Below are 56,269 nucleotides of genomic sequence, written 5' to 3'. Positions count from 1 at the left end.
CGGTCGTCGAAGAGGGCACCGGGGCCAACGCCCGGATCCCCGGGGCCGAGGTCGGCGGAAAGACGGGCACCGCGCAGAACGGCGTGGACAACAGCAACGCGCCGTACGCCTGGTTCACCTCGTACGCGAAGGACCGGGAGAGCGGCGAGGAGGTCGCGGTGGCCGTGATCGTCGAGGACTCGGGTTCGGCGCGCTCCGAGGTGAGCGGCAACGGCCTGGCCGCGCCCATCGCGCAGAAGATGATGAAGGCGGCGCTGGAGCGGTGAACGGGCGGACCTCACCCTTCTTTCCGGCCGGTCCGCACCGATCGACCAGAACTTAGGTTACCCTTGCCTTACTCGGCGCTCCGGACGGTCCCGGAGCGCCGACGAACGTTCGGGGGCGGCGGGGGAGGTACGGGCATGGGTCCGGCGGAGCACGGCGCGGCGAGCGAGCCGGAGCACGGCGCACAGCGGCGGCCGGATCGCGCGGGCGCGTCCGGCAGGGAGCGCACGCCGGAGCACGAGTCCGCCGACGACGCCACGCGCGAGCCGGAGCACGCCCCCGGGCACACGGAGGAGCCGACCGCCGGTCCCTCGGCGGCCCGGCCGGCGCCCCCGGCCACCGGCCGGGCCGCCGAGGGCGCCTGCCACAGTCAGGGCGAGGCGGGCCGGGCCCGCACCCGTGACGGGCGCGAGCTGTACTACCAGTGGCTGCCGGGCCCCGCCGAGGCCGGCGCCGCACCGCCCACCGTGGTCTTCGAGGGCGGTCTCGCCGCCGGCCGCTCGTACTGGGCGGGCGTCCAGGCGGCGCTGGCCGGTGCCGCGCCGACCGTGGTGTACGACCGCAGCGGTCTGGGCCGCAGCCCGGCCGCCCCGGCCGGGGCCTCCCGGCGGCTGGCCGCCCTCGCGGAGGACCTGGGCGCCCTGCTCGACCACCTCGACCGCGTCGGCCCCGGCGGCCCGTACCTCCTCGTCGGCCACAGCTGGGGCGGCCCGCTGGTTCGGCTGGCAGCCGCGGCGCAGCCGGCCCGGGTGGCGGGACTGGTCCTCGTCGACCCCAGCGACGAGTCCTGCGAGCTGCTGTTCCAGCCCTCGATGCGGCGGGTCGAGCAGATCGGGCAGCTCGCCACGGTCGCCCTGGCCCGGCTGGGACTGCTGGGCCGCGCCTACCGCTCGCTCACCGCCTCCCTGCCGCCGGACGCCGCCGCCGACATGCGGGCAGAGGGCTTCACCGTCGCCATGACGCGCACCCGGGGCCGCGAGCTGGAGGACGCCGCGGGCGATCTGCGGGCCCTGGTGGAGAAGCCTCCGGGTCTGGCGGGGCTGCCGGTGACCGTGGTGTCGGCGGGACGGGTCTCCCCCGGCATGCCGGCGTCGGCGCGGGAGCGGGCCACGGCCTCGCACGCGTACCGGGCCCGGCAGTCGCCGCACGGCCGGTACGTGGTGCTGCCCGAGGCGGACCACATGGTGCTGACCACGTCCCCGGCCGAACTCGCCGAGGAGATCCGCCGCATGCTGCGGCCGGACGCCGACTGAGGCATCCGCCCGATGCCGCCGCACCGCCTTACTCCGCAGCATGAGCCGCACGAGGCAGGTGCGGATCACGGGGCGGAGGCCGATGCGGCATGGGCGGGACGGACGGCACGGCGATGGCGCGGGTCCTGCGGGACCCGGTGGCCGGGCGGTATCTGGCGGGGGTGGTCGTCTCCGGTTTCGGCACGTCGGCGCTGTGGCTCACGGCGGGCATCTGGGTCAAGTCGCTGACCGGATCGGACAGTCTGGCGGCGCTGACGGTGTGCGCGATGTGGGTCCCGGTGCTGGGAGGGCCCGCGCTCGGAGCGCTCGCGGACCGGCTGGACCGCACGGCGCTGCTGGTCCGGGTGAACCTGGCGATGGCCTGCCTGCTCGCCGCGCTGCTGCTGGTGGACTCGGGCCGCACGGTCTGGCTGGTCTTCGTGGTGCTGGTGCTCTACGGGGCGGGCGGCGTCCTGCTCGACGCGGCGGAGTCGGCACTCGTCGCGGGGACCGTGCCCGGCTCGCTGCTGGCGGACTTCAACGGGCTGCGGATGACGGCCAACGAGGGCGTGAAGCTGGTCGCCCCGCTGGCGGGCGCGGGCCTGTACGCGCGGTTCGGCGGCCCGGCCGTGGCGCTGCCGGCGGCGGTGACGTGCGCGCTGGCGGCCTTGCTGTTCGCCCGGCTGCCGGTACGGGCGGATCCGCGCGCCCGGAGCCGGACGGAGCCGTGGCCCGCCGAACTCGCCGCCGGCCTGCGGCGGATCCGCGCCTCGGCCGCGGTGCGCCCACTGGTCACGGCGGGCTCGGTCACGATGCTGCTCGCCGGGGTGAACGGGGCCGTGACCTTCGCGTACGTCGACGATGTGCTCGGCCGCGCACCGGCGTACGCGGGCGTGCTGTACGCCGTGCAGGGCGCGGGTTCCGTGGCGGTGGGGCTGCTGGCGGGGCCACTGCTGCGCCGGCTGCCGGAGCGGGCGTTCGCGGCGGGCGGGATCGCGGTGTTCGGGTCGGCGGTGGCGGCACGGGCCGTGCCGCTGGACGCGGTGGCCCTGGCGGCGAGCGCGGCCATCGGGTTCGGTCTGCCGTGCGTGCTGATCGCGGCGGCGACGGCGGTGCAGCGGGAGACGCCGGACGCGGTGCTGGGGCGTACGGCGGCGACGGCGGGCTCCCTGATGACGGCGCCCAACGCGGTGGCCCTGGCGCTGGGAGCGGGGCTCGTCGCGGTGGCGGACGTACGGGTCCTGGCGGTGGCGGCCGGGACGTCGGCGGTACTGGCGGCAGGCGTGCTGGCGGCGGGCGGCCGGGGGCTCCGGGGGCTCCGGGGGCGAACGTGAGGGCCCCGGAGGCGCCGGAAATCCGCGCGACGCGGGCACGCTGGCCCGGGCAGGATGCGGGCATGCCGAAACCTTCCGGATTCCAGTACGAGCAGCACGGCGACCAGAGCGTCACCATCACCCACCACGGCCGCGCCGCCGGCACCCTGCGCGGCGGCCGGGCGGAGAAATTCCTGGCCGAGGTGGTGTCGGGCGACGCCCAGCTGGTGATGGCGCGGTGGACCGGCGCGTACAAGCACGGCAACGAGCGCACCGCCCGCAACCACCCGCGCAACCGCCGCTGAGCACGTGGCGGACACCCGGGGCGAGAGCCCCGAAGGTAAGGGAACGGCAAAGCCGGGTCGTTCGTTACCCCGTGCATGACCGCAATGACCCCCGGCTCGAACGTTCCCCTCTCCGCCGCCCGTGTGGCGGTGGAGGTAGCCGCTCCGATGCGGCTCGACGTCTCGGGCCTGCTGCTCACCGCCGACGGCAAGGTCCGCTCCGACGACGACTTCATCTTCTACAACCAGCCCTCCGGCCCCGGCGTGACCTACCGCTCCGGCGGCGGCTCGGCGCCCGACGCGGTCGTGGTGGACACCGCGGCCGTCCCGCCGGGCATCGAGAAGATCGTCGTCACCGCGAGCCCGGACGCCGCGGGCCAGACCTTCCAGGGCGTCGAGCCCACCGCCACCGTGCGCAACGCGGACGACGGCAGCGCGCTCGCCACCTTCACCCCGCCGCGACTGGGTGCGGAGACAGCGCTGGTGGTCATCGAGGTCTACCGGCGCAACGGGGCCTGGAAGGCACGCGCGGTCGGCCAGGGGTACGCGAACGGGCTGGCCGGGATCGCCACGGACTTCGGCGTCACGGTCGAGGAGCCGGCCGCCCCCGCCGCCCCGCAGACGGCCCCCGCGCCGCCCGCCCCGGCCCCCGCACCCGCTCCGGCGGCCGCGCCCGTGGACCCGCGGATCGCGCCGCCCGCCCCGGCCGCGCCGCCCGCTCCCCCGGCGGCCCCCGTGGCGCCCGCCGGTTCGGGGAAGATCAATCTGGACAAGGGCCGGGTCAGCCTCCAGAAGAACCAGACCGTGTCCCTGGTGAAGGGCGGCGCTCCCCTGCTCTCCCGGGTCAGGATGGGCCTGGGCTGGGAGCCCGCGTTCCGCGGCAAGGACATCGACCTGGACGCGTCGGTCATCGCCTACGGCCCCGACCGCAACCACCTGGCCAGCTGCTACTTCGGCAAGCTGACCATCCTGAACGGCGCGGTCCAGCACTCCGGGGACAACCTCACCGGCGAGGGCGCGGGCGACGACGAGACGATCATGGTCGACCTGGGCCGGCTCCCCGCGGAGGCGACGGGTCTGGTCTTCACGGTGAACAGCTTCACCGGCCAGAAGTTCAACGAGGTCGCCAAGGCGTACTGCCGGCTGATCGACGACGCGTCGGGCGAGGAGTTGGTCCGCTTCGACCTCACGGGCGCGGAGCCGCAGACGGGCGTGATGATGGCCAAGCTCATCCGGCAGTTCACGGGCGAGTGGGAGATGACCGCACTGGGCGAGTTCGTGAAGTCGCGCACCGTACGGGGCATGGTGAAGCCGGCCGCACAGGCCCTCTGACCGCCCCACGCAGCGGTCCGGGGCGCCCGAAGCGATGTCGGGCGCCCCGGACCGGGCGGCGAGCGGGGCGGGGCGGGGTCCGGACAGCGCCCGGCGCGCCCCGCCGCCTCAGAGCTTGGTCAACTTGGAGTAGGGGCTCAGGATCCTTCCCTGGCGCCCCGAGAAGTCGATGAGGACAGCGTCGTTGTCGCCCTCGACAGCGAGAATCCTGCCGAGCCCGAACTGGTCGTGCGACACCCTGTCGCCCACATCGAAGCATTCGACCGGTGGGGCCTCCTGGGCCGGGCGGTTGAAGGGACTGGACGGCAGGTGACGGCGGGAGCCGGCTGACTGTTTCATTGCCACGAGTATGCGCCCTGCGGTGCCCCGACGCCATGCCCGTCGAGACCCCGGGCCCCCGGAAATACCGGATCGTAACCAGCGCTCCCCACCGCCCACCGGCCCCCGCACCCGCCTCCAGCAGCGAAAACCACCGCGGAACGCGGCACCTCGAAGCCCCTCGAACGTGTGGTGACGCCCGTCACCGAAAGAGGCGTTCTCCAGGCCGGCGCACACCTCGGAACCACCCCTTCCGCGGACGCGCCCCGGGGATGCCCCCTCGCTCGGGCCGCCCCGACGCCGCCCCGGCGCCGGCCCTGGCCCTCCGCCGGACGGGCGCTCCGTCCGGCGGTGGAACCGGTGTTCCTGTCCGGCGGCGGCTCCCGGTGTTCTCAGCCGCCCGCGCGGGAGCGGGCCTTGAAGGCGGCCTTGCGGGCCTCCTTGGCGGACTTCTTGTCGCTGTGCAGGCGGCCCATGGCCTCCAGGACGTCGGCGGTGGCCGGGTGGTCGACGCGCCAGACCTCGTCGAAGAAGCCGCTGTGCTGGGTGGACAGGCCCTCGACGAGGCCCTGGAGCTCGTCCAGTTCGCCGTCGGCGTCCAGGTGGGCGGCGATGGTGTCGACGGCCAGCCAGAAGATCATGTCCTCCGGCGGGGCGGGCACGTCGGAGGCGCCGCGCTCCGCGAGCCAGACGCGGGCCAGGCCCCCGAGCCGCGGGTCGTCGAGCACTGCGCGCACGGCGGGCTCCGCCTCGGGGCCGGCCAGGGCGAGGGCCTGCTGGCAGTGGAGGCGGCGCAGCGGCGCGCCCTCGTCCGTGCCGCGCGCGGCGGCCAGCAGGTCGGCGGCGGCCGCCACCGCGTCCCCGGTGCCGCGGGCCGCGAGCCAGAGCTCGACCTCGGCGCGGGCCGCCGACTCCGGGTAGTACGCGATGCCGTCGAGAAGGGCCTCGGCGCCCTTGCCGGCGAGGTCGCCCACGGCGGGCGCGTCCACCCCGGCTTCCTGCATCCGGGTCCGGACGCCGTACAGCCCGAGCGGGGTGAGCTTGACCATGCCGTACCGGGTGACGTCGTCCTCGTCGGCGTCGGCCGCGGAGCCGTCCGGCGCCTCGCCCTCCTCGACCAGGAGCGCCTCGTCGACCGGCCGGTACTCGACGAGCCCGATCGGTTCGAGGAGCCGGAACTGGTCGTCCAGCCGCATCATCGCCTCCGACACCTGCTCCAGGATGTCGTCGGTGGGCTCGCCCATGTCGTCGGGGACGATCATCGACGCGGCCAGCGCGGGCAGCGGGACCGGCTCGTCGCCCGCGCCGCTGTCCGCGAGGGTGAGCAGGTAGAGGTTGCCGAGCACCCCGTCGAGGAACTCCGCCTCGGCCTCCGGGTCCCAGTCCAGGGCGTCGAAGTCGATCGAGCCGTCCTCGCCGACGAGGTCCTCGAAGTCGTCCAGGACGGGCGCGGTGGCGTCGGCGTGCACGGCGTCCAGGCCGTCGAGCCAGATGGCGAGGACGTCCTGCGGGGAGCCGCCGGTGAGCAGCGCCAGGTTCTCGCCCGCGGTGACGGTGCCCTCGGCCTCCGGGCCGTCGGCGCCGTCGGGGAGCGCGTCCCCGTCGGGGTCCGTGACGTCGAGGAGACCGGTGTCCACGGCGAGCCGCCATGCCTCGCTGGCGTACGCGGCGCCGTCCTCGTCGGCGGCGAGCCCCAGGTGCTCGGCGGCGGCGGGCAGTTGCGCCTCGACGAGTTCGCCGCCGGCGCCGACCCGGGTGTCCGGTCCGGCCCAGCGGGCCAGCCGCACGGCGCGGACCAGCAGCGGAGCGGCGAGGGCGTCCCGTGCCAGTTCGGCCTCGGAGTTCAGCCGTACCGGCGGCATGGTGGGGCGCTCTGCGGACATCGGGGGATTCTCCTCGGTGCGTGCTCGGAGCGTACGGAGACGCGTACGCGGTTCAGCGGCCCCAGCCTAGACGCATTTCACCGCATGCCGCCCACCGCTCACGGCAGCCCGCCCGCTCCGCTCACGGCCCTTCACCGCAGCCCGCCGGCCGCCCCTCCCCCGTCTCCCGACTGCCCCTCGGACGCGGGTTCCAGACTGAGTGCCGGGGTGTAGCGGTTCACGCCGCCGCCGGTCATCCCCGGGTACTTCTGGACGCGTTCCCAGAGCGGGGACGGGGAGCCGACGCCCTCGCCGGGGGCGGCGAGGGCCGCGATGTGGTGACCGGCGCTCTCCCACTCCGCGTAGTTGAGGACCCGGGTGCCGTCGGTGCTCGTGTGGAAGTGCGCGGCGATGCCCCCGGCGGGCAGTCCGGTCTCCTCGGCGAGCGCCTCGAACACGCTGTCCACCCAGTCGCGTTGGCGGGCCCGGTCGGGCCCGGCGAACTCGACGTCGACGATCACGACGCAGCCGGTCTCCCGGGTGTCGCCCTCGGCCCGGAGCCCGGAACGGTAGTGCTCGTACGTCTGGATTCCGACGCGTTCGATGCCGGGGACGGCGGCGTCGATCTCGGCGTTGCGGGCGTCGCGGCTGTCCCGGACGAGTTCCTGGTACGCCTGTTCGCCGGTCCACTGGGAGTAGTGCAGCAGCGTCGCGCCGTCCTCCCCCGTGTACACGCTGTAGGAGAGCAGTCCGGGATGCGGCCACTCCCGGCTCTCCCAGACCTTCCGGATGGCGTCGACGGCTTCCCGCTGCCGCTGCGGTGTCCCCACGTTCCAGGTGCTGGCCTTGGCGATCGCCGCGTCGGGGCGGGCGGGGTCCGGGCGGCCGGCCGGGCGCGCGGCCCCCTGTGCGGTCCGGTGGGCGGTCGGGTCTGCGGTCATGGCGGTCTTCCCCTCTCGTGCGCACCGGCCGGCGCGCGGCGACCATCACCGTCACACCTCAAGTCCGGTCGAGGTCAAGCCCGTTCCCCTCGCCGCGCCGCCAGGGCGAAGCCGCCCGAATCCTCGGGCCTCAGGAGGCCCGGCCGAGCCGGAAGGGGCGCGGCCGCCGCACCTTTCAGCGTTCCTTGGCCATCGTGGCAAGGAGATCTAAGTGGACCGCTCCGACCCCCGGAGCCGAGACTGCGGACATGACCGCCTCCGCACCGCGCCCCTTCGGCCGCGCCCTCTGCGCCATGATCACGCCCTTCACCGCCACCGGGGCGCTGGACCCGGACGCCGCCCGCGCACACGCCGCCCGCCTGGTGGCCGAGGGCTGCGACGGGATCGTCCTCAGCGGCACCACGGGCGAGTCCCCCACCACGACGGACGCCGAGAAGTCCGCACTGCTGCGGGCCGTCCGCGCCGAGGTCGGGGACGGGGTGCCCCTGCTCACCGGGGTCGGGGGCCCGGACACCGCGACCGCCCTGCGCCTGGCGCGGGAGGCCGAGGAGGCGGGCGCGGACGGGCTGCTGGTGGTGAGTCCGTACTACAGCCGCCCGCCGCAGGCCGCCGTCGAGGCGTACGTCCTGCGGGTCGCGGACGCCACCGGCCTGCCGCTGATGGTGTACGACATCCCCGGCCGCACCGGGGTCCGGATCGAGCCGGAGACCCTGCTGCGGCTGGCGGAGCACCCCCGGGTGGTGGCGGTGAAGGACTGCGCGTACGACCTGCTGGGCTCCACGAAGGTGATGGCCCGCACCTCGCTGGCGTACTACTCGGGCTGCGAGGAGCTGAACCTGCCGCTGTACGCGGTGGGCGGCGCGGGCTACGTCAGCACGGTCGCCAACGTGGTCCCGCGTCAGGTGCGGGCGCCGCTGGACGCGTTCGACGCGGGCCGCCCGGACGAGGCGGCCCGGCTGAACGGCCTCACGGCCCGCCTCACCGAACTGATGATGGCGAGCGGCCTGCCCGGCACCGTCACCGCGAAGGCCCTCCTGGACGCCGGCCCGGTCAGGGAACCGCTGCAGCCCGCCGGGCGCGAGGCGGCCGACGGGCTGCGCAGGGCGTACGAGGAACTCCTCGCGGCCTGAGGGAGGACCGGCGGGTCGTGGCCGGGGCCACCGACCCGCGCGGGGGCCTCAGTTGTGGGCGTGCAGGACCTCGTTCAGGCCGCCCCAGACCGCGTTGTTCGGGCGGGCCTCGACGGTGCCGGTGACCGAGTTGCGGCGGAAGAGGATGTTGGAGGCGCCGGACAGCTCGCGGGCCTTCACGACCTGGCCGTCCGGCAGCGTGACGCGGGTGCCCGCGGTGACGTACAGCCCGGCCTCGACGACGCACTCGTCGCCGAGCGCGATCCCGACGCCCGCCTCGGCGCCGACCAGGCAGCGCTCGCCGATGACGATGCGGACGTTGCCGCCGCCGGAGAGGGTGCCCATGGTGGACGCGCCGCCGCCGATGTCGGAGCCGTCGCCGACGACGACGCCGGCGGAGATGCGGCCCTCGACCATGGAGGTGCCGAGCGTGCCGGCGTTGAAGTTGACGAAGCCCTCGTGCATGACGGTGGTCCCGGCGGCGAGGTGCGCGCCGAGCCGGACCCGGTCGGCGTCGGCGATGCGGACGCCCTTGGGGGCCACGTAGTCCGTCATGCGCGGGAACTTGTCGACCGAGGTGACCTGGAGGTGCAGGCCCTCGGCGCGGGCGTTGAGGCGGACCCGCTCCAGGTCGTCGACGGCGACCGGGCCGAGCGAGGTCCAGGCGACGTTGGCGAGCAGCCCGAAGAGGCCGTCGAGGTTCTGGCCGTGCGGCCGGACGAGCCGGTGCGAGAGCAGGTGCAGACGCAGGTAGGCGTCGTGCGCGTCGAGCGGCTTGTCGTCGAGCGAGGAGATGACCGTGGACACGGCGACGACCTCGACGCCGCGCCGGGCGTCCACGCCGATCGCCTTGGCGGCGCCCTCGCCGATCCGGTTGACGGCCTCGTCCCGGTCGAGGCGGGTCGTGCCGGCCGGGCCGGGGTCCGAGGTCAGCTCGGGGGCGGGGAACCAGGTGTCGAGGACGGTGCCGTCACCGGCGACGGTGGCGAGGCCGGCGGCGACGGCGCCGGTGGTACGGGCAGAACCCTGGGAATTCGTGTCGGTCATGAACAGCAACCTAACCGGCCGGGGCCCGCTCGGGCGAACCGGTCTCGATGGGCGGTTCCTCCGCCGCGACCTGCCGCCGCTCCCCCTCGGCCGGGCAGTCTGCGCGCCGCCGGCACCGCCGCTCCCGCGCCCACCGCCGGCAGGGCGCAGAGCGGCCGGAGCAGGGCGGGGGCGGCGGCGTACACGGCGGCTCCCAGCGGCGGCGCGAGCACCTGCCCGCTGATCGACGCACCGGCGTACAGGCTCCGGAAGCGGCCCCGCGCGTGCGTCAGCCGCCGCCCGCCACGATCCGCGCCAGCATCTCGCGCGTGTACGCGGCGTCGAACGTGCCGCCCGCCAGCAGCACCTGGAGGCAGACGCCGTCCATCAGCGCGACGAGGGCGCGGGCGGTCCCGGGATCGGTGCGGCTGGACAGCAGCTCGACGGCCTCCTCGGTCCACTCGGCGGCGACGGGGCGCAGCGCGGGGCGGCGCAGGGCCGCGAGGTACAGCTCGTACTCCAGCTCGATCGCCCCGCGCTCCCCCGCGAACCACTGGCCCAGCAGCCGGGTCAGCTCGTCCGCGAGACCGGCGGACCCGGCCGGCCCGGTGGCCCGGGCAGCCCCCTCGGCCTCCCCGCCCGCGGCCAGGGCCTCGCTCTCGCGCAGGGTCCTCACGAAGTTCTCGTTGCACCGGCGCAGGGCGGCGACGAGAAGCTCGTCGAGCGAGCCGAAGTGGTACGTGGTCGAGCCCAGCGGCACATCGGCCTCGGCCGCCACGGTGCGGTGGCTGAGCCCGGCGATGCCGTCGGCCGCTATCACGCTCAGCGCCGCGTCGATGATCCGCGTCCGCCGGTGGGGGTCGTACCGGCGGGCCATCAGTGGGCCCCTCCGAGGTTCAGCACGACGACTCCGGCGACGATGAGCGCGATCCCCGCGATCTTGACCAGGCTGCCGGACTCCCCGAGGAACAGGATGCCGATGAGCGCCACGGCCGCGGTGCCCACACCGGCCCAGATGGCGTACGCGGTGCCCACCGAGAGCGTCTTGAGGGTCTGCGCGAGCAGGGTGAAGGCGATGAGGTAGCCCAGCAGGGTGCCGAGCGAGGGCCAGAGGCGGGTGAAGCCCTCGCTGTACTTCATGGCCGTGGTCCCGGCCACCTCCGCCGCGATGGCGGCGGCCAGCAGTCCGTATGCGTATCCCATGTGGACGACTGTACCCAACGTTGCGTACGGCCGTACATATAATCGGCTCAGGCCGGGGGCGCTACGGTGTGCCGACCGACCACACGGCCCGGGTGCCCGGGCCGACGACATGACGGAGACGCAGTGGCGCAGGACGCAGGGTGGGGCGGCGGCCCGTACGGGGGCGCACCGTACGGGGGCGCACCTTACGGAGGGGGGCCCTTCCACGGGGGCACGCACGGGCCGGGCGGCGGCTGGAACGGCGGATGGGCGGCGCCGCCCAAGCCGGGGGTGATACCCCTGGCGCCGCTGAGCGTCTCGGACATGCTCGGCGGCGCCTTCACGACGCTCGGGCGGTACTGGAAGCCGCTGATCGGGGTGGCCCTGACGCTGTTCGGCGCGGCCACCCTGGTGATGATCCTCGCGCTGGTGGTGGCCGCGTCCGCCGTCGCGACCCAGTGGGACGCGCTGACGTCCGCCCACTCCCCCGACGCCCCCGACGCGGCGGTCCTGGTCCCGCTCGGGGTCGCGTTCGGCGTGCTCATGCTCCTCGGCATGATCGTCTTCCTGCTGGCCACGGCCGTCGTGCAGGCGGCGGCGCCGGTGGTCCTCCAGGAGGCCGTCCTGGGCCGCCCCGTCACCTTCGGGCAGGTCTGGCGGCGGGCGTGGTCCCGGGTCTGGTCGATCATCGGCACGGTGTTCCTGACCTGGCTGATCCTGATCGTGCCGATGATCCTCCTGACGGCCGCCTTCGTCGGGCTGATCGTCTACACCGCCACGCTCGGCGACCAGGACGGCTTCGTACCGCTGATCGTGGCCGGCCTCCTCGGCGGCCTGCTGCTCGGCCCCGTGGCGACCTGGCTCTACGTGCGGTTCTCGCTGGCCCCGACCGTCGTGGTCTTCGAACAGCAGCGCCCGATAGCCGCGCTGCGCCGATCGACCGTGCTGGTGCGCGGCAACTGGTGGCGGGTGTTCGGCATCGGGCTGCTGGCGTACGTGATGGCGGGCGTGATCGGCTACATGATCCAGATGCCGTTCCAGATGATCGGCATGCTCCCCGGCCTGTTCGACCCGGCGGACCTGGGCGCCGAGCCAAGCGGCGGTGAGGTGCTCGCCCTGTTCGGCGGGCTGATGCTGATGTCGTTCGTGAGCCAGCTGATCTCCCAGCTGTTCACCTCGGTCTTCCCGCCGCTGGTGGTCGGCCTGCTCTACGTGGACCTGCGCATGCGCGCCGAGAACCTGGGCCCGGTCCTGGCGCAGGCGGCGGGCGCCGCCCCCCTGCCCGAGCAGTACGGACCGCCGCCCTCCCACGCCTGACCCACGTCCGGCCCCGGACCGGCCGGCCCCGTGAACGCGGATACGGCCGTGCCCGCCGGTCGAACTGGCGGGCACGGCCGTACGGCGTCCTGGTCGGGACGGGTCAGACGTTGAACCCCAGCGCACGGAGCTGCTCGCGTCCGTCGTCGGTGATCTTGTCCGGGCCCCACGGCGGCATCCAGACCCAGTTGATCCGGAGCTCGTTGACGATGCCGTCCGTGGCGGACTTCGCCTGGTCCTCGATGACGTCGGTCAGCGGACAGGCCGCGGACGTCAGCGTCATGTCGATGGTGGCGATGTTCGCGTCGTCGACGTGGATGCCGTAGATCAGGCCCAGGTTGACGACGTCGATGCCCAGCTCGGGGTCGACGACGTCGTACAGCGCCTCGCGGACCTCCTCCTCGGAGGCCGGCTTCATGGTCACGGTCTCGTTGTCGCTCATGCGGTCTTCCCTTCGGACAGCGCCTTGGCCGTCGCGTCCTTCCACGCCATCCAGCTCAGCAGCGCGCACTTGACCCGGGCCGGGTACTTGGAGACACCGGCGAACGCGACGGCGTCCTCCAGCACCTCCTCCATCGCCTCGTCCGGCTCCAGCTGGCCCTTGGACTGCATCAGCTCCAGGAACGCGTCCTGGATCCTCCGCGCCTGGGACAGCTCCTTGCCGACGAGCAGCTCGTTCAGCACGGAGGCGCTGGCCTGGCTGATGGAGCAGCCCTGGCCGTCGTAGCTCACGTCGGCGACGGTCTCGCCGTCGTACTTCACCCGGAGCGTGATCTCGTCGCCGCACGTGGGGTTCACGTGGTGGACCTCCGCGTCACCGTCCCGCAGGCCGCGCCCGTGGGGGTGCTTGTAGTGGTCCAGGATCACTTCCTGGTACATCGAATCAAGCTTCACCAGTCAACCCTCAGCCGAAGAAGTTCCGTACGTGCTCCAGTCCGTCCACCAGGGCGTCGACCTCGGCGGGCGTGGAGTACAGATAGAACGACGCTCGCGTCGTCGCGGGAATTCCGTACCGCAGGCAGACCGGGCGGGCGCAGTGGTGGCCCACACGGACGGCGATGCCCTGCTCGTCGAGCACCTGGCCCACGTCGTGGGGGTGGATGTCGCCGAGCGTGAAGGAGATCGCCGCCCCGCGGTCCTCGGCCGTCGCCGGGCCGATGATCCGCAGGTCCGGAACCTCCAGGAGGCGCTGCACCGCGTACTCGGTGATCGCCTTCTCGTGCTGGTGGATCTTCTCCATGCCGATCGCGGAGAGGTAGTCCACGGCCGCGCCGAGGCCGACGGCCTGGGCGATCGGGGGCGTACCCGCCTCGAACTTGTGCGGAGCCGGGGCGTACGTCGACGAGTGCATCGACACGGTCTCGATCATCTCGCCGCCGCCGAGGAACGGGGGCAGGTCCTCCAGGAGCTCCTGCCGCCCCCACAGCACGCCGATGCCGGTCGGGCCGACCATCTTGTGGCCGGTGAAGGCCACGAAGTCCGCCTGGAGCGCCTGCACGTCGAGCACCATGTGCGGGGCCGCCTGGGAGGCGTCGATGCAGACCAGCGCGCCGACCTGCTGGGCGCGGCGGATGATCCGCTCGACCGGGTTGACGGTGCCGAGGATGTTCGAGACCAGCGTGAACGAAACGATCTTCGTCTTCTCGGTGATGATCTCGTCGATGTTCGACAGGTCGAGCCGGCCGTCGTCGGTGATGCCGAACCACTTCAGCTTCGCGCCCGTGCGCTGCGCGAGCAGCTGCCACGGCACGATGTTGGAGTGGTGCTCCATCTCCGTGGTGACGATCTCGGTCTCACGGTCCACCCGATAGGGCTCGTCCGCCCACCCGAGCATGTTGGCGACGAGGTTCAGCGACTCGGAGGCGTTCTTCGTGAAGATCACCTCGTCGCGGCTGGGTGCGTTGATGAAGGCGGCGACCTTGTCGCGGGCGCCCTCGTACAGCGCGGTGGCCTCCTCGGCGACCGTGTAGACGCCTCGGTGCACGTTCGCGTTGTGGCGCTCGTAGTACGTGTTGAGCGCGTCGAGGACCTGGCGCGGCTTCTGCGAGGTCGCCGCGGAGTCCAGGTAAACGATCTTCTTGCCGTCGTGGACCGTGCGGTCCAGGAGCGGGAAGTCCTTGCGGATCGCCTCGGTGTCGAGGAGGCCGGAGAGCCCCTGTCGGGCGTCAGTCACGCGGAAGCGCCACCCTTCGTGTAAGCCTCGTAGCCCTCGTTCTCCAGCTGGTCGGCCAGCTCGGCGCCGCCGGAGGCCGCGATCCGGCCGCCCGCGAAGACGTGCACGAAGTCGGGCTTGATGTACTTCAGGATGCGGGTGTAGTGCGTGATCAGCAGCGTGCCGACCTCGCCGGTCGCGCGGACCCGGTTGACGCCCTCGGAGACGGTCTTGAGCGCGTCGACGTCGAGGCCGGAGTCGGTCTCGTCCAGGACGGCGATCTTCGGCTTGAGGAGCTCCAGCTGAAGGATCTCGTGGCGCTTCTTCTCACCGCCGGAGAAGCCCTCGTTGACGTTGCGCTCGGCGAAGGACGGGTCCATCTGGAGCCCGGCCATCGTCTCCTTGACCTCCTTGACCCACGTACGCAGCTTGGGGGCCTCGCCGCGGACGGCGGTGGCGGAGGTGCGCAGGAAGTTGGAGACCGAGACGCCGGGGATCTCGACCGGGTACTGCATCGCGAGGAACAGACCGGCGCGGGCCCGCTCGTCGACGGACATCTCCAGGACGTCCTCGCCGTCCAGGGTGACGGTGCCCCCGGTGATCGTGTACTTGGGGTGACCCGCCAGCGAGTACGCGAGGGTGGACTTGCCGGACCCGTTGGGGCCCATGATGGCGTGGGTCTCGCCCTGCTTCACGGTCAGGTCGACGCCCTTGAGGATCTCCTTCGTGGCGTTGTCGGCCTCGACGGTGACGTGCAGGTCGCGGATTTCAAGCGTTGCCATGGGTGACTCAGGACTCCTGGGTGACGGAGACGAGCACATCGTCCCCTTCGATCTTTACGGGGTATACGGGGACGGGGCGCGTCGCGGGAAGACCGGACGGCTTGCCGGTGCGGAGGTCGAACGACGATCCGTGCAGCCAGCACTCGATCGCGCAGTCCTCCACCTCGCCCTCCGAGAGGGAGACGTTCGCGTGCGAGCAGATGTCGTTGATCGCGAACACCTCGCCCTCGGTGCGGACGACGGAGACGGGCGTGCCGTCGAGCTCCACCCGCTTGGGGGTGTCGTCCTCCAGCTCGCTCAGCGCACAGGCTTTGACGAAGGCCATCAGACGGACGCCTTCAGCTCGGCCTCGATCTTCTCGATGAGCCGCTCCTCGACGTCCGGGAGGCCGATCTGCTGGACCAGCTCGGCGAAGAAGCCGCGCACGACCAGGCGGCGGGCCTCCTCGGCGGGGATGCCGCGCGACTGGAGGTAGAAGAGCTGCTCGTCGTCGAAGCGGCCGGTGGCGGAGGCGTGGCCGGCGCCGACGATCTCGCCGGTCTCGATCTCCAGGTTGGGCACGGAGTCGACCCGGGCGCCGTCGGTGAGGACGAGGTTCCGGTTCATCTCGTAGGTGTCGGTGCCCTCGGCCGCGGCCTGGATGAGGACGTCGCCGATCCAGACGGCGTGCGCGCCGTCGCCCTGGAGGGCGCCCTTGTACACCGCGTTGGACTTGCAGTGCGGGGTGTTGTGGTCGACCAGGAGGCGGTGCTCCTGGTGCTGGCCCTTGTCGGTGAAGTACAGACCGAAGAGCTCCGCCTCGCCGCCGGTGGCCGCGTAGGCGACCCGGGGGTGCAGGCGGACGAGGTCGCCGCCGAAGGTGACGACGACCGACTTGAAGGAGGCGTCCCGGCCGATCAGCGCGTTGTGCTGGCCGACGTGGACGGCCGTGTCGTCCCAGTCCTGGACGGAGACGACGGTCAGCTTCGCGCCGTCGCCCAGGACGTAGTCGACGTTGGCGGCGAGCACCGCGTCACCGGTGTGGTCGATGACGACGACGGCCTCGGCGAAGGCGCCCAGCTCGATGAGCTGGTGGCCGAAGGCCGTGCCGCCCTCGCCGTGCACGGCGATCCGGATCGGCTCGGTGAGCACGGCGTCCTTGGCGACCGTGACGACCGAGGCGTGCTCGAAGGAGCTGTACGCCTGGGCGGCCACCCGGTCCACCGGGGTGCCGGCCCGGCCGAGGCGGGAGTCGTCGCGGCCGACGGTCTCGACGGTGACCCCGTCGGGGGCGTCGATGGCGACCTTGACCCCGCCGCCGGTGGCGACGGCGGTGCCGTCGTGCAGCCCGCGCAGCCGCTCCAGCGGCGTGAAGCGCCACTCCTCCTCGCGTCCGTGCGGGACGGGGAAGTCCGCCACGTCGAAGGACGGGGGCGCGCTCATGCGGGTGGCGACGGTCGACTCGGCGGCCACCGCGATGGAACCGGCGGTGGTGGAGCCCGCCGGAGTGTTCTGAGCCTCAGCCATGGCTGTCGTAGTGCTCGCTTTCTTCAGTCAGGAACTCGGGGTCTCGGTGGGGCGGGGGCGGCCGCTCGCGGCCGCCCCGGTGGTCCTCGGGCGAGGACCTAGCCGACCGAACCCTCCATCTGCAGCTCGATCAGCCGGTTGAGTTCCAGGGCGTACTCCATGGGGAGCTCCTTGGCGATCGGCTCGACGAAGCCGCGCACGATCATCGCCATGGCCTCGAACTCGGTGAGTCCGCGGCTCATCAGGTAGAACAGCTGGTCCTCGGAGACCTTGGAGACGGTCGCCTCGTGGCCCATCGACACGTCGTCCTCGCGGACGTCGACGTAGGGGTAGGTGTCCGACCGGGAGATCGTGTCGACGAGCAGAGCGTCGCAGAGGACGTTCGACTTCGCGCCCGGCGCGCCCTCGCCGATCTCGATCAGTCCGCGGTAGGACGTACGGCCGCCGCCCCGGGCCACCGACTTCGAGACGATGTTCGAGGAGGTGTTGGGGGCCATGTGGACCATCTTGGCGCCGGCGTCCTGGTGCTGGCCCTCGCCCGCGAAGGCGATGGACAGGGTCTCGCCCTTGGCGTGCTCGCCCATCAGGTAGACGGCCGGGTACTTCATGGTCACCTTGGAGCCGATGTTGCCGTCGACCCACTCCATGGTCGCGCCCTCGTAGGCCACGGCCCGCTTGGTGACCAGGTTGTAGACGTTGTTCGACCAGTTCTGGATGGTCGTGTAGCGGCAGCGGCCGCCCTTCTTGACGATGATCTCGACCACGGCGCTGTGCAGCGAGTCCGAGGAGTAGATCGGCGCGGTGCAGCCCTCGACGTAGTGGACGTAGGCGTCCTCGTCGACGATGATCAGCGTCCGCTCGAACTGGCCCATGTTCTCCGTGTTGATACGGAAGTAGGCCTGGAGCGGGATGTCCACGTGGACGCCCTTGGGCACGTAGATGAACGAGCCGCCGGACCACACGGCCGAGTTCAGCGAGGCGAACTTGTTGTCGCCGACCGGGATGACGGTGCCGAAGTACTCCTTGAAGAGCTCCGGGTGCTCCTTCAGCGCGGTGTCGGTGTCCAGGAAGATGACGCCCTGCTCCTCCAGGTCCTCGCGGATCTGGTGGTAGACGACCTCGGACTCGTACTGCGCGGCGACACCGGCGACGAGGCGCTGCTTCTCCGCCTCGGGGATGCCGAGCTTGTCGTAGGTGTTCTTGATGTCCTCGGGCAGGTCCTCCCAGGAGGCCGCCTGCTTCTCCGTGGACCGCACGAAGTACTTGATGTTGTCGAAGTCGATGCCCGACAGGTCGGAGCCCCAGTTCGGCATGGGCTTCTTGTCGAAGAGCTTGAGGCCCTTGAGCCTCAGCTTCAGCATCCACTCGGGCTCGTTCTTCTTCTCCGAGATGTCGCGGACGACCGCCTCGGAGAGGCCGCGCTTGGCCGCCGCGCCTGCCGCGTCGGAGTCGGCCCAGCCGAATTCGTACGTACCCAGACCCTCGAGCTCAGGGTGGGCAGTCTCCGTGGGGAGCGTCATGCGGGGTTCCTCCCGGCCGTGCTTGCAGATGCTGAATGGGTGGTCTGTGGGGGTGCCGTGTGGCCACTGCGCGGCACGTATGTCGTGCACACGCCGTCGCCGTGGGCGAGGGTGGCCAGACGCTGCACATGGGTCCCGAGGAGGCTGGAGAAGAATTCCGTCTCCGCCTCGCACAGCTGTGGGAACTGCTCGGCGACGTGGGCCACCGGGCAGTGGTGCTGGCACAGCTGCTCGCCCTGCTGGGGGCCGGGCGCGCTTCGCGCCGTAGCAGCGTACCCGTCGGCCGACAGCGCCTCGGCCAGCGCCTCGGTGCGCCGCCGGGGCTCCGCGGCCTCGACCGCCGCGCGGTACGCCTCGCCGGTCGCGGCCATCCGGGCGCGGGCGAAGGCGATGACCGCCTCGTCCCCTCCGGAGTCGGCGATGAAGCGCAGGGCGTCGGCGGCCAGCTTGTCGTAGGACTGGTCGAAGGCGTCCCGGCCGCAGTCCGTCAGGGCGAACACCTTGGCGGGCCTGCCCCGGGTCCGTGCGCCGTAGACCCGCTGCTCACGGGCCTCCACGACGTTGTCGGAGACGAGGGCGTCGAGGTGGCGGCGGACGGCGGCCTGGGTGAGGCCGAGCCGCCCCGCGAGGTCCGCGACGGTGGAGGGCCCGTGGCCCAGGATGGAGCGCGCGACCCGGTCGCGCGTCGAGCGCTCACCGGTCGCGAGGTCCTCCTGGGGAGCCCGTCCGTCGTTTTTCACAACACCATTGTTGCGTAATTCATTCGGCCCTGACAACCACGGTCCGAAACGATCTACGGTGTGGTTCGTCACTTAGGGTTACCTAATCTGGCCCCGGGGAAGAGGCTCCTCCGTGCCCTGCCTAGACTTCCCTGCCATGGAGAACGAGCCCGTCGTACAGGTCACCGGCCTGGTGAAGCGGTACGGCACGAAGACCGCGGTGAACGGTCTCGACCTGGTCGTCCGGGCGGGCGCGGTGACCGCCGTCCTCGGCCCGAACGGCGCCGGGAAGACCACCACGATCGAGACCTGCGAGGGCTACCGCCGCCCCGACGCGGGCATCGTGCGGGTCCTCGGCCTCGACCCGGTCGCCGACGCGGACCGGCTGCGCCCGCGGATCGGGGTGATGCTCCAGTCCGGCGGCGTCTACTCCGGGGCGCGGGCCGCCGAGATGCTCCGGCACATGGCGAAGCTGCACGCCCATCCGCTCGACGTGGACGCCCTGATCGAGCGCCTCGGCCTCGGCGACTGCGGCCGGACCTCCTACCGGCGGCTCTCAGGCGGCCAGCAGCAGCGGCTCTCCCTGGCCATGGCCGTCGTGGGCCGGCCCGAGCTGCTCTTCCTGGACGAGCCGACCGCGGGGCTGGACCCGCAGGCCCGGCGCGCCACCTGGGAGCTGGTGCGCGAGCTGCGCGCCGACGGGGTCTCCGTGGTGCTGACCACCCACTTCATGGACGAGGCCGAGGCGCTCGCCGACGACGTCGCGATCATCGACGCGGGCCGGGTCATCGCCCGGGGCACCCCCGAGGAGCTGTGCCGGGGCGGCGCGGAGAACACCCTGCGCTTCACCGGCCGTCCGGGGCTCGACCTCGGCTCCCTCGTCAAGGCGCTGCCGGACGGGTCCGGGGCTGCCGAGCCGCTGGCGGGGACGTACCGGATCACCGGGAGCGTCGACCCGCAGCTGCTGGCCACCGTGACGTCCTGGTGCGCCCAGCACGGCGTGATGCCCGAGGGCATCTCCGTCGAGCGGCACACCCTGGAGGACGTCTTCCTCGAACTGACCGGCAAGGAGCTGCGCGCATGAGCGCCGGTACGTACACCCCGCGCCCCGGCGCCGCCCCGCTCCCCCGGATGATCGCCGCGCAGACCGCGCTGGAGACCCGGATGCTGCTGCGCAACGGCGAGCAGCTGCTGCTGACGGTGATCATCCCGGCGCTGCTGCTGGTCCTGTTCAGCGCGGTCGACATCGTGGACACCGGCGCGGGCGCGTCGGTGGACTTCCTGGCGCCGGGCGTCCTGGCGCTGGCCGTGATGTCCACCGCCTTCACCGGCCAGGCCATCGCCACCGGTTTCGAGCGCCGCTACGGGGTCCTCAAGCGGCTCGGGGCCTCCCCGCTGCCGCGCTGGGCGCTGATGACCGCCAAGACGCTGTCGGTGCTGGTCACCGAGGTGCTCCAGATCGTGCTGCTGACGGTCATCGCCTTCGCGCTGGGGTGGTCGCCGCACGGGAACCCGCTCGCCGTGCTGCTGCTCCTGGTCCTGGGGACCGCCGCGTTCTCCGGGCTCGGACTGCTGATGGCCGGCACGCTCAAGGCCGAGGCGACCCTCGCCGCGGCCAACCTGGTCTTCCTGCTGCTGCTGGTCGGCGGCGGGGTCATCGTGCCGTTGGACAAGTTCCCGGACGCCGTGCGGTCGGCGCTGGAGCTGCTGCCCGTCTCCGCGCTCTCCGAGGGTCTGCGGGACGTCCTCCAGCACGGCGCGCCGATGCCGTGGGGCCACGCCGCGATCCTGGTGGTGTGGGCGGTGCTGGGGCTCGGCGCGGCGGCGAGGTTCTTCCGCTGGGAGTAGGACCGGCCCGCCTCTGACCGACCGGTGCGTTCTGGGCCGATCGTGGGGATCTTCGCGGCAAGCGGGTACGAACCCACCCCTCGTGAAATCGTGCACAAGCCCCGTCCTACGATGGTCGGCGTGGAAACCCCCATCTCCCTCATCGCCAAGCGCTGGACGCCGTCCACCCGGATGGTGAAGCGCGCCGCGCTCTCCGCCGTCGGGATGAGCGTCTTCATCATCGTCACGGGCGGGGCCGTCCGGCTCACCGGTTCGGGGCTGGGCTGCGACACCTGGCCCAAGTGCACCGACGACAGCCTGTTCGCCACCCCGGAACAGGGCCTGCACGGCGCGATCGAGTTCGGCAACCGCATGCTGGCCTACGTGCTGTCGGCCGCCGTCGGCTGGGCGATCGTCGCCACCAGCTCGATGAAGCCCCGCCGCCGCAAGCTGACCCGGCTGGCCTGGGCGCAGTTCTGGATCGTCCTGGCCAACGCCGTCCTCGGCGGCATCACCGTCTGGGCGGGCCTCAACCCGTGGACGGTGGCCGGGCACTTCCTGCTCGCCAACCTGCTCCTCGCGGTCGCCGTGATCACCTGGGTGCGCGTCGGCGAGGGTGACGGCCCGCCGCGTCCCCGGACCCCGCTCCCGGTGCGCCGCCTGGCCTGGGCGATCGTCGCGACCACGGTGATCCTGATCGTCCTCGGTACCTCCGTGACCGGCTCCGGCAAGCACGCCGGCGACAGCAGCGACGTGCCCCGCATGCCGTGGGACTGGTCGGCCGCCGCCCACGTCCACGCCATCGCCGCCTGGGTGGTCTGCGCCCTGGCCATCGCGATGTGGCTGGCGCTGCGGGTGGTCGACGCGCCCGCCGACACCCGGGCCCGCGCCCGCGACCTGCTGCTCGTCCTGCTCGCCCAGGGCGCGATCGGCTATGTCCAGTACTTCACCGACGTCCCCGAGCTCCTGGTCGGCATCCACATGTTCGGCTCGTCCATCATGTGGATCGCGGTGCTCCGGCTGGCGCTGAGCATGCGCGAGCGCGGCGAGGAGACGCCCGCTCCGGTGCCCGGCCCGTCCTCCGCCGAGCGGCCGGAGACGGCCCCCGCCCCGGCGGGCTGAGCACCTCCCCGTACGGCGAAGGGGGCGGCGGGCACCATGCCCGCCGCCCCCTTTCGCGTACGCGCGCGGCCCCGGGGTTCAGCTGTCGTTGGAGGGGCCGCCCACCTGGATGCCGGCCATCCGGGACCACTCGTACGGGCCGGTGCGGACCTTGAGTGCGAAGTCGCCGTCGAACTCCTCGTGCATCGTGATCCCGGACTTCGCCGCCGCGCCCTGCGCCACCGCGTAGGTCGGGGCCACGAGGTCGCCCCAGGCGCCGTCCTGGCCGACCAGGACGATGCGGGCGCCCGCCTGGCCGATGTAGGCGAGCTGCCCCTCGGCGCCGCCGTGCCGCTTGGCGAAGGCGCCGATCTCGCGGGCGAGCTTCGCCGCCCTGCGCTCGGCGCGCGCCGCCTTCCTGGCGTCCGTCCGTGAGGTCTGCTCCGTGTCCGCTGCGTCTGCTGCCGTCTCTGCCATGGACAGGATGCTACCGACGGGTAGATGAACTGGCGACGGGCGGGTCGCGTGGCTTGTGCCACGCGACCCGCCCGTCGCCGGAAGCGGAGGCGTCAGCGGAGGAAGGGGTCCACCGCGACGGCGAGGAAGAGCAGGGAGACGTAGGTGATGGACCAGTGGAACAGCCGCATCTCCTTGAGCTTGGCCCCGGTCACCCCGGCCTTGGCCCGGTTCTGCAGCCCGTGGGCCTCCCAGAGCCAGGCGCCGCCGGAGAGCAGCGCCACCGCGGTGTAGAACCAGCCCGTGTAGCCCAGCGGGGTGAGGAGCAGCGAGACCGCGACCATCACCCAGCTGTAGAGGACGATCTGCTTGGCGACCACCCGGTTGGAGGCGATGACCGGCAGCATCGGGACGCCGACCCGGGCGTAGTCGTCCTTGACCTTCATCGACAGCGGCCAGTAGTGCGGCGGCGTCCAGAAGAAGATGACGGCGAAGAGGATGACGGCGGCCCAGGAGACCGTGTTCGTCACCGCCGACCAGCCGATGAGGACCGGCATGCAGCCCGCGATGCCGCCCCAGACGATGTTCTGGGAGGTGCGGCGCTTCAGCAGCATCGTGTAGACGACGACGTAGAACAGCAGTGCGCCGAGCGCCAGTGCGGCCGACAGCCAGTTGACGAGCAGCCCGAACCAGACCGTCGAGACCACCGCGAGGGAGATGCCGAAGGCGAGGCACTCACGCGGCGTGACCATGCCCGTGACCAGCGGGCGCTGGGACGTGCGGTCCATCAGCGCGTCGATGTCGCGGTCGATGTACATGTTGAGCGCGTTCGCGCCGCCGGCGGAGAGATATCCCCCGATGGTGGTGGTGAGAACGAGCCACAGATCGGGTACACCCTGAGCGGCCAGGAACATCACCGGAACGGTGGTGATGAGCAGCAGCTCGATGATCCGTGGCTTGGTAAGCGCCACGAATGCCTTGACGCGGGCCCCGAGCGGGCGATGGCCCCCTGGGCTGGGAGTCAAGGCGACCCCTGCGGGTCGGGACTCGACGGCCGTCACGCACACCCCTGACAGAGAAATCCCAGCAAGCTCCGGGCCGGTGGGGCCCGGTGAAGACTTGCGCGAACTCGACCACTCTAGACGTTGGGGATACGCCCTCCTTCGCGGGGGTGGGGTCGTGTTGGGGGTGACTGTCCGCCGGATGCGCGTTCCGCCGGGAGGCGAACTCCGTACGCCGCCCACACCCTGGAAAGCACACGGAAACCGTGCCTGTCGACGGGGGTAGGCTCGACAGCGCCCGGTGCGGTAACAGTCACCGGTTTACGACAGTGGAGAGGAGCCCTGACTCAGGGTGAGCATCAAGCCGACCACCACAGACCTCCAGTGGACCGATGTGGACCAGCGGGCCGTGGACACCGCCCGTGTTCTCGCCGCGGACGCCGTACAGAAAGTCGGAAACGGCCACCCGGGCACGGCGATGAGCCTCGCGCCTGCCGCCTACACCCTCTTCCAGAAGGTGATGCGGCACGACCCCGCGGACGCCGAGTGGACCGGCCGCGACCGGTTCGTCCTCTCCGCAGGGCACTCCAGCCTGACCCTCTACATCCAGCTCTACCTGGCCGGCTACGGCCTGGAGCTGGACGACCTGAAGGCCTTCCGCACCTGGGGCTCGAAGACCCCGGGCCACCCGGAGTACGGCCACACCACCGGCGTCGAGACCACGACCGGCCCGCTCGGCCAGGGCGTCGCCAACGCGGTGGGCATGGCGATGGCCGCCCGCTACGAGCGCGGCCTGTTCGACCCCGAGGCGGCCCCCGGCACCTCCCCCTTCGACCACATGGTGTGGGTCATCGCGGGTGACGGCTGCCTCCAGGAGGGCATCTCGGCCGAGGCGTCCTCGCTCGCCGGCCACCAGAAGCTGGGCAACCTGGTCCTCCTCTGGGACGACAACCACATCTCCATCGAGGGCGACACGGAGACCGCGGTCTCCGAGGACACCCTCAAGCGGTACGAGGCGTACGGCTGGCACGTCCAGCGCGTCGACCAGCTGCCCAGCGGCGACCTCGACCCGGCGGGGCTGTACGCGGCGCTGCAGGCGGCCAAGGCCGAGACCGAGCGCCCCTCGTTCATCGCGGCCCGCTCGATCATCGCCTGGCCCGCCCCGAACGCGCAGAACACCGAGGCCGCGCACGGCTCGGCGCTCGGCGACGACGAGGTCGCGGCGACCAAGCGGGTCCTCGGCTTCGACCCGGAGCAGGCCTTCGAGGTCTCCGACGAGGTCATCGGCCACACCCGCGAGGCCCTGGACCGCGGCCGCGAGGCCCGCGCCGAGTGGGACAAGGCGTTCGCCGCGTGGCGCACGGCCAACCCGGAGCGCGCCGCCGCGTTCGACCGGATCTCCGCGGGCGAGCTGCCCGAGGGCTGGGAGGAAAAGCTCCCCGTCTTCGAGCCCGGCAAGTCCCTGGCCACCCGCGCCGCCTCCGGCAAGGTGCTCCAGGCCCTCGGCGAGACCGTGCCCGAGCTGTGGGGCGGCTCCGCCGACCTGGCCGGCTCGAACAACACCACGATCGACACGACGTCGTCGTTCCTCCCCGCGGGCAACCCGCTGCCGGAGGCCGACCCGTACGGCCGGACGATCCACTTCGGCATCCGCGAGCACGCCATGGCCGCCGCCATGAACGGCATCGCGCTGCACGGCAACACGCGTATCTACGGCGGCACCTTCCTGGTGTTCTCCGACTACATGCGCAACGCGGTGCGGCTCTCCGCGCTGATGCACCTGCCGGTGACGTACGTGTGGACGCACGACTCGATCGGCCTCGGCGAGGACGGCCCGACCCACCAGCCGGTCGAGCACCTGGCCTCGCTGCGCGCCATCCCGGGCCTGAGCATCGTGCGCCCGGCCGACGCCAACGAGACCGCCATCGCCTGGCGCGAGATCCTGCGCCGCTACACCAAGGTGTTCGGCAAGGGCACCCCGCACGGTCTGGCGCTGACCCGCCAGGGCGTGCCGACGTACGAGGCGAACGAGGACGCGGCCAAGGGCGGGTACGTCCTGTTCGAGGCGGAAGGCGGCGAGCCGCAGGTGCTGCTCATCGCGACCGGCTCCGAGGTGCACGTCGCCGTCGAGGCGCGCGAGCAGCTCCAGGCCGCCGGTGTGCCGACGCGCGTGGTCTCGATGCCGTCCGTCGAGTGGTTCGAGGAGCAGGATCAGGGTTACAAGGACAGCGTCCTGCCGCCGTCGGTGAAGGCGCGGGTCGCCGTCGAGGCCGGTATCGGCCTCACCTGGTACCGGTACGTGGGCGACGCGGGCCGGATCGTCTCGCTGGAGCATTTCGGGGCCTCGGCGGACGCCAAGGTGCTGTTCCGCGAGTTCGGCTTCACGCCCGAGCACGTGGCCGCCGCGGCGCGGGAATCTCTCGACGCCGCCGCACGCTGACGCCGGTAGACACCACTAGTAGGAGATGCAACTCATGACAGACGCACTCAAGCGCCTCTCCGACGAGGGCGTGGCGATCTGGCTCGACGATCTGTCGCGCAAGCGGATCACGTCCGGCAACCTGGCCGAGCTGATCGACCAGAGCCACGTCGTCGGCGTCACCACCAACCCGTCGATCTTCCAGAAGGCGATCTCGCAGGGCGACGGCTACGAGCAGCAGCTCACCGACCTCGCCGCCCGCAAGGTCACCGTCGAGGAAGCGGTCCGCATGATCACGACGGCGGACGTCCGCGACGCCGCCGACATCCTGCGGCCGGTCTTCGACGCGACCGACGGCCAGGACGGCCGGGTCTCCATCGAGGTGGACCCGCGCCTGGCCCACAACACCCTGGCCACCGTCGCCGAGGCCAAGCAGCTGGCCTGGCTGGTGGACCGGCCGAACACGCTCATCAAGATCCCGGCCACCGAGGCAGGCCTCCCGGCGATCACCGAGACGATCGGCCGGGGCATCAGCGTCAACGTGACACTGATCTTCTCGCTGGAGCGCTACCGCGCGGTCATGGACGCCTACCTGGCGGGCCTGGAGAAGGCCAAGGCCGCGGGCCTGGACCTCTCCACGATCCACTCGGTGGCCTCGTTCTTCGTCTCCCGCGTGGACACCGAGATCGACAAGCGCCTGGACGCGATCGGCTCCGACGAGGCGAAGGTCGCCAAGGGCAAGTCCGCCCTGGCCAACGCGCGCCTGGCCTACGAGGCGTACGAGGAGGTCTTCTCCTCCGACCGCTGGGCGGCTCTGGACAAGGCGCAGGCCAACAAGCAGCGTCCGCTGTGGGCCTCGACCGGTGTCAAGGACCCGTCGCTGAAGGACACCCTGTACGTCGACGACCTGGTGGCGCCGAACACGGTCAACACCATGCCGGAGGCGACCCTGGAAGCGGTGGCCGACCACGGCGAGATCACCGGCAACACCGTCGCCGGCGGCTACGACCGGGCGCGCGCCGACCTCGACGCCATCAAGAAGCTCGGCATCTCGTACGACGAGGTCGTGCAGCTGCTGGAGGACGAGGGCGTCGAGAAGTTCGAGGCGTCCTGGAACGACCTGCTCAAGTCGACCGAGGCGGAGCTGTCGCGCCTCGCCCCCTCGGAGGGCTGACCACTTTGTCTGCTGTTCCCGGAGCCAACCCGCTCCGTGACGCACAGGACCGACGGCTCCCGCGTATCGCGGGGCCGTCGGGCCTGGTCATCTTTGGCGTCACGGGCGATTTGTCCCGTAAAAAGCTGATGCCCGCCGTCTACGACCTGGCCAACCGCGGCCTGCTGCCGCCGGGCTTCTCGCTCATCGGCTTCGCGCGCCGCGACTGGGAGGACGAGGACTTCGCCCAGGTCGTCCACGACGCCGTCAAGGAGCACGCGCGCACGCCGTTCCGCGAGGAGGTCTGGCAGCAGCTCATCCAGGGGATGCGCTTCGTCCAGGGCAACTTCGACGACGACGAGGCGTTCGAGACGCTCAAGGCCACCATCCAGGAGCTGGACCAGGCGCAGGGCACCGGCGGCAACTACGCCTTCTACCTGTCCGTGCCGCCGAAGTTCTTCCCCAAGGTCGTCCAGCAGCTCAAGAAGCACGGCCTGGCGGACCAGAAGGAGGGCTCCTGGCGGCGCGCCGTCATCGAGAAGCCCTTCGGCCACGACCTGGCCAGCGCGCAGGAGCTCAACCAGCTCGTGCACGACGTCTTCCCGCCCAACGAGGTCTTCCGGATCGACCACTACCTGGGCAAGGAGACGGTCCAGAACATCCTGGCGCTGCGGTTCGCCAACACGATGTTCGAGCCCATCTGGAACCGGTCCTACGTCGACCACGTCCAGATCACGATGGCCGAGGACATCGGCATCGGCGGCCGGGCCGGCTACTACGACGGCATCGGCGCCGCCCGCGACGTCATCCAGAACCACCTGCTCCAGCTGCTGGCGCTGACCGCGATGGAGGAGCCCGGCTCCTTCCACCCGAAGGCCCTGGTCGCCGAGAAGCTCAAGGTGCTCACCGCCGTCGAGCTGCCCGAGGACCTGGGCCTGCACACCGTGCGCGCCCAGTACGAGCACGCCTGGCAGGGCGGGCAGGAGGTCCTCGGCTACTGCGAGGAGGACGGCATCGACCCCAAGTCGACGACCGACACCTACGCGGCGATCAAGCTGACGATCAACAACCGCCGCTGGGCGGGCGTCCCGTTCTACCTCCGTACCGGCAAGCGGCTCGGCCGCCGGGTCACGGAGATCGCGGTCGTCTTCAAGCGCGCGCCCTACCTGCCCTTCGAGTCGGGCGCGACCGAGGAGCTGGGCGGCAACGCCCTGGTCATCCGGGTCCAGCCGGACGAGGGCGTCACCGTGCGCTTCGGCTCCAAGGTGCCGGGCACCTCGATGGAGGTCCGGGACGTCACGATGGACTTCGCGTACGGCGAGTCGTTCACGGAGTCCAGCCCGGAGGCGTACGAGCGGCTCCTCCTGGACGTCCTGCTCGGCGACGCCAACCTCTTCCCGCGCCACCAGGAGGTCGAACTCTCCTGGACGATCCTCGACCCGATCGAGGAGTACTGGGCCGAGCACGGCAAGCCGGCGAAGTACCCGGCGGGCACCTGGGGCCCGGCGGAGGCCGACGAGATGCTCGCACGTGACGGACGGAGCTGGAGGCGGCCATGAAGATCGATCTCACGGAAACCACATCCAGCAAGATCAACCAGGCGCTGGTCTCGGCCCGTCGGGCGATCGGCACCCCCGCCATCGGCATGGTGCTCACGCTGGTCGTCGTCACCGACGAGGAGAACGCGTACGACGCGCTCAAGTCGGCCGGTGATGCCTCCCGCGAGCACCCCTCGCGGATCATCGCGGTGATCAAGCGGGTCAGCCGCTCCCCGCGGGCCCGCCGCGACGCCCGGCTCGACGCCGAGGTCCGGGTCGGTTCCGACGCGGGCACCGGCGAGACCGTGGTGCTGCGGCTCCACGGCGAGCTGGCCAACCACGCCCAGTCGGTCGTCCTGCCGCTGCTGCTGCCGGACGCCCCGGTCGTGGTGTGGTGGCCCGAGGACGCGCCCTCCGACCCGGCGAAGGACCCGCTCGGGGCGCTGGCCCAGCGGCGGATCACCGACACCTACTCGGCGGAGCTGCCGCTGGAGGAGCTGGCGGTGCGGGCGGCGACGTACAGCCCCGGCGACACGGACCTGGCCTGGACCCGGATCACCCCGTGGCGTTCGATGCTGGCCGCCGCGCTGGACCAGCAGCCGGCCGAGGTCATCGGCGCGACCGTCGAGGGCGAGAGCGACAACCCGAGCTGCGAGCTGCTCGCCATGTGGCTCGCGGACCGGCTCGACGTACCGGTGGAGCGCACCATCTCCGAAGGCCCCGGTCTCACGGCGGTCCGGATGGAGACGAAGAACGGCGTCATCGTCCTGGACCGGGCCGACGGTTCGCTGGCCACGCTCTCCATGCAGAACCAGCCGGACCGGGCGGTGGCGCTCAAGCGGCGTGACACCGCCGAGCTGCTGGCGGAGGAGCTGCGCCGGCTCGACCCGGACAACACCTACGCCTCGGCGGTGAAGTTCGGCGTGGACCGGCTGCACGCGGGCGGCGAGGTCAAGGCCGCGCCGATCGAGGGACCGGTGGAGAAGGCGGACAAGGCGGCCGAGGCCAAGGCCCCGGCCGCGAAGAAGGCCCCGGCCAAGAAGGCGGCGTCGAAGTGACCCCTCCCCAACTGGTCGTCCACCGCGACAAGGAGCTGATGGCCCAGGCCGCGGCGGCCCGGCTGATCACGAAGATCGTGGACGCCCAGGCGTCCCGGGGCCACGCCTCGGTGGTGCTGACCGGCGGGCGCAACGGCAACGGCCTGCTGGCCGCCCTCGCCGCCGCGCCCGCCCGGGACGCGGTCGACTGGTCGCGCCTGGACCTGTGGTGGGGCGACGAGCGGTTCCTGCCCGAGGGCGACCCGGAGCGCAATGTCACCCAGGCCCGTGAGGCGCTGCTCGACGCGGTGCCGCTGGACCCGGCGCGGGTGCACGCGATGCCAGCGTCCGACGGTCCGTACGGCGACGACGCGGACACGGCGGCGGCCGCCTACGCGGCGGAGCTGGCCGAGGCGGCGGAGCCCGAGGACCACGGGCCGGTGCCCGCGTTCGACGTGCTGATGCTGGGCGTCGGCCCGGACACGCATGTGGCCTCGCTCTTCCCGGAGCTGCCCGCGGTACGGGAGACCGAGCGCACCGTGGTCGGTGTGCACGGGGCGCCCAAGCCGCCGCCGGTCCGGATCTCGCTCACCCTGCCCGCGATCCGCGCGGCGCGCGAGGTGTGGCTGCTGGCGGCGGGCGAGGACAAGGCGGAGGCGGCGGCGATCGCGCTGTCCGGCGCCGGGGAGATCCAGGCCCCGGCGGCGGGCGCGTACGGCCGCGGCCGCACGCTGTGGCTGCTGGACGCGGCGGCGGCCTCGCGGCTGCCGCGCGCGCTGTATCCCCCGGCGTCCGCCTGATCGGCGGAACACCCCCCGAAGGCCCGGCCCGCTCTTCCCGAGCGGGCCGGGCCTTCGGCGTGAAAGGCTCACGCCCATGGTGCATATCGGAACCGTGGTGATGGGTGCGACGGACGTGGCGCGGGCCGCCGCCTTCTGGAAGGCGGCGCTCACCTACACCGAGCGCGAGCCGGGGACGGACGGCTGGGTGGTGCTGGTCCCGGTCGAGGGTCCGGGCGTCGGCGTGGCTCTGGGGCGCTCCACGTCCCCGGTGCAGGAGGTCCCCCGGGTCCACCTCGACCTCTACTCCGACACCCAGGAGGCCGAGGTGGAGCGGCTGATCGGGCTCGGGGCGACCAGGGTCGCGTGGGACCTGTACCCGCCGGACCCGGACTTCGTGGTCCTCGCCGACCCCGAGGGCAACCGCTTCTGCGTCATCGACACGACGCACGGCGGCTGAGGACGGGCCGGGCCCGGGGCGTTTCCCGGGGAATGCCCCGGGCACGGCTCCAGCAGCCCCGGTACGGGCCCGGCGGGCCGGGTCAGAGGACGACCTGGTCCGTTCCCTGCTCCAGCTTCGTGATCGCGGCCCGGCAGGCGCCGACGAAGCGGTCGAAGACCGGGGTGGTGCTGCCGGCCCGGCCCGCACGGGTGTTGTCGGTGAACATGGCGGCGCGCAGCTCCGTGGTGAGCTCCAGTTGGCCGCCCTTGGCCAGCATGGTGCGGTTGACCGGGTTGGCCGGATTGACCCCGGCCAGGTCGGGCGTCTCGTCGCCGTCGCGCCAGGCGATGCCGACCGCGTCGAACTCGGCCTTGAGCAGGGTCCTGAAGCGGATGTTCAGGCCCCCGACGACGACCGCCTGCGGGACGGTGCCCGCCTGGGCCGCCGTACAGCCGTGCAGGCTCAGGACGTTGAGGCTGCTCGCGGCCATGGAGAGGGCGACGTGGTCGTCGCAGTTCTTCGCGGTGACGTGGAGGTCCCGGTTGCCGGAGGCGCGCAGCCCCTCGAACATCCAGTAGTCGAAGACCCCGTGGCCGTCCGTCAGCGGGGCGAGGGTGGCCGGGTGGTAGCCGGCGATGGCGAGGCAGAGCTCGGAGGTGCCGACCTCGATGCCGCCGCCGTGCAGGGCCATGACGGTGGTCCGGTTGTACGGGAACCTCTGCGGGAGCGAGTGGTCGACGTACTCGTGTCTGCGGTAGCGGCGGGCGAATTCGACGCCCTCCTGGCCGGCGAGCTTCTTGTAGAGGTCGGTGTTGGAGGCGTAGACGTCCAGGTCACCCGTGGCGTGGGCGTCGGTCGCGGTGAGCGTGGTCAGCAGGGGCCCGCTGACGGCCGCGGTGGCGAGGGCGGTGAGGACGGTACGGCGGCTGGTGGAGTTCATGATCGATATCGTCGCCGTCCCGGGCCCGGCTGCCCAGGGGGTCTCCTGTGCCGTCCGTCACGGTCCCGAGGACGGCGCCCCGCGCTCCAGGAACGGCTCCAGCAGCCCCGGTACGGCCTCGGCGGCGAAGGTCAGGCCCTCGGACGCGTCGGCGTCGTACGCGGTGTACGCGCCGCCGCCCGCCGCCGTGGTGGCCGTGACGCTCAGCAGTCCGGCGCGGCGCTGGAACACCGACTGCTTGACCGTCCAGCCGATCACCCCGGCCCGTTCGAGCGCGGCCGTCGAGCGGCGGACCGTACCGGAGCGGGTGACCAGGTAGCGGCCGGAGAGCGCGTGGCCGAGCCCCCGGTACGCGTCCAGGGCGAGCACCACCGCCACGGGGACGGCCACCGCCGCGCAGCCGAGCGCGATCCACAGCAGTACGGGGGTGAGCAGCGCGCCGAGCAGGGCCAGGAGCAGGACCGGGCCGAGGGCCGCGGCGAGCGCCCAGCGCAGCCGGCGGCCCCGGGCGGCGCGCGGGTGCGGGGTGAGCGCCGCGCCGGTCGGGGCGACCGCCTCGCGCAGGACGTCGGCGGCGACGACGTCCGCCCGCTTCCTGGGCGCGGCCGGCAGCAGGGTGTTGTGGTCGGCGTTCCTGGCCTCGTGGTCCTTGGCGAGGCCCGTGGTGACGGCGTCGAGGCGGGCCGCGCCGAACAGCCGGACGCCCAGCGGTTCGACCAGGTCGACGCCGCGCAGCCGGGCCTCCTCGACGGAGATGGACCGCGAGGTGAACAGTCCGCGCCGGACCCGCAGGGTGCCGCCGGGCTCGCGCTCCAGGCGGTAGTTCCACCACATCTCGATCCAGAGGCCGAGCGCGCCGACGACGCCGGAGACCAGGGCGGCGAGGACCAGGGCGACGATCGTCCAGAGCAGCGGCGTCTCGCGGAAGCGGTCACCGATCCACGCGATGACGTCGGCCCGGGCGCCGACCCAGTCGCTGACCTGGAGCACGGCGCCGGCGGCGGCCCCGCCGAGCATGGGGGCGACGAAGGAGACCGGGGCGTAGCGGATCCAGCGGGGGTCGAGGACGGCCAGCTCGCCCTCGCGGTGGACGCCCGCCGGCGCGGTGACGGCGCGCTCCAGCAGGACGCGGCGCAGCCGTTCGCCCTCGGCGCGGGTGACCGGGTCCAGTTCGAGGGTGGACTCCGAGCCCTGTTCGCCGGTGCCGATCCGGACGGTGACCAGGCCGAGGAGGCGCAGCATCGGGTTGGCGGTGAGGTCGACGGTGCGGATGCGGCCGCGGGCCAGGGAGCGGCGCTTGACGATCAGGAGGCCGGTGTGGAGGTCGACGCGCTCCGGACCGATCCGGTAGCGGGTGCGGTGCCAGCGGACCCGGTCGGCGCCCGCCGCCGCCCCGATCACCAGGACGGCGGCGGCGAGCACCCAGAGCACGGCGGCCGGGAGGCCGAGCCATCCGGCCAGGCCGAGCGTCGTGGGGACGGCCGCGCCCGCGACGACCCCGGCCACGACGAGGGCGGTGACCAGGACCGTACGGGGGTCGAGGCGGTGCCAGTCGGCGGGCGGGGCGGCGGTGCTCATGTGGCGTCGCCGGGGGTGTCGCGGGTGATGCGGGTGAGCCGCCGGGCGAGGTCGGCGGCCACCTCGTGGTCCAGCCCCTCGATCCGTACGGCGCCCTTGGCTGAGGCGGTGGTGACGGTGACCGTGGCCAGCCGGAAGAGCTGCTCCAGCGGGCCCCGTACGGTGTCCACGGTCTGGATCCGGGACATCGGGGCGATCCGCCACTCCTGCCGGAAGTACCCGGTGCGGACGTAGACCGCCTCCTCGGTGATCTCCCACCGGTGCGTGCGGAACCACCACAGGGGGAGGAGGACGGCGGTGGCCGTGCCCGCCGCGGCCAGGACCGCGGCGGGCAGCAGCAGCCAGAACCGGGCGGGCGCGATCAGCGCGCCCAGGACCACGAGCGGTACGACGGGCGCGGCCGTCAGCAGCAGCCACTGGGTCCGCCACCAGCCGACGGCGCGGCCGTCCAGCGTGTTGCGCGGCGGCCGCAGCCGTACCGCCGTCCCCTCCCCCTCGGTCATCGGGTCAGCGCCCCCGCAGCGTGCGGTAGGCGTCGACCAGGGCCGCGGTGGAGCTGTCGAGCTGCTCGTCGGCGCCGGCCGCCGTGCCCTCCCCGGTCAGCAGCGGTTCGATCTTCTTGGCGAGGACCTTGCCGAGTTCGACGCCCCACTGGTCGAAGGAGTCGATGTTCCAGACGGCGCCCTGGACGAAGACCTTGTGCTCGTACAGCGCGATGAGCTGGCCGAGGACCGAGGGCGTCAGCTTGTCGGCGAGGATCGTCGTCGTGGGGTGGTTGCCCCGGAACGTCTTGTGCGGGACCAGTTCCTCGGGCACGCCCTCGGCCCGGACCTCCTCGGGCGTCTTGCCGAAGGCGAGGGCCTGGGTCTGCGCGAAGAAGTTGGCCATCAGCAGGTCGTGCTGGGCGATCAATCCGGGCAGCAGGTCGTGGACGGGGGCGGCGAAGCCGATGAAGTCCGCCGGGACCAGCTTGGTGCCCTGGTGGATCAACTGGTAGTACGCGTGCTGCCCGTTGGTGCCGGGGGTGCCCCAGACGACCGGCCCGGTCTGCCACTCGACGCGGTCGCCCTCGCGGTCGACGGACTTGCCGTTGGACTCCATGTCGAGCTGCTGGAGGTACGCGGTGAACTTGGACAGGTAGTGGCTGTACGGGAGCACCGCGTGCGACTGGGCGTCGAAGAAGTTGCCGTACCAGACGCCGAGGAGGCCCATCAGGAGCGGGGCGTTCTCCTCGGCGGGGGCGGTGCGGAAGTGCTCGTCGACGAGGTGGAAGCCCTCCAGCATCTCGCGGAAGCGGTCCGGGCCGATGGCGACCATCAGGGAGAGGCCGATCGCGGAGTCGTAGCTGTAGCGGCCGCCGACCCAGTCCCAGAACTCGAACATGTTGGCCGTGTCGATGCCGAACTCCTCGACCTTCTCGGCATTGGTCGACAGGGCCACGAAATGCTTCGCGACGGCGTCCTGACCGGCCCTCAGCTCGGTCAGCAGCCAGTCCCGGGCGGAGGTGGCGTTGGTGATGGTCTCGATCGTCGTGAACGTCTTGGACGCGATGACGAACAGCGTCTCGGCCGGGTCGAGGTCTCGGACGGCCTCGTGGAGGTCGGCGCCGTCGACGTTGGAGACGAAGCGGAGGGTGAGGTCGCGGTCCGTGAAGGAGCGCAGCACCTCGTAGGCCATGGCGGGGCCGAGGTCGGAGCCGCCGATGCCGATGTTGACGATGTTCTTGACCGGCTTGCCGGTGTGGCCGGTCCACTCGCCGGCCCGGACCTTGTCCGCGAAGGCGGCCATCTTGTCGAGCACGGCGTGCACGGCGGGCACGACGTTCTCGCCGTCCACCTCGATGACCGCGTCGCGCGGGGCGCGGAGCGCGGTGTGCAGGACAGCCCGGTCCTCGGTGGTGTTGATCTTCTCGCCGCGGAACATGGCGTCCCGCAGCTCCGCTACCCCGGTGGCGGCGGCCAGCTCGCGCAGCAGGCGCAGCGTCTCGTCGGTGACCAGGTGCTTGGAGTAGTCGAGGTGGAGGTCGCCGACCCGCAGGGTGTAGGCGGTGCCCCGGTCGGGCTGCCGCGCGAACAGCTCGCGCAGCTGGGGCGCGCCGAGCTCCTCACGGTGCTTGGCGAGAGCCGTCCACTCGGGCGTCTGGTTGAGCTTGGTTCGGCTTGCTGCGTTCATCCCGGATATCAGCCCACTTCTTCTCGTTGCTCAGCATCCCCGCTGCCCTTCCAACCTAATTGATCGAGGTGGCCGGCGGCGGTGGCGGTGGGCCGGTGGCGCGGGAACGCGACACGGCCGGACACCCGCGGGGGTGTCCGGCCGTGCGAAGGTGGTGGGTGCGGTGCTAGGGCCTGTCTGACCATTCCCGTCGTCGCCCGTAGGGCGGCCGCGCGGCGTCAGGTGCGTGCTCTCGGCGTGCCGCCTCCAGGCCCTCGTACTGGACGTACTCGGGTCTGGGGCCGGTGCGGCGAGAGTGCGTGCATGGCGTCGTGAGGCAGACGGGAATGGTCAGACAGGCCCTAGGAGGCGTCAGATCTCGCCGCGGAGCTTGGCGAGGGCCTCGGCGAGGATGGCCTCGCCGTCCTCGTCGCTGCGCCGCTCGCGTACGTACGCCAGGTGCGTCTTGTACGGCTCGGTGCGCGGCGGGTCGGGCGGGCTGTCCTTGTCCTGGCCGGCCGGGAAGCCGCAGCGTGGGCAGTCCCAGGTGTCCGGCACCTGCGCGTCATGGGCGAAGCTCGGCTGCGTCTCGTGCCCGTTCGAGCACCAGAAGGAGATGCGGAGACGCGGCGCGGACTCGCCCCGCTCGGCCTCCCCCATCGGCCCCGCTCCGACCCGGCTTCCCCGGATCGCGTTGCCACTTGCCACGGTCGTAACTCCCTGCGTGATGGTGCGCGAGCGATGCCCCAGTCTACGTAAGGCCCAACGCGCGTCCAGTGAAAGGAGTTACACGCTCACCGGATGCGCCGGCGGCGCGTCAGCCGTCCAGCTTGATGAGCAGGCCGAGGACGACGATGCACGCGAACCAGATCAGGCCGACCACGACGGTGATCCGGTCGAGGTTGCGCTCGGCGACCGAGGAGCCACCGACGGAGGACTGCATTCCGCCACCGAACATGTCGGAGAGGCCGCCGCCCTTGCCCTTGTGCATGAGCACCAGCAGCATCAGCAGCAGGCTGAAGACGATCAGAGCGATCTGGAACGCCAAAACCACGGCTGGTCCCTACTTTCCGGAATTCTTGACTACTGCGTGTACGTGCACCGGGGGCCGAAGGGCGCTAGCCCCTCCGGCCCCCGCAAGGGTACGACGGATCCGCGCTACCGCATACTCACTGGTCGCGGAAGCGGACGATCTTGACGAACTCGTCGGCGTCCAGTGCCGCGCCGCCCACCAGGGCGCCGTCCACGTCGGGCTGCGCCATGATGGCGGCGACGTTGCCGGACTTCACCGAGCCGCCGTACTGGATGCGGACGGCGTCGGCCAGCTCCCGCGAGTACAGCTCGGCCAGCCGGCCGCGGATCGCGCCGCAGACCTCCTGGGCGTCCTCGGGGGTGGCGACCTCGCCGGTGCCGATGGCCCAGACCGGCTCGTAGGCGATGACGATCGTCTCGGCCTGCTCGGCCGGGACGTCCTTCAGCCCGCCGTCGAGCTGCGCGAGCGTGTACGCGACCTGGTCGCCGGCCTTGCGGACGTCCAGGCCCTCGCCGACGCAGAGGATCGGGGTCAGGCCGTGCTGGTAGGCGGCCTTCACCTTGGCGTTGCAGATCTCGTCGCTCTCGCCGTGGTACTGGCGGCGCTCGCTGTGGCCGACGGCCACGTAGGTGCAGCGCAGCTTGGCGAGCATGGAGCCGGAGATCTCACCGGTGTACGCGCCGGACTCGTGCGCGGAGATGTCCTGGGCGCCGTACTTGATCTTCAGCTTGTCGCCGTCGACCAGGGTCTGTACGGAGCGCAGGTCGGTGAAGGGCGGGAGGACGGCGACCTCGACGTCCTCGTAGTCCTTCTCCGTCAGCGCGAAGGCGAGCTTCTGGACGTGGGCGATGGCCTCGAGGTGGTTGAGGTTCATCTTCCAGTTGCCCGCCATCAGCGGGGTGCGGGTGGTCATGAAAGGTCAGTCCTCCAGTGCGGCGAGCCCGGGAAGCGTCTTGCCCTCGAGGTATTCGAGGCTCGCGCCGCCACCGGTCGAAATGTGTCCGAAAGCATTCTCGTCGAAGCCCAGGATGCGGACGGCCGCGGCGGAGTCGCCGCCGCCGACGACGCTGAATCCCGGGGAGTCGACGAGCGCCTGGGCGACCGCGCGGGTGCCGTCGGCGAAGTCGGGGTGCTCGAAGACGCCCATCGGGCCGTTCCAGAAGACGGTGGCCGCGTCGGCGAGCTTCGAGGCGTAGAGCTTGTTGGTCTCGGGCCCGTTGTCCAGCCCCATCTGGCCGGCCGGCATGGCGTCGGCGGCGACGGTGGTGGGGTGGGCCGGGGCCTTGGTCTTGAGGTCCGGGAAGGACGGGGCGACCACGACGTCGACGGGGAGGACGAACTCCACGCCCTTCTCCTCGGCGCGCCGCAGGTACTCCTGGACGGCCGGAATCTGGTCCTCCTGGAGCAGCGAGCTGCCGACCTCGTGCCCCTGGGCCTTGAGGAAGGTGTACGCCATGCCGCCGCCGATGAGGATGCGGTCGGCGCGCTCCAGCAGGTGGTCGATCACGCCGAGCTTGTCGGAGACCTTGGCGCCGCCGAGCACGACCGCGTAGGGCCGCTCGACGTCGGTGGTCAGCTTCTTGAGGACGCCGACCTCGGTGGCGATCAGGTAGCCCGCGTAGTGCGGGAGCCTGGCCGGGAGGTCGTAGACCGAGGCGTGCTTGCGGTGCACCGCGCCGAAGCCGTCGCCCACGTAGACGTCGGCCAGTTCGGCCAGCCGGTCCGCGAAGGCGCCGCGCTCGGCGTCGTCCTTGGAGGTCTCGCCGGGGTTGAAGCGGAGGTTCTCGACGACGGCGACCTGGCCGTCGGCGAGACCGGCGACCGTGGCGGTGGCGGACTCGCCGACCGTGTCCGTCGCGAAGGCGACGTCGGCGCCGAGGAGTTCGCCCAGGCGGGTCGCGGCGGGCTCCAGCGAGAACGCCGGGTCCGGGGCGCCCTTGGGGCGGCCGAGGTGGGAGGCGACGACGACCCGCGCGCCGGCCTCGGCGAGCTTGGCGATCGTCGGGACGACGGCGCGGATGCGGCCGTCGTCGGTGATCGTGGTGCCGTCGAGCGGCACGTTGAGGTCGGCGCGGACGAATACCCGCTTGCCCGCGACCCCTTCGGCGAGAAGTTCGTCGATCGTCTTCATCTGGTCTTCCGTAGCTCCTTGCAGGGACGGATGAACATGCTAGGAGGCTCGACCGGCGCGTCATTGCGCCGGTCGAGCCTCCTACTCACATCGATGTGCCGGCCGGCCCGAGGGTCAGAGCTGCTCGCCGACGAAGACCGTGAGGTCGACGAGGCGGTTGGAGTAGCCCCACTCGTTGTCGTACCAGCCGAGGATCTTCACCGACGTCCCCTCCTGGACCATGGTCATGGCGGAGTCGAAGGTGCAGGACGACGGGTCGCCGACGATGTCCGAGGAGACGATCGGGTCCTCGGTGTACGTCAGGAAGCCCTTGAGGGCGCCGTCGTCGGCGGCCTTCTTGAACGCGGCGTTGACCTCGTCCTTGGTGACCTCGCGCGACAGGGTGACGACGAGGTCGGTGGCGGAGCCGGTCGGGACCGGGACGCGCATCGCGATGCCGTCGAGCTTGCCCTTGAGCTGCGGGAGCACCAGGGCGGTGGCCTTCGCGGCGCCCGTGGTGGTCGGGATGATGTTCTCGGCCGCGGCGCGGGCGCGACGCAGGTCCTTGTGCGGGAAGTCCAGGATGCGCTGGTCGTTGGTGTACGCGTGGACCGTCGTCATCAGACCCTTGACGATGCCGAAGTTCTCGTCGAGGACCTTGGCCATCGGCGCCACGCAGTTGGTGGTGCAGGAGGCGTTGGAGATGACGTTGTGCTGGGCCGGGTCGTACTCGTCCTGGTTGACGCCCATCACGATGGTGATGTCCTCGTCCTTGGCCGGAGCCGAGATGAGGACCTTCTTGGCGCCGCCCGCGATGTGCTTCTCGGCGTCGGCCTTCTTGGTGAAGATGCCGGTCGACTCGATGACGATGTCGACGCCCAGCTCACCCCAGGGGATGTCGGCCGGGTTGCGCTCGGAGAGCACCTTGACGGTGTGACCATCGACGGTGATGGTGTCGGCGGTGTGGCTGACCTCTGCCTTGAGACGACCCAGGATGGTGTCGTACTTCAGCAGGTGGGCCGTGGTCGCAGTGTCACCCAGGTCGTTGACAGCCACGATCTCGATGTCCGCACCCTGCTCGAGCAGCGCGCGGAAGTAGTTGCGACCGATGCGGCCGAAGCCGTTGATGCCTACGCGGATCGTCACGAACCGATCTCCTCGTTAGGTACGCCGGTTTTCGACGCCGGCGAGTTGTATAGGGATGTCCCCGACCGCTTCCGACCCTACCTCTCCGGGGGCCGGGAGGTGACATCGAGAGGGCCTCTCCGCGCCACCGGATACGGCCGGAGGCCCGTACTCGCCAGTAGGAGCACGGGCCTCCGTTTCGCCGGGAAGGACCGGGGTCACGACGGGCCGGGACCGAGGTCGTGACCGGCCGGGACCAACGTCCCCCGCTCGCGCCGGAGTCGGCGGGCGGCCGCCGTCCGGCGGTCCGGGAGCGCTCCCTCAGCCGACCAGCCCGTCGGCCAGCTCCTCGCTCATCTCCTCGCTGAGGGTCGACTCGGTCCCGGGGATGCCGAGGTCCTGGGCCCGCTTGTCGGCCATCGCCAGCAGCCGGCGGATGCGGCCGGCGACCGCGTCCTTGGTCAGCGGCGGGTCGGCGAGCGCGCCCAGCTCCTCCAGCGACGCCTGCTTGTGCTCCATGCGCAGCCGCCCCGCGGCGGCGAGGTGCTCGGGAACCTCCTCGCCGAGGATCTCCAGCGCTCGGCCCACCCGGGCCCCGGCGGCGACCGCGGCGCGGGCCGAGCGGCGCAGGTTGGCGTCGTCGAAGTTGGCGAGCCGGTTGGCCGTGGCGCGGACCTCGCGGCGCATCCGCCGCTCCTCCCAGGCGAGCACCGCGTCGTGCGCGCCGAGCCGGGTCAGCAGGGCGCCGATCGCGTCGCCGTCGCGGACCACGACCCGGTCCACGCCGCGCACCTCGCGCGCCTTGGCGGCGATGGAGAGCCGGCGGGCCGCGCCGACGAGGGCCAGGGCCGCCTCCGGGCCCGGGCAGGTGACCTCCAGCGAGGAGGAGCGGCCGGGCTCGGTGAGCGAGCCGTGGGCGAGGAACGCGCCGCGCCAGGCCGCCTCGGCGTCGCAGGTGGCCCCCGAGACCACCTGCGGGGGCAGGCCCCGGATCGGGCGGCCGCGGCCGTCGACCAGCCCGGTCTGGCGGGCGAGCTGGTCGCCGCCCGCCACCACCCGTACGACGTAGCGCGAGCCGCGCCGCAGTCCGCCGGGGGCCATCACGATCAGCTCCGAGCTGTGCCCGAAGATCTCCAGGATGTCGCGCTTGAGGCGGCGGGCGGCGTTGCCGGTGTCCAGCTCCGCCTCGATCACAATCCGGCCGCTCACCAGGTGCAGCCCGCCCGCGAACCGAAGAATCGCCGAGACCTCCGCCTTCCTGCAGCAGGTCCGGGTGACGGGAAGATGAGAGATTTCGTTCTTCACCGCTGGCGTCATCGCCATGGGCCGATCCTTCCATGCATCCGAAAAATACGGTCGTACGCGGCGGCCAACAGCTCCTGATCATGGACCGGAACGCCGTCGGGCGATGCCACCGGCGCCAGCTCGACCGCGGCCCCGAGCCGCTGGGCCGCGTCGGCCAGGGAGTCACGATCGGGCACGGCGGCCTCATCGGCCAGCACCACGTCCAAGGCGAGTTTAGGGGCGTGTCGCCCCAAAACCTCCAAATGACGCTGCGGTGAGAAGCCTTCTGTTTCACCGGGCTGCGGGGCGAGGTTCAGCGAGAGGACCTTGCGGGCCTTGGTGGTCACCAGGGCGTCGAGCAGTTCGGGCACGAGGAGGTGCGGGATCACGGAGGAGAACCAGGAGCCGGGGCCGAGCACCACCCAGTCGGCGTCCAGGACCGCCTCGACGGCCTCCGGAACGGCCGGCGGGTCGGGCGGGACCACGTGCACGGACTGCACCTCGCCGGGGGTGAGGGCCACGGTGGCCTGGCCGCGCACGGTGACGATCGCGTCGGGCAGCTCCGGGTCGTGGCCCTTGACGAGCGCCTGGAGCTCCAGCGGGACCGCCGACATCGGCAGCACCCGGCCGTTCGCGCCGAGCAGCTTGCCGACCAGGTCGAGCGCCTGGACGTGGTCCCCGAGCTGCTCCCAGAGGGCGACGATCAGCAGATTGCCGACCGCGTGCCCGTGGAGCTCGCCCCGCGACTCGAAGCGGTGCTGGACGACCCGGGACCAGGTGCGGCCCCAGTCGTCGTCGCCGCACAGCGCGGCGAGCGCCTTGCGCAGGTCGCCGGGGGGCAGCACGCCCAGCTCCTCGCGCAGCCGGCCGCTGGAGCCGCCGTCGTCCGCGACGGTCACCACGGCCGTGAGGTCGCCGGTGATCCGGCGCAGCGCCGTCAGGGACGCCGAGAGGCCCATGCCGCCGCCGAGTGCGACGACCTTGGGCTGAGCACCGCGTTTGCGGCCGGAGAGCGCCGAGCCGGCGCGGCTCAGGCGCCGCATCCGCAGATTGCGTCCGGTCACTCTCGCCCCATGTCACGGTGAACGAGCACGGTCTCGATGCCCTCGGCGGCGAGGCGCGCGGAGAGCTTCTCGGACATGGCGACGGAGCGGTGCTTGCCGCCGGTGCAGCCGACGGCGATGGTCACGTAGCGCTTGCCCTCGCGGCGGTATCCCGCGGCGATCAGCTGGAGCAGCTCCGTGTACTGGTTGAGGAACTCCTTGGCGCCCGGCTGGTCGAAGACGTAGTCGGACACCTCGGTGTTGACCCCGGTGAAGGGGCGCAGCTCGGGGACCCAGTGCGGGTTGGGCAGGAAGCGGCAGTCCACGACGAGGTCGGCGTCGACGGGCAGGCCGTACTTGTAGCCGAAGGACATCACCGTGGCCCGCAGCTCCGGCTCCGACTCGCCCGCGAACTGGGCGTCCATCTTGGCGCGCAGCTCGTGCACGTTGAGGCTGGAGGTGTCGATGACCAGGTCGGCGTCGCCGCGCAGCTCGCGCAGCAGGTCGCGCTCGGCCGCGATGCCGTCGACGATGCGCCCGTCGCCCTGGAGGGGGTGCGGGCGGCGGACGGACTCGAAGCGGCGGACCAGGGCGTCGTCGGAGGACTCCAGGAAGACGATGCGCCGGGTGACGTGCTTGGCCTCCAGGTCCGCGAGGGACTCGCGGAGGTTGTCGAAGAAGCGGCGTCCGCGCACGTCGACGACGACGGCGATCCGGGCCACGTTGCCCTGCGAGCGGGCGCCCAGCTCGACCATGGTGGGGATCAGGGCGGGCGGCAGGTTGTCGACGACGAACCAGCCGAGGTCCTCCAGACACTTGGCGGCGGTGCTGCGGCCGGCGCCCGACATCCCGGAGATGATCACCAGCTCGGGGATGGCGGCCTCGCCCGTCTCGGCCGGGGTGTTCGTGCTCACGTCTGCTGCTCCGTCTGCTCGTTCTGCGGCGTTCTGTGCGGTCGTACGGCTGTTCTCGGTCATGAGCTGTCCCCGTCGTCCTCTTCGATGATCTCTCCTGTGGCCGTGTTCACGGCAGGCGCCGCGGGAGCGGTCGCGGCGAGGGCGGCGGCCACCGATTCCGCCGTCCTGCGCCCTATCCCGGGAACCTCGCAGATCTGGTCGATCGTCGCCTGCCGGAGCTTCTTCACCGAGCCGAAATGCTTGATCAGGGCCTGCTTGCGGGTCTCGCCGAGGCCGGACACGTCGTCGAGGGGGCTGGAGCGGATCCGCTTGGCGCGTTTGGCCCGCTGGTAGGTGATGGCGAAGCGGTGGGCCTCGTCCCGGATGCGCTGGAGGAGGTAGAGGCCCTCACTGGAGCGGGGCAGGACGACGGGATCGTCGTCGTCCGGCAGCCAGACCTCTTCGAGCCGCTTGGCCAGGCCGCAGACGGCGATGTCGTGAATGCCCAGTTCGTCGAGGGCGCGCTGGGCGGCAGCCACCTGGGGCTGCCCGCCGTCGACGACGACGAGCTGCGGCGGGTAGGCGAACCGCTTGGGGCGGCCGTCCTCCTCCCGGGGGCCGGTCGCGTCGTCCGGGGAGGCGGGGGCGAGGGGCGGCGCCGGGACGGGGCCGGTGGCGGCGGGGCCCTCGGGGGCTGTGGGGGCTGTGGGGGCTGTGGGGGCTGTCAAGCCTGCGGAGGCTGCCGGGCCTTCGAGCGCTCCCGGGCCTCCGGCTGCTTCCGGGACGCCGGGGACGGGGCCGACGGCGGACGGGCCTTCCGCCGTCTCCGGGCTGCCGGGGGCGGGTCCGGCGGCGGGCGGGGCGGCTTCCGTGGCCGGGGCGTCGGACGCGGGCTGCTCGTCCCCCTCCCCCGTGCGCTCCTTCTCCTGGAGGTAGCGCTTGAAGCGGCGGCCGATCACCTCGTGCATCGAGCGGACGTCGTCCTGGCCCTCGAAGCCCTTGATCTGGAAGCGGCGGTACTCGCTCTTGCGGGCCAGCCCGTCCTCGAACACCACCATGGAGGCCACCACGTCGTCGCCCTGGAGATGGGAGATGTCGTAGCACTCGACGCGCAGCGGCGCGGCGTCCAGGCCCAGCGCCTCGGCGATCTCCTCCAGGGCGCGGGAGCGGGTGGTCAGGTCGGAGGCCCGCTTGGTCTTGTGGAGTCCGAGCGCCTGCTGGGCGTTGCGCTGGACGGTGGCCATCAGGTCCTTCTTGTCGCCGCGCTGCGGGATGCGCAGGCTGACCTGGGAGCCACGGCGGTCGGTGAGCCACTGCGAGACGGCGTCCGGGTCCTCGGGCAGGGCGGGGACCAGGACCTCCTTGGGGACGGCGTCGCCGCGCTCCTCCCCGTACAGCTGCTGGAGGGCGTGTTCGACGAGGCCGGAGGTGTCGACCGCCTCGACCTTGTCGGTGACCCAGCCGCGCTGGCCGCGCACCCGGCCGCCGCGCACGTGGAAGATCTGGAGGGCGGCCTCCAGCTCGTCCTCGGCGACGGCGATGAGGTCGGCGTCGGTGGCGTCGGCGAGGACGACCGCGCTCTTCTCCATGGCCCGCTTGAGGGCCCCGGCGTCGTCGCGGAGACGGGCGGCCCGCTCGTACTCCATCTCCTCGGCCGCCTGGGCCATGTCCTTCTCCAGGCGGCGGATGTAGGTGCCGGTGCGGCCGGCCATGAACGCGCAGAAGTCCTCGGCCAGCTCCCGGTGCTCCTCGGGGGTGACCCGGCCGACGCAGGGGGCCGAGCACTTGCCGATGTAGCCGAGGAGGCAGGGGCGGCCGGTGCGCTCGGCGTTCTTGAAGACCCCGGCGGAGCAGGTGCGGACGGGGAAGACCCGCAGCATCAGGTCGACGGTCTCGCGGATCGCCCAGGCGTGGCCGTACGGTCCGAAGTAGCGCACGCCCTTCTTCTTGGCGCCGCGCATGACCTGGACCCGGGGGAACTCCTCGTTGAGCGTGACCGCGAGATACGGATAGCTCTTGTCGTCGCGGTACTTGACGTTGAACCGGGGGTCGAACTCCTTGATCCAGGAGTACTCCAGCTGGAGCGCCTCGACCTCGGTGGAGACGACCGTCCACTCGACGGAGGCGGCCGTGGTGACCATCGTGCGCGTGCGCGGGTGGAGATTGGCCAGGTCCTGGAAGTAGTTGGCCACGCGCTGGCGCAGGTTCTTGGCCTTGCCGACGTAGATCACCCGGCGGTGCTCGTCGCGGAACTTGTAGACCCCCGGGGAGTCGGGGATCTCTCCCGGCTTGGGGCGGTAGCTGGAGGGGTCTGCCATGTCTCACACCCTACTTGCGGGCGGTGACAGCGTGTCGTCCTCATGTGTCGCCGGGGGCGGTGCCGCGCTCCGGGGCGCCGGGGAGGGGTGTGCGCACCCCGGAGCGCGGTCCTGCGGGCCGGTGGGGCCGCCGCTCAGGCGCCCGTGGCCGGTGACCGTCCGGCACGGCCGCGCCGGCGGAGCGCGGCGCCCCCGATCAGGGCGAGGGTGAGCAACGCCCCGGCCCCGGCGGTGGCCGAGACGGCGGTGAGCGCCGTACCGGGCGTCCCGGCCGCCGTACCGGCCGGGGCGGGGCTTCCGGCGAGGGCCGCGCCCCGGGCGGGGCCCGGGGCGGGAGCGGGGGCCGGGCCGGTGGCCGCCTCGGGGCCGTAGCCGCCCGCCTTTCCGGAGCGGGCGTAGCCGGAGCCGGGGAGCTTGTCGCCGTACGCCTGCCGGACCCGGGCCCGGTAGGCGTCCAGGGTGGCCCCCTTCGCCCCCACGGCGGTCCGCGCGTCCTCGTCGAGCGGGAGGACCCGGGAGGCGTCGTGGACGTACCAGGCGTCGATCTGCGGTTCGCGGAACACCGTGCCGCCGGGGAGCGCACGCGCCCCCTGGGCGGCGTAGCGGGCCTCGTCGTCGCCGGTGGCGATGTTCACCACCTGCCAGGCGTCGCTGCCGCCCGCCCCGGGGACAGTCCACAGCGACGCCTTCTGGCCGTCGGAGGAGACGGCCGTGCTGGCGAGGTAGTCCAGGGTGCTGGGGGCCGCCCCGGGCTTCCCGGCCACGAAGGCGGCGGAGAGCGTACGGACGGGGACGGCCTTCCCCTCGATCCGGGGTTCGCTCGCCTTCGCGCTCACGGCGCCCTCGCGGGCGAAGAATCGGGAGAGGGTGGTGAGGGTCGCGGGCTCGGTGGCGGCTTCGTGGGCCGCTTCGAGGGTCGTGGCGGTCAGCTTCGGCGGGGCCGCCCGGCCGTCGTCGGCGAGCGCGGGCGCGGCGGCGGTGAACAGGGCCGCTCCGGTGAGCGCCGCGGCGACGGCGATACGGCGGGTGGCGCCCGTGTGACGGGCGTCGCCGGTACGCCGGGTGACGGCGGCGCGGTGGGGGGTGGCGGCGCTGTGTTCGGTGGTGTCGGTGTGACGAGTGGTGGAGTTCATGTCCTCACGCCCCGATCCGGTAGAGCGAGTGGGTCCAGGAGAACTCGTTGTTGTTCACGTACCAGGCGTGCGAAGCCCAGTTGTAGCGGTCGCTGGAGGGCCACGGGTCGCCCCAGTAGACCCAGCTGTTGGCGTCGTCGTACCCGTAGATGACGTGCATGTGGCCGCCGCCGGAGGACCACTGGATACGGGTCTCGATCGGCCGCCTGGCGGATATCTCGGCCTGCACGGTCGGGTAGCGCAGCCAGCCGGTGACGTAGCTGCCGGGCCTCACGCCGGCCCAGGACAGACCGGTCTGGACGTTGCCGAGGGTGGCCTGCGAGTTGGGGCACTGCGTGTTCTGGTTGCGGTTGAAGGCGGCGTTGCAGAACTGGTTCTGGCTGTAGCCGCGGCCGAACCAGGTGGCGATGGTGTTGCCGCCGGCCGCCCAGCACCAGTTGCTCTGCTGCTGCGCCTGCATGGTGATGTCGAGCCGCTGGGCTGCGGCGACGGTGGAGCCGGCGGGGGCCTGGGCGGCGGTGGCGGTGGCCGCCGGGACGGCGAGCAGGACGGCGGCCAGGAGGGCGGTGAACGAGAACCTTCCGGGCCTGACTCTTCGGGTGCGCATGGCGTTCCTCCCAATGCGGGGGTGGGGATCGGAGGAGCGCGTCCGGACGCTGACGATGAGCATCGGGCGTTGTCCGGAGCAGGTCAACACGCTTCAATGCGAGGTGACATCACGGTGTGAACGGCACGGCGTCCGTGTGAACGGCCCCGTCCGGTCACCTGCTCCCCCGCGTCCCCGGCGGGCGGTGTCGCCACTCCCCACGTGAACGTTCACCGGAGGCCCGCCATGCGGCAGACCGAGACCGAACTGGCGCAGGTGCTGCGGACCGGCCCGTTCCATCTGGCCCTGCGGACGGCCCTGTCGGTGCGCGGGCTGCCGCTCCAGCGGGTGCAGCACCATCTGGCGCACCGGGGCGTCAAGCTCGGGGTGACGAGTCTCAGCTACTGGCAGCAGGGGGCGCGCCGGCCCCGGCGCGCCGAGTCGCTGCGGGCGGTGCGGGCGCTGGAGGAGGTGCTGTCGCTGCCGGACGATTCGCTGCTGCGGCTGCTGCGCGACACCGACGCCCCGGCGGAGGGAGACCGTCCGGCGGGGCGTTCGTACCGGTCGCTGGTGGAGGCGTCCGGTTCGGTGGAGCGGCTCCTCGCGGCGATGGAGTCACCGGTGGACGGCGGGCTGCACACGGTGGGGCACCAGGAGCGGGTGCGGATCGGGGCGCGCCGCGAGCTGGCGGGCCGCACCTCCCGGCACGTGGTGCGCGCGCACCGCGACGGCGTGGACCGCTATCTGGCGGTGCACCGGGGCGATCCGGGGTGCGAGCCGGCGCGGATCGCGGTGCGCGCCCTGGAGAACTGCCGAACGGGCCGGGTCCGCTGGGACCGGGAGGCGGGGGTGCTGGTGGCGGAGCTGCTGTTCGACACCCGGCTGCGGTCCGGCGAGACGTACCTCTTCGGCTACGGCTTCGAGGACGGCACGGGCGGGGCGAGCGACGAGTACGTACGCGGCTTCAGCTTCGGGGGCGGCCAGTACGTGCTGCAGGTCGGCTTCGACGAGTCGGCGCTCCCGGTGCGGTGCCGCCGGTTCGCCCAGGCCTCGGCGGGGTCGGTGCGCGGGGCCCGCGAGGACCTCACCCTGACCGGCCGGCACCGGACCGTACACCTGGTGGAGGAGGGCGTACGGCCGGGGCTGATCGGGATCGACTGGGACTGGGAGTGAGAGGCCGGGCCGGGGCCTACCCGGGCGTCGGGAGCTGGGGGCTGGGAGTCGGACGACGGGCCGGGCTCGGGCTTCGGAGCCCTGCTCAGGCGAGGGGGCCCGGTGCTCAGGCGTCGGGGTCCAGCTCAAGCAACGGGGGTCGGTGCTCAGGCTTCGGGGCCCGGCTCAGGCGAAGGGGCCCGGCTCAGGCGTCGGGGCCCGCGACGAGCTTTCCGCCCTCGGCCGTGACGGGGACGGCGGGCAGCGGCACGGTGGCCGGGCCCTTCACCGGCTGGCCGGTGGTCATGTCGAAGCGGCTGCCGTGGCAGGGGCAGTGGCCCTCGGTGCCCTCGACCTTGTCCAGGACGCAGCCGCCGTGGGTGCACTGGGCGCTGAACGCCTTGTACTCGCCCTTCGCCGGGCAGACGACGACGAGGCGCTGCTCGCGGTAGAGCTTGGCCCCGCCGACGGGCACCTCGGAGGCGGCCCCGAGGTCCACGGGGGCGGTCGGCGTGGGGTTCTTGGCGTGGCCGAGCTTGGAGTCGGTGGAGCAGGCGGCCGCTCCCAGCCCGGCGGCGCCCGCGAGCGCGGCACCCTTCAGCACGGTACGGCGGGCGGCGGGCAGACCGGGCATGCGGACTCCACGGGTCGTTGTTCGGGGCGGATCACGGAGGATCTCGGCGGACCGGGTCGCCGGACGGCGTGGGGCGGCGAGGCGTCCCCGTATCCCTGCGGTCCGTGACAGAACCGACCATACCGGCGGGGAACGAAAGCCCTGCGACCGGGCCGCCCCGCCCGCCCCGCCGGAGTACGTGATCCGGTGGGGCGGGCGGGGCGGCGGACGCTCAGGACTTGCGGGCCCGGGCGGTCTTCTTGGCCGTGGCCGTCTTGGCCGTGGCCTTGGTCGTGGCCGTCTTCTTGGCCGCCGCCTTGGTCGTGGCGGCCCGGGACGCCGCCGCCTTCTTCGCCGGGGCCGCCTTCTTCGCCGAGGCGGTCGTACGGGCGGCCGCCTTGCGGGGCGCCCGGCCCGAGGGCACCGCGGCCTCCGCGATCCGGTCCGCGTCCAGGATGCCCTGGAGGAACTTCCCGGTGTGACTGGCGGGCACCGACGCGACCTCTTCCGGCGTTCCCTCGGCGACCACCAGGCCACCGCCGCTGCCGCCTTCGGGGCCCATGTCGACGACCCAGTCGGCGGTCTTGATGACGTCGAGGTTGTGCTCGATGACGATCACGGAGTTCCCCTTGTCCACCAGGCCGGAGAGCACGGTGATCAGCTTGCTGATGTCCTCGAAGTGCAGACCGGTGGTCGGCTCGTCCAGGACGTAGACCGTGCGGCCGGTGGAGCGCTTCTGGAGCTCGCTCGCCAGCTTGACGCGCTGCGCCTCACCCCCGGAGAGGGTCGGCGCGGACTGGCCCAGCCGGACGTAGCCGAGGCCGACGTCGTTGAGGGTGCGCAGGTGGCGGGCGATCGCGGGCACGGCCTCGAAGAACTCCAGGCCCTCCTCGATCGGCATGTCCAGTACCTCGGCGATGGACTTGCCCTTGTAGTGAACCTCCAGGGTCTCCCGGTTGTAGCGCGCTCCGTGGCAGACCTCGCACGGGACGTACACGTCGGGCAGGAAGTTCATCTCGATCTTGATCGTGCCGTCGCCGGAGCAGTTCTCGCAGCGGCCGCCCTTGACGTTGAAGGAGAAGCGGCCCGGCAGATAGCCGCGCACCTTCGCCTCCATCGTCTCCGCGAACAGCTTGCGGACGTGGTCGAAGACTCCGGTGTACGTCGCCGGGTTGGACCGGGGGGTCCGGCCGATCGGGGACTGGTCGACGTGGACCACCTTGTCGACCAGGTCGTCGCCGTCGACCCGGGTGTGGCGGCCGGGGACCGACTTGGCGCCGTTCAGCTCGCGGGCCAGGTGGGTGTAGAGGATGTCGTTGACCAGCGTCGACTTGCCGGACCCGGAGACGCCCGTGACGGCGGTGAGGACGCCCAGCGGGAAGGAGACGTCGATGTCCCGCAGGTTGTTCTCCCGGGCGCCGTGCACCGTGAGGCTGCGGGCCGGATCGACCGGGCGGCGGACGTCCGGCGTCGGGATCGACCGCTTGCCGGACAGATACTGACCGGTGATCGACTGCTTGTTGGCCAGCAGCTCCTTGAGCGAGCCGGAGTGGACGACCTTCCCGCCGTGCTCGCCCGCGCCGGGGCCGATGTCCACGACCCAGTCGGCGACCTTGATGGTGTCCTCGTCGTGCTCGACGACGATGAGCGTGTTGCCCATGTCGCGGAGGCGGACCAGGGTCTCGATGAGCCGGTGGTTGTCGCGCTGGTGCAGTCCGATGGACGGCTCGTCCAGGACGTACAGCACGCCGACCAGACCGGAGCCGATCTGGGTGGCCAGCCGGATGCGCTGGGCCTCGCCGCCGGAGAGGGTGCCGGCCGCGCGATTCAGCGAGAGGTAGTCCAGGCCGACGTCCACCAGGAACTTCAGCCGTTCGTTGACCTCCTTGAGCACCCGCTCGGCGATCTTCTTGTCGCGGGCGTTCAGCTTGAGGCGGCCGAGGAACTCCGCGCACTCGCTGATCGACATCGCGGAGACCTCGGCGATGGACTTCTCCATCACCGTCACCGCGAGCACGATCGGCTTGAGGCGGGTGCCCTCACAGGTGGGGCAGGGCACCTCGCGCATGTACCCCTCGAAGCGCTCCCGGCTGGAGTCGCTCTCGGCCTCGGTGTGCCGCCGCTTGACGAACTGCACGGCGCCTTCGAAGGCGGGGGTGGTGTAGGCGCGCTCGCGCCCGTAGCGGTTGCGGTAGCGGACCTCGGTCTGGATCTTGTGGCCGTACAGCAGGGCCTTCTTGGCGCGCTGCGGCAGCCCGGCCCAGGGGATGTCCGTCCGGAAGCCGAGCGCCTCGGAGAGCGCGCCGATCAGCCGGCCGAAGTACTCCTTGGTGTGGCCGTGGGACCAGGGGTGGATCGCCCCCTCGTCGAGGGACTTCTCCTCGTCCGGGACGATCAGCTCCGGGTCCACCTCCATGCGGGTGCCGATGCCGGTGCAGTCGGGGCAGGCTCCGAAGGGCGAGTTGAAGGAGAAGGAGCGCGGCTCCAGCTCCTCGAAGGAGAGGTCGTCGTACGGGCAGTACAGGTGCTCCGAGTACATCCGCTCGCGCTCGGGGTCGTCCTCGGGGAGGTCGACGAAGTCGAGCACGACCATGCCGCCGGAGAGGCCGAGCGCGGTCTCGACCGAGTCGGTCAGCCGGCGCTTGGCGCTGTCCTTGACGGTGAGGCGGTCGACGACCACCTCGATGGTGTGCTTCTCCTGCTTCTTGAGCGTGGGCGGCTCGGCGAGCTGGATGGTCTCGCCGTCGACCCGGGCGCGGCTGTAGCCCTTGGTCTGGAGGTCGGCGAAGAGGTCGACGAACTCGCCCTTGCGCTCGCGCACCAGCGGCGAGAGGACCTGGAAGCGGCTGCCCTCGGGCAGGCCGAGGACCTTGTCGACGATGGCCTGCGGCGACTGCCGCGAGATCGGCCGGTGGCACTCGGGGCAGTGCGGCTTGCCGATCCGGGCGAAGAGCAGGCGGAGGTAGTCGTAGACCTCGGTGATCGTGCCGACCGTCGAGCGCGGGTTGCGCGAGGTCGACTTCTGGTCGATGGAGACGGCCGGGGACAGACCTTCGATGAAGTCCACGTCCGGCTTGTCCATCTGCCCGAGGAACTGCCGGGCGTACGAGGAGAGCGACTCGACGTAGCGACGCTGCCCCTCGGCGAAGATCGTGTCGAACGCGAGGGAGGACTTGCCCGATCCGGAGAGCCCGGTGAAGACGATGAGGGAGTCACGGGGCAGATCGAGCGAGACGTTCTTCAGGTTGTGCTCGCGCGCGCCACGGACGATGAGACGGTCGGCCACGCCGGTCCGCACCTTTCTAGAGAGAAGCGGGGGAACTGAGCCCCTCTCCCAGGGTATGGGGGGCGCCACAGCGGTGTCAGAGGCTTTCGACTCCGAGCGTATAGCACGCACATTCGATTTACGGCTGACCTCGGACTCCTTCACCCGAACGAGTGGCGGAGCTAGGCTCGGCCGCATGATGGATCATGCGCACGACCTGGGAGCTGTACGCGGGGCGACCGAACGGCTGCTCGACGCAGCCGGTCGACTGGACAACGCCTCGATCGGCGAGGCGTCACGGTTGCCCGGTTGGAGTCGGGGCCATGTCCTGACCCACCTGTCACGTAACGCCGACGCGCTCGTGAATGTTCTCCGGGGCCTCCCGATGTACGCGAGCAGCGAAACCCGCGACGCGGACATCGCCGCCGGCGCCCCCCGCCCGGCGGCGGAGCAGCTGAAGGACGTACGGGAGAGCGCGGACGCCTTTCAAGCCGTCGCGGCCGAGCCGGCCGACTGGACCCGTACGGTCGCCCTGCGCAACGGGGTCACCGACTCCGCGGCCCGGCTGCCCTTCCGCCGCTGGGTCGAGGTGGAGCTGCACCACGTCGACCTGGGCATCGGCTACGAGCTGGAGGACCTGCCCGCCGACTTCGTGGAGCGGGAGATCGCCTTCCTCGCCGACCGCTTCCTGGGCAACGAGGACGTGCCCGCCACCGCGCTCACCGACCGCGACGGCCGCACCTGGAGCACGGGCGGCGGGCCGCCGAGCGCCCTGGTGACCGTGCAGGGGTCCGCCGTCGAGCTGCTGGGCTGGCTCAGCGGCCGCCGGGACGGCTCCGCGCTGACCGCCGCCGGGGGCCCGCTGCCCGCGCTGCCCCCGCTATAGGCTGAGCCGCATGACGTACAGCGGAGCGGTGAAGGTCGGCGGACCGGCGAGCGTGCACGAACTGACGGACCTGATGATCTCCAAGGTCGCCGTCGGCACGATGAACAACAACGCGTATCTGCTGCGCTGCCGGGCCACCGGCGAGCAGTTGCTGGTCGACGCGGCCGCCGAGCCGGAGACCCTGCTCACGCTGATCGGTGACGGCGGCATCGCGTCCGTCGTCACCACCCATCGGCACGGGGACCACTGGCAGGCGCTGGCCGAGGTGGTCGGGGCGACCGGCGCCCGGACGTACGCGGGCCGGGACGACGCCGAGGGCATCCCCGTGCCGACCGACGTCCTGGTCGGGGACGGCGACACGATCACCGTGGGCCGGGTCGAGCTGACCGCCCGCCATCTGGTCGGCCACACCCCGGGCTCCATCGCCCTGGTCTACGACGACCCGTACGGCGCCCCGCACCTGTTCACCGGGGACTGCCTCTTCCCCGGCGGGGTCGGGAACACGCACGACGACCCCGAGGCGTTCGCGAGCCTGCTGAACGACGTGGAGACGAAGCTGTTCGACCGGCTGCCCGACGAGACCTGGGTCTACCCGGGCCACGGCGACGACACGACGCTCGGCGACGAGCGCCCGCAGCTCCCGGAGTGGCGCGCCCGCGGCTGGTAGCGCCCGCGCCCAGCCTCCGCGCCCGTCCGCCCCGTGCGGACGGGCGCGTCTTCTTGCCCCCGTACGGACGTCCCCGTACGGACGGGCGCGGCTCCCTGCACGCAGGCGTCGGCGCCGGAAGCCCGGCCCCCGTACGCCTCATCGGACCCGTGGGCCCGTACGCCCACGCAAGCGGCCGGGGTGGAACGGCTTGCGCCGTCACCACCCCGGCCGCTGCCGGTGTGTCCCTGTGCCGCCCGGGGCGGCCCCGGGTCAGCTGTTGAGGGTCTTGCTCTCCTCGTCGGACGGGCCGGCGGCCTCCGCCTTCCGGGCCTCCTCCGCCTCGGCCGCCGCCATCTTCTTGCTGGCGACGAGGCTGGTGATCGTGGTGACCACCAGGACACCGCCGATGACGGCCAGGGAGAACGGGATCGACACGACGGGCACGTGCACCCCGGACTCGTGCAGGGCGTGCAGCACCAGCTTGACGCCGATGAAGCCGAGGATCACCGACAGGCCGTAGCTGAGGTGGACCAGCTTCTTCAGCAGACCGCCGATGAGGAAGTACAGCTGGCGCAGGCCCATCAGCGCGAACGCGTTGGCCGTGAAGACGATGTACGGGTCCTGGGTCAGGCCGAAGATCGCCGGGATCGAGTCCACCGCGAACAGCACGTCGGTCATACCGATGGCGAGCATGACCACCATCAGCGGCGTCATGACGCGCTTGCCGTTGTCGCGGATGAAGAGCTTGGTGCCGTGGTACTTGTCGGCGACGCCGAAGCGGTGCTCGATCGACTTCAGGAGGCGGTTCTCCTCCCAGTCCTCGTCCTCTTCGTCGGCTCGCGCCTCCTGGATGAGCTTCCAGGCGGTGTAGATCAGGAACGCGCCGAAGATGTAGAACACCCACGAGAAGTTCGCGATCACGGCGGCGCCGGCGGCGATGAAGATCGCCCGGAGCACCAGGGCGATGAGCACCCCGATGAGCAGCACGCGCTGCTGGAGCTGGGCGGGCACCGCGAACTTCGCCATGATCAGGACGAAGACGAAGAGGTTGTCGACGCTCAGCGACTTCTCGGTGATGAATCCGGCGAAGAACTCGCCGGATGCCTGGCTCTCGCCGAAGGCCATGAGGCCGAATCCGAAGATGACGGCCAGCGCGATCCAGACGATCGTCCAGATTCCGGCTTCCTTGGTCGACACCTCATGGGGCTTGCGCCCGATGAAGAAGTCGACGGCGATGAGGGCCGACAGACCAAAGATGGTCAGGGCCCACACGGTCCATGAAACGTCCACTGCGCCTCCGGCAGTTCGCTACGGCTACTGATTCAGCGTCGTCGCTGCCGGAGGTCTCTTCCACCCGTGCGCACGGTGTGCGTCCGGGCCGACGCCCCGGGACCGATGGCGGTCCGTACTGACGGGCACGTCGCGTAAGGAGTACTCCCCTCCGTTCGTCGAAGAGTACAGGCATCACCAAGGATTGGTAAAGGAAAGAGTAAAGAAATCGTCAAAACCGCAGGTAAGGATCGTGTGGTGGCCGTGTGTGCGATCAGCGTCCGGCGGCTCGGCGAGCAGCCGCGACCGCTGCCAGGACCTGTTCCAGCACACGGCTGCCCGGCGGGACGGTGAGGGGCTCGTACGTCCAGGCGTGCCCGACCCAGGGGTCGGCGAGGTGGCTGTCGGCGACCGGGGTGATCCTCAGCAGCGACCGCCACAGCGGGTCGAGCACCGGCCCGTACGCGCTCGCCTCCTCCCGGTCCGCGACCATCATCAGATGCACCCCGACCGATGGGCCCTCGTCCGCGAGGTAGCGGAGCTGGGTGACGGCCCGGTCGTCGAAGCCGTGCGGGAAGTCGTTGACGACCAGGAGCTGCTCGCCGGTGTCCAGGTCGGGCGGGAGCGAGTCGGCCGCCCCGGCGCGCACCGCCATCTGCACCAGGTCCACCCGCCGGGTGAGGTGGGCGAGGACCGAGGCCACGCCCTGGGCCCCGGCGGCGGGCGGTCCGGCGAGGACTCCCGCCTCGACGAGCGGCGCCAGCGGGCCGGCCGCCGAGCCCGCGGGGTCGATGACGTGCACCGCGAACTCGCCGGGCGGATACACGGCCAGCAGCCGCGCCGCGAGGGCGACGGCGGTGTCCACGGCCGCCCGGCGCAGGCGGCCGGTGTCCGTCGCCACGGCGGCCTCGGGCGCCGTCCGGCCGCTGTCCACCCAGATTCCGCGCTCCAGCGGCAGCCGCACCAGGAGCGGGATGCGCAGATCGGTGCGCTCGGGGAGGTGGAGGTCGCCGATGCGCAGGGCCATCGGTATCTCCATGGGGACGCGGTGGGCGTGCCAGACGGGGTTGGCCCATCCGGCGTACGCCGCCGGGAGCGCGGGTTCGACGACGCCCGCCTCGGCGGCCAACTGGGTCAGATCGCGGTCGAGGGCCTCCCTCGCCCGGGAGGCGAGCTCGTCGCGTTTGGCGCGGGCCTGTTCGCGGGCGCGGTCGCCCGCGCCGCCGATCCGGTTGCGCGGGTCGGCGAGGGCCCGGTCGAGCTCCTGGTCCATCCGGGACTCGGCGAAGTCCACGGCGCTGCGGTAGGCGGCGACCGCGCGGGCCAGGTCCTCGAACATGCCCCAGATCTGGTTGTAGAGGCGCTCGTCCATCGACCAGCCGGTGGCGTCGCCCGCGACCGGCTGGGCCGCCTGGCCGGGCTGGGCGGGCGCCGCGGCGGGCGGGGGCGGCGGCGGTGCGGCGTGCTGCCGGCGCGGGTGCGCGTAGTCGATGGGGCCGCCGGTCGCGGAGCCCGACCCGTCCGGGCGCGGGGAGGTGGGCGGCTGCGCGGCGCGGTGCCCGGCCGTGGCGGCGGGGTCGGTCAGCGGCTCGGGGGGTTCCGGGG

General features: G+C 72.1%; 54 protein-coding genes (1 of these 54 cut by a window edge). 19 read left to right on the top strand and 35 right to left on the bottom strand.

Going from position 1 to position 56,269, the window contains the following annotated elements; translation table 11 throughout:
• From IF19_RS0123545 to IF19_RS0123525, 5 genes are all read left to right on the top strand, one after another.
• Positions 1-266, top strand: the 3' end of a protein-coding gene (locus IF19_RS0123545) for a peptidoglycan D,D-transpeptidase FtsI family protein (RefSeq protein WP_030277468.1). Its footprint begins 1,186 nt before the window's first position; 266 of the gene's 1,452 nt are visible here — the last part of the coding sequence; the start codon falls outside the window, past its left edge; it ends in the stop codon at positions 264-266.
• 411 nt (positions 267-677) lie between these two features.
• The gene (locus tag IF19_RS0123540) at positions 678-1,517 is read left to right on the top strand and encodes an alpha/beta fold hydrolase (RefSeq protein WP_234313217.1); all 840 of its coding nucleotides are present in this window, start codon (positions 678-680) and stop codon (positions 1,515-1,517) included.
• An 89-nt stretch (positions 1,518-1,606) separates the two neighbouring features.
• A complete protein-coding gene (locus tag IF19_RS0123535; RefSeq protein WP_030277466.1) occupies positions 1,607-2,830 on the top strand; it encodes an MFS transporter in 1,224 nt (407 codons plus the stop codon).
• Positions 2,831-2,892: 62 nt separating this feature from the next.
• Complete coding sequence (locus tag IF19_RS0123530; protein ID WP_030117360.1) at positions 2,893-3,114, top strand: hypothetical protein; 222 nt, start codon at positions 2,893-2,895, stop codon at positions 3,112-3,114.
• 75 nt (positions 3,115-3,189) lie between these two features.
• Entirely contained in the window at positions 3,190-4,425 is a 1,236-nt protein-coding gene (locus IF19_RS0123525) for a TerD family protein (RefSeq protein ID WP_030290088.1), read from the top strand.
• 108 nt (positions 4,426-4,533) lie between these two features.
• Here the strand turns inward: IF19_RS0123525 and IF19_RS1000000137455 are convergent, their stop codons facing one another.
• The 3 genes from IF19_RS1000000137455 to IF19_RS0123510 form a co-directional block, all read right to left on the bottom strand.
• Positions 4,534-4,764, bottom strand: a complete 231-nt coding sequence (locus IF19_RS1000000137455; protein WP_003969918.1) for a hypothetical protein — start codon at positions 4,762-4,764, stop codon at positions 4,534-4,536.
• A 371-nt stretch (positions 4,765-5,135) separates the two neighbouring features.
• Complete coding sequence (locus IF19_RS0123515; protein ID WP_030277843.1) at positions 5,136-6,626, bottom strand: hypothetical protein; 1,491 nt, start codon at positions 6,624-6,626, stop codon at positions 5,136-5,138.
• A 131-nt stretch (positions 6,627-6,757) separates the two neighbouring features.
• Positions 6,758-7,546 (bottom strand): antibiotic biosynthesis monooxygenase, encoded by a 789-nt coding sequence (locus IF19_RS0123510; RefSeq protein ID WP_050493881.1) that lies wholly within the window; start codon positions 7,544-7,546, stop codon positions 6,758-6,760.
• Positions 7,547-7,794: 248 nt separating this feature from the next.
• On the opposite strand from IF19_RS0123510, the gene IF19_RS0123505 reads away from it, so the two are divergent.
• Positions 7,795-8,676, top strand: coding sequence for a 4-hydroxy-tetrahydrodipicolinate synthase family protein (locus IF19_RS0123505; RefSeq protein WP_030117354.1), 882 nt, complete (start codon positions 7,795-7,797; stop codon positions 8,674-8,676).
• A 48-nt stretch (positions 8,677-8,724) separates the two neighbouring features.
• Here IF19_RS0123505 and dapD read toward each other — a convergent pair whose 3' ends face one another.
• From dapD to IF19_RS0123490, 3 genes are all read right to left on the bottom strand, one after another.
• Positions 8,725-9,723, bottom strand: coding sequence for a 2,3,4,5-tetrahydropyridine-2,6-dicarboxylate N-succinyltransferase (dapD, locus tag IF19_RS0123500; RefSeq protein ID WP_030117353.1), 999 nt, complete (start codon positions 9,721-9,723; stop codon positions 8,725-8,727).
• Positions 9,724-9,991: 268 nt separating this feature from the next.
• Positions 9,992-10,579, bottom strand: a complete 588-nt coding sequence (locus IF19_RS0123495) for a TetR/AcrR family transcriptional regulator (protein ID WP_030117352.1) — start codon at positions 10,577-10,579, stop codon at positions 9,992-9,994.
• Positions 10,579-10,905, bottom strand: coding sequence for a DMT family transporter (locus IF19_RS0123490; protein ID WP_030117351.1), 327 nt, complete (start codon positions 10,903-10,905; stop codon positions 10,579-10,581). The genes IF19_RS0123495 and IF19_RS0123490 overlap by 1 nt, the downstream gene beginning before the upstream one ends.
• A gap of 303 nt (positions 10,906-11,208) precedes the next feature.
• Here IF19_RS0123490 and IF19_RS0123485 point away from each other — a divergent pair, with 303 nt between their 5' ends.
• Entirely contained in the window at positions 11,209-12,201 is a 993-nt protein-coding gene (locus tag IF19_RS0123485) for a DUF7847 domain-containing protein (RefSeq protein ID WP_030117350.1), read from the top strand.
• 103 nt (positions 12,202-12,304) lie between these two features.
• On the opposite strand, the gene IF19_RS0123480 is transcribed toward IF19_RS0123485, so the two are convergent.
• The 8 genes from IF19_RS0123480 to IF19_RS0123445 form a co-directional block, all read right to left on the bottom strand.
• Positions 12,305-12,643, bottom strand: coding sequence for a metal-sulfur cluster assembly factor (locus tag IF19_RS0123480; protein WP_030117349.1), 339 nt, complete (start codon positions 12,641-12,643; stop codon positions 12,305-12,307).
• Positions 12,640-13,095: a Fe-S cluster assembly sulfur transfer protein SufU gene (sufU, locus tag IF19_RS0123475; protein WP_272482329.1), complete on the bottom strand. Its 456-nt coding sequence runs from the start codon at positions 13,093-13,095 to the stop codon at positions 12,640-12,642. The genes IF19_RS0123480 and sufU overlap by 4 nt, the downstream gene beginning before the upstream one ends.
• Positions 13,096-13,105: 10 nt before the next feature.
• A complete protein-coding gene (locus tag IF19_RS0123470) occupies positions 13,106-14,374 on the bottom strand; it encodes a cysteine desulfurase (protein WP_030117347.1) in 1,269 nt (422 codons plus the stop codon).
• Positions 14,371-15,135, bottom strand: a complete 765-nt coding sequence (gene sufC, locus IF19_RS0123465; protein WP_030117346.1) for a Fe-S cluster assembly ATPase SufC — start codon at positions 15,133-15,135, stop codon at positions 14,371-14,373. Before sufC ends, IF19_RS0123470 begins: the two co-directional genes overlap by 4 nt.
• Before the next feature lie 7 nt (positions 15,136-15,142).
• The gene (locus tag IF19_RS0123460; RefSeq protein ID WP_014156911.1) at positions 15,143-15,460 is read right to left on the bottom strand and encodes a bifunctional 3-phenylpropionate/cinnamic acid dioxygenase ferredoxin subunit; all 318 of its coding nucleotides are present in this window, start codon (positions 15,458-15,460) and stop codon (positions 15,143-15,145) included.
• Positions 15,460-16,641 (bottom strand): Fe-S cluster assembly protein SufD, encoded by a 1,182-nt coding sequence (gene sufD, locus IF19_RS0123455; RefSeq protein ID WP_030117345.1) that lies wholly within the window; start codon positions 16,639-16,641, stop codon positions 15,460-15,462. Before sufD ends, IF19_RS0123460 begins: the two co-directional genes overlap by 1 nt.
• Positions 16,642-16,739: 98 nt before the next feature.
• The gene (sufB, locus tag IF19_RS0123450; RefSeq protein ID WP_030117344.1) at positions 16,740-18,161 is read right to left on the bottom strand and encodes a Fe-S cluster assembly protein SufB; all 1,422 of its coding nucleotides are present in this window, start codon (positions 18,159-18,161) and stop codon (positions 16,740-16,742) included.
• Positions 18,158-18,901: a helix-turn-helix transcriptional regulator gene (locus IF19_RS0123445; RefSeq protein ID WP_030117343.1), complete on the bottom strand. Its 744-nt coding sequence runs from the start codon at positions 18,899-18,901 to the stop codon at positions 18,158-18,160. The genes sufB and IF19_RS0123445 overlap by 4 nt, the downstream gene beginning before the upstream one ends.
• Before the next feature lie 136 nt (positions 18,902-19,037).
• Between IF19_RS0123445 and IF19_RS0123440 the strand changes: the two genes are divergently transcribed.
• The 3 genes from IF19_RS0123440 to IF19_RS0123430 all read left to right on the top strand — a co-directional run bounded on the left by IF19_RS0123440 (position 19,038) and on the right by IF19_RS0123430 (position 21,829).
• Complete coding sequence (locus IF19_RS0123440; RefSeq protein WP_030117342.1) at positions 19,038-19,964, top strand: ABC transporter ATP-binding protein; 927 nt, start codon at positions 19,038-19,040, stop codon at positions 19,962-19,964.
• Positions 19,961-20,728, top strand: coding sequence for an ABC transporter permease (locus tag IF19_RS0123435; protein ID WP_030117341.1), 768 nt, complete (start codon positions 19,961-19,963; stop codon positions 20,726-20,728). Before IF19_RS0123440 ends, IF19_RS0123435 begins: the two co-directional genes overlap by 4 nt.
• 111 nt (positions 20,729-20,839) lie before the next feature.
• Positions 20,840-21,829 (top strand): COX15/CtaA family protein, encoded by a 990-nt coding sequence (locus tag IF19_RS0123430; protein ID WP_030117340.1) that lies wholly within the window; start codon positions 20,840-20,842, stop codon positions 21,827-21,829.
• A gap of 78 nt (positions 21,830-21,907) precedes the next feature.
• Here IF19_RS0123430 and IF19_RS0123425 read toward each other — a convergent pair whose 3' ends face one another.
• Together IF19_RS0123425 and IF19_RS0123420 are read right to left on the bottom strand one after the other, a co-directional pair.
• Complete coding sequence (locus IF19_RS0123425) at positions 21,908-22,285, bottom strand: hypothetical protein (RefSeq protein ID WP_030117339.1); 378 nt, start codon at positions 22,283-22,285, stop codon at positions 21,908-21,910.
• A gap of 92 nt (positions 22,286-22,377) precedes the next feature.
• Positions 22,378-23,331 (bottom strand): heme o synthase, encoded by a 954-nt coding sequence (locus IF19_RS0123420; protein ID WP_030739630.1) that lies wholly within the window; start codon positions 23,329-23,331, stop codon positions 22,378-22,380.
• Positions 23,332-23,617: 286 nt separating this feature from the next.
• Between IF19_RS0123420 and tkt the strand changes: the two genes are divergently transcribed.
• From tkt to IF19_RS0123390, 6 genes are all read left to right on the top strand, one after another.
• Positions 23,618-25,705: a transketolase gene (gene tkt / locus IF19_RS0123415; protein WP_030117337.1), complete on the top strand. Its 2,088-nt coding sequence runs from the start codon at positions 23,618-23,620 to the stop codon at positions 25,703-25,705.
• A gap of 34 nt (positions 25,706-25,739) precedes the next feature.
• Complete coding sequence (gene tal / locus IF19_RS0123410) at positions 25,740-26,858, top strand: transaldolase (protein ID WP_030117336.1); 1,119 nt, start codon at positions 25,740-25,742, stop codon at positions 26,856-26,858.
• Positions 26,859-26,863: 5 nt separating this feature from the next.
• Positions 26,864-28,396 carry a glucose-6-phosphate dehydrogenase gene (gene zwf / locus IF19_RS0123405; protein WP_030117335.1) on the top strand — a complete coding sequence of 511 codons (1,533 nt, stop codon included), beginning with the start codon at positions 26,864-26,866 and terminating at the stop codon, positions 28,394-28,396.
• Positions 28,393-29,433, top strand: coding sequence for a glucose-6-phosphate dehydrogenase assembly protein OpcA (opcA, locus tag IF19_RS0123400; RefSeq protein WP_030117334.1), 1,041 nt, complete (start codon positions 28,393-28,395; stop codon positions 29,431-29,433). The genes zwf and opcA overlap by 4 nt, the downstream gene beginning before the upstream one ends.
• On the top strand, positions 29,430-30,212 hold the full coding sequence (gene pgl / locus IF19_RS0123395; RefSeq protein ID WP_030117333.1) for a 6-phosphogluconolactonase: 783 nt from the start codon (positions 29,430-29,432) through the stop codon (positions 30,210-30,212). Before opcA ends, pgl begins: the two co-directional genes overlap by 4 nt.
• Before the next feature lie 76 nt (positions 30,213-30,288).
• Positions 30,289-30,651, top strand: coding sequence for a VOC family protein (locus IF19_RS0123390; RefSeq protein ID WP_030117332.1), 363 nt, complete (start codon positions 30,289-30,291; stop codon positions 30,649-30,651).
• Positions 30,652-30,733: 82 nt separating this feature from the next.
• Here IF19_RS0123390 and IF19_RS0123385 read toward each other — a convergent pair whose 3' ends face one another.
• The 15 genes from IF19_RS0123385 to IF19_RS0123315 form a co-directional block, all read right to left on the bottom strand.
• On the bottom strand, positions 30,734-31,573 hold the full coding sequence (locus IF19_RS0123385; RefSeq protein ID WP_030117331.1) for a poly-gamma-glutamate hydrolase family protein: 840 nt from the start codon (positions 31,571-31,573) through the stop codon (positions 30,734-30,736).
• A gap of 57 nt (positions 31,574-31,630) precedes the next feature.
• Positions 31,631-33,151, bottom strand: coding sequence for a PH domain-containing protein (locus IF19_RS0123380; protein ID WP_030117330.1), 1,521 nt, complete (start codon positions 33,149-33,151; stop codon positions 31,631-31,633).
• Positions 33,148-33,654, bottom strand: coding sequence for a PH domain-containing protein (locus IF19_RS0123375; RefSeq protein ID WP_030117329.1), 507 nt, complete (start codon positions 33,652-33,654; stop codon positions 33,148-33,150). Before IF19_RS0123375 ends, IF19_RS0123380 begins: the two co-directional genes overlap by 4 nt.
• Positions 33,655-33,658: 4 nt before the next feature.
• The gene (gene pgi, locus IF19_RS0123370) at positions 33,659-35,323 is read right to left on the bottom strand and encodes a glucose-6-phosphate isomerase (protein ID WP_030277842.1); all 1,665 of its coding nucleotides are present in this window, start codon (positions 35,321-35,323) and stop codon (positions 33,659-33,661) included.
• Positions 35,324-35,674: 351 nt separating this feature from the next.
• Positions 35,675-36,010: an RNA polymerase-binding protein RbpA gene (locus tag IF19_RS0123365; RefSeq protein WP_073217477.1), complete on the bottom strand. Its 336-nt coding sequence runs from the start codon at positions 36,008-36,010 to the stop codon at positions 35,675-35,677.
• A 109-nt stretch (positions 36,011-36,119) separates the two neighbouring features.
• Positions 36,120-36,356: a preprotein translocase subunit SecG gene (gene secG / locus IF19_RS0123360; protein ID WP_030118084.1), complete on the bottom strand. Its 237-nt coding sequence runs from the start codon at positions 36,354-36,356 to the stop codon at positions 36,120-36,122.
• A gap of 115 nt (positions 36,357-36,471) precedes the next feature.
• Positions 36,472-37,248, bottom strand: a complete 777-nt coding sequence (gene tpiA, locus IF19_RS0123355) for a triose-phosphate isomerase (protein WP_030196258.1) — start codon at positions 37,246-37,248, stop codon at positions 36,472-36,474.
• A 6-nt stretch (positions 37,249-37,254) separates the two neighbouring features.
• The gene (locus tag IF19_RS0123350) at positions 37,255-38,466 is read right to left on the bottom strand and encodes a phosphoglycerate kinase (protein WP_030118082.1); all 1,212 of its coding nucleotides are present in this window, start codon (positions 38,464-38,466) and stop codon (positions 37,255-37,257) included.
• A gap of 114 nt (positions 38,467-38,580) precedes the next feature.
• The gene (gene gap, locus IF19_RS0123345) at positions 38,581-39,591 is read right to left on the bottom strand and encodes a type I glyceraldehyde-3-phosphate dehydrogenase (RefSeq protein WP_030118081.1); all 1,011 of its coding nucleotides are present in this window, start codon (positions 39,589-39,591) and stop codon (positions 38,581-38,583) included.
• A 300-nt stretch (positions 39,592-39,891) separates the two neighbouring features.
• On the bottom strand, positions 39,892-40,893 hold the full coding sequence (whiA, locus tag IF19_RS0123340) for a DNA-binding protein WhiA (RefSeq protein WP_030196255.1): 1,002 nt from the start codon (positions 40,891-40,893) through the stop codon (positions 39,892-39,894).
• Positions 40,884-41,918: a gluconeogenesis factor YvcK family protein gene (locus IF19_RS0123335; protein ID WP_030118078.1), complete on the bottom strand. Its 1,035-nt coding sequence runs from the start codon at positions 41,916-41,918 to the stop codon at positions 40,884-40,886. The genes whiA and IF19_RS0123335 overlap by 10 nt, the downstream gene beginning before the upstream one ends.
• Positions 41,915-42,874, bottom strand: a complete 960-nt coding sequence (rapZ, locus tag IF19_RS0123330) for an RNase adapter RapZ (protein WP_170757466.1) — start codon at positions 42,872-42,874, stop codon at positions 41,915-41,917. The genes IF19_RS0123335 and rapZ overlap by 4 nt, the downstream gene beginning before the upstream one ends.
• On the bottom strand, positions 42,871-45,111 hold the full coding sequence (gene uvrC, locus IF19_RS0123325; RefSeq protein ID WP_030118076.1) for an excinuclease ABC subunit UvrC: 2,241 nt from the start codon (positions 45,109-45,111) through the stop codon (positions 42,871-42,873). The genes rapZ and uvrC overlap by 4 nt, the downstream gene beginning before the upstream one ends.
• 134 nt (positions 45,112-45,245) lie before the next feature.
• The gene (locus IF19_RS0123320) at positions 45,246-46,244 is read right to left on the bottom strand and encodes a hypothetical protein (RefSeq protein WP_234310381.1); all 999 of its coding nucleotides are present in this window, start codon (positions 46,242-46,244) and stop codon (positions 45,246-45,248) included.
• 4 nt (positions 46,245-46,248) lie between these two features.
• Positions 46,249-46,851 (bottom strand): papain-like cysteine protease family protein, encoded by a 603-nt coding sequence (locus IF19_RS0123315; RefSeq protein ID WP_030118074.1) that lies wholly within the window; start codon positions 46,849-46,851, stop codon positions 46,249-46,251.
• Positions 46,852-47,076: 225 nt separating this feature from the next.
• Between IF19_RS0123315 and IF19_RS0123310 the strand changes: the two genes are divergently transcribed.
• Positions 47,077-48,003 carry a hypothetical protein gene (locus IF19_RS0123310; RefSeq protein WP_030118073.1) on the top strand — a complete coding sequence of 309 codons (927 nt, stop codon included), beginning with the start codon at positions 47,077-47,079 and terminating at the stop codon, positions 48,001-48,003.
• Between the two features lie 184 nt (positions 48,004-48,187).
• On the opposite strand, the gene IF19_RS0123305 is transcribed toward IF19_RS0123310, so the two are convergent.
• Positions 48,188-48,616, bottom strand: coding sequence for a Rieske (2Fe-2S) protein (locus IF19_RS0123305; RefSeq protein ID WP_030079520.1), 429 nt, complete (start codon positions 48,614-48,616; stop codon positions 48,188-48,190).
• 211 nt (positions 48,617-48,827) lie between these two features.
• Positions 48,828-51,881, bottom strand: coding sequence for an excinuclease ABC subunit UvrA (gene uvrA / locus IF19_RS0123300; RefSeq protein WP_030121907.1), 3,054 nt, complete (start codon positions 51,879-51,881; stop codon positions 48,828-48,830).
• A 175-nt stretch (positions 51,882-52,056) separates the two neighbouring features.
• On the opposite strand from uvrA, the gene IF19_RS0123295 reads away from it, so the two are divergent.
• Positions 52,057-52,746: a maleylpyruvate isomerase family mycothiol-dependent enzyme gene (locus IF19_RS0123295; protein ID WP_030118070.1), complete on the top strand. Its 690-nt coding sequence runs from the start codon at positions 52,057-52,059 to the stop codon at positions 52,744-52,746.
• A gap of 10 nt (positions 52,747-52,756) precedes the next feature.
• Complete coding sequence (locus IF19_RS0123290; RefSeq protein WP_030118069.1) at positions 52,757-53,413, top strand: MBL fold metallo-hydrolase; 657 nt, start codon at positions 52,757-52,759, stop codon at positions 53,411-53,413.
• A 252-nt stretch (positions 53,414-53,665) separates the two neighbouring features.
• On the opposite strand, the gene IF19_RS0123285 is transcribed toward IF19_RS0123290, so the two are convergent.
• Complete coding sequence (locus tag IF19_RS0123285) at positions 53,666-54,685, bottom strand: TerC family protein (RefSeq protein ID WP_030118068.1); 1,020 nt, start codon at positions 54,683-54,685, stop codon at positions 53,666-53,668.
• Positions 54,686-54,938: 253 nt separating this feature from the next.
• On the bottom strand, positions 54,939-56,269 hold a 1,331-nt coding region (locus tag IF19_RS0123280), incomplete at its 5' end, for a hypothetical protein (RefSeq protein WP_030290085.1).

The sequence above is a fragment of the Streptomyces californicus genome, assembly GCF_000717645.1.
GTDB classification, from domain to species: Bacteria; Actinomycetota; Actinomycetes; order Streptomycetales; family Streptomycetaceae; genus Streptomyces; species Streptomyces californicus.
This window is presented reverse-complemented; position numbering and strand designations above follow the sequence as displayed.

Bases quoted from the DNA above. Each gene is read 5' to 3' on its own strand.
- IF19_RS0123495 (WP_030117352.1), bottom strand. From the start codon at position 10,579: ATGGCCCGCCGGTACGACCCCCACCGGCGGACGCGGATCATCGACGCG.
- dapD (WP_030117353.1), bottom strand. From the start codon at position 9,723: ATGACCGACACGAATTCCCAGGGTTCTGCCCGTACCACCGGCGCCGTC.
- uvrC (WP_030118076.1), bottom strand. From the start codon at position 45,111: ATGGCAGACCCCTCCAGCTACCGCCCCAAGCCGGGAGAGATCCCCGAC.
- IF19_RS0123435 (WP_030117341.1), top strand. From the start codon at position 19,961: ATGAGCGCCGGTACGTACACCCCGCGCCCCGGCGCCGCCCCGCTCCCC.
- IF19_RS0123425 (WP_030117339.1), bottom strand. From the start codon at position 22,285: ATGGCAGAGACGGCAGCAGACGCAGCGGACACGGAGCAGACCTCACGG.
- whiA (WP_030196255.1), bottom strand. From the start codon at position 40,893: ATGGCGATGACGCCAGCGGTGAAGAACGAAATCTCTCATCTTCCCGTC.
- IF19_RS0123290 (WP_030118069.1), top strand. From the start codon at position 52,757: ATGACGTACAGCGGAGCGGTGAAGGTCGGCGGACCGGCGAGCGTGCAC.
- sufC (WP_030117346.1), bottom strand. From the start codon at position 15,135: ATGGCAACGCTTGAAATCCGCGACCTGCACGTCACCGTCGAGGCCGAC.
- IF19_RS0123390 (WP_030117332.1), top strand. From the start codon at position 30,289: ATGGTGCATATCGGAACCGTGGTGATGGGTGCGACGGACGTGGCGCGG.
- opcA (WP_030117334.1), top strand. From the start codon at position 28,393: ATGAAGATCGATCTCACGGAAACCACATCCAGCAAGATCAACCAGGCG.
- tal (WP_030117336.1), top strand. From the start codon at position 25,740: ATGACAGACGCACTCAAGCGCCTCTCCGACGAGGGCGTGGCGATCTGG.
- IF19_RS0123530 (WP_030117360.1), top strand. From the start codon at position 2,893: ATGCCGAAACCTTCCGGATTCCAGTACGAGCAGCACGGCGACCAGAGC.
- IF19_RS0123460 (WP_014156911.1), bottom strand. From the start codon at position 15,460: ATGGCCTTCGTCAAAGCCTGTGCGCTGAGCGAGCTGGAGGACGACACC.
- IF19_RS1000000137455 (WP_003969918.1), bottom strand. From the start codon at position 4,764: ATGAAACAGTCAGCCGGCTCCCGCCGTCACCTGCCGTCCAGTCCCTTC.
- IF19_RS0123515 (WP_030277843.1), bottom strand. From the start codon at position 6,626: ATGTCCGCAGAGCGCCCCACCATGCCGCCGGTACGGCTGAACTCCGAG.
- IF19_RS0123430 (WP_030117340.1), top strand. From the start codon at position 20,840: ATGGTCGGCGTGGAAACCCCCATCTCCCTCATCGCCAAGCGCTGGACG.
- IF19_RS0123315 (WP_030118074.1), bottom strand. From the start codon at position 46,851: ATGCGCACCCGAAGAGTCAGGCCCGGAAGGTTCTCGTTCACCGCCCTC.
- sufD (WP_030117345.1), bottom strand. From the start codon at position 16,641: ATGGCTGAGGCTCAGAACACTCCGGCGGGCTCCACCACCGCCGGTTCC.
- IF19_RS0123380 (WP_030117330.1), bottom strand. From the start codon at position 33,151: ATGAGCACCGCCGCCCCGCCCGCCGACTGGCACCGCCTCGACCCCCGT.
- IF19_RS0123480 (WP_030117349.1), bottom strand. From the start codon at position 12,643: ATGAGCGACAACGAGACCGTGACCATGAAGCCGGCCTCCGAGGAGGAG.
- IF19_RS0123535 (WP_030277466.1), top strand. From the start codon at position 1,607: ATGGGCGGGACGGACGGCACGGCGATGGCGCGGGTCCTGCGGGACCCG.
- IF19_RS0123510 (WP_050493881.1), bottom strand. From the start codon at position 7,546: ATGACCGCAGACCCGACCGCCCACCGGACCGCACAGGGGGCCGCGCGC.
- IF19_RS0123440 (WP_030117342.1), top strand. From the start codon at position 19,038: ATGGAGAACGAGCCCGTCGTACAGGTCACCGGCCTGGTGAAGCGGTAC.
- sufB (WP_030117344.1), bottom strand. From the start codon at position 18,161: ATGACGCTCCCCACGGAGACTGCCCACCCTGAGCTCGAGGGTCTGGGT.
- pgi (WP_030277842.1), bottom strand. From the start codon at position 35,323: ATGAACGCAGCAAGCCGAACCAAGCTCAACCAGACGCCCGAGTGGACG.
- IF19_RS0123375 (WP_030117329.1), bottom strand. From the start codon at position 33,654: ATGACCGAGGGGGAGGGGACGGCGGTACGGCTGCGGCCGCCGCGCAAC.
- IF19_RS0123295 (WP_030118070.1), top strand. From the start codon at position 52,057: ATGATGGATCATGCGCACGACCTGGGAGCTGTACGCGGGGCGACCGAA.
- IF19_RS0123525 (WP_030290088.1), top strand. From the start codon at position 3,190: ATGACCGCAATGACCCCCGGCTCGAACGTTCCCCTCTCCGCCGCCCGT.
- IF19_RS0123490 (WP_030117351.1), bottom strand. From the start codon at position 10,905: ATGGGATACGCATACGGACTGCTGGCCGCCGCCATCGCGGCGGAGGTG.
- IF19_RS0123350 (WP_030118082.1), bottom strand. From the start codon at position 38,466: ATGAAGACGATCGACGAACTTCTCGCCGAAGGGGTCGCGGGCAAGCGG.
- IF19_RS0123385 (WP_030117331.1), bottom strand. From the start codon at position 31,573: ATGAACTCCACCAGCCGCCGTACCGTCCTCACCGCCCTCGCCACCGCG.
- IF19_RS0123305 (WP_030079520.1), bottom strand. From the start codon at position 48,616: ATGCCCGGTCTGCCCGCCGCCCGCCGTACCGTGCTGAAGGGTGCCGCG.
- rapZ (WP_170757466.1), bottom strand. From the start codon at position 42,874: ATGACCGAGAACAGCCGTACGACCGCACAGAACGCCGCAGAACGAGCA.
- IF19_RS0123310 (WP_030118073.1), top strand. From the start codon at position 47,077: ATGCGGCAGACCGAGACCGAACTGGCGCAGGTGCTGCGGACCGGCCCG.
- IF19_RS0123505 (WP_030117354.1), top strand. From the start codon at position 7,795: ATGACCGCCTCCGCACCGCGCCCCTTCGGCCGCGCCCTCTGCGCCATG.
- IF19_RS0123320 (WP_234310381.1), bottom strand. From the start codon at position 46,244: ATGAACTCCACCACTCGTCACACCGACACCACCGAACACAGCGCCGCC.
- tpiA (WP_030196258.1), bottom strand. From the start codon at position 37,248: ATGACCACCCGCACCCCGCTGATGGCGGGCAACTGGAAGATGAACCTC.
- IF19_RS0123485 (WP_030117350.1), top strand. From the start codon at position 11,209: ATGCTCGGCGGCGCCTTCACGACGCTCGGGCGGTACTGGAAGCCGCTG.